This is a genomic window from Chryseobacterium urinae, assembly GCF_030518295.1.
Taxonomy (GTDB): domain Bacteria; phylum Bacteroidota; class Bacteroidia; order Flavobacteriales; family Weeksellaceae; genus Chryseobacterium; species Chryseobacterium mucoviscidosis.
The window spans coordinates 1-43,662 of the sequence record NZ_JAULSJ010000036.1 but is presented as its reverse complement, the minus strand read 5'-3'; the positions used below and the strand labels follow the sequence as shown (position 1 = coordinate 43,662).

43 protein-coding genes and 5 tRNA genes are annotated in these 43,662 nt (G+C 35.6%); 31 read left to right on the top strand and 17 right to left on the bottom strand.

Translation table 11 applies throughout. The annotated features are described in order from the left end of the window. Positions 1 to 17: 17 nt before the first annotated feature. Positions 18 to 102: transfer RNA gene (locus tag QWT87_RS18025), tRNA-Ser, on the bottom strand. 136 nt (positions 103 to 238) lie between these two features. On the opposite strand from QWT87_RS18025, the gene QWT87_RS18020 reads away from it, so the two are divergent. The 4 genes from QWT87_RS18020 (at position 239) to QWT87_RS18005 (ending at position 4,980) form a co-directional block, all read left to right on the top strand. Continuing rightward, on the top strand, positions 239 to 1,267 hold the full coding sequence (locus QWT87_RS18020) for an N-acetylmuramoyl-L-alanine amidase (RefSeq protein ID WP_302717791.1): 1,029 nt from the start codon (positions 239 to 241) through the stop codon (positions 1,265 to 1,267). Positions 1,268 to 1,338: 71 nt separating this feature from the next. Further along, positions 1,339 to 2,739, top strand: coding sequence for an aspartate ammonia-lyase (gene aspA, locus QWT87_RS18015; protein WP_302717789.1), 1,401 nt, complete (start codon positions 1,339 to 1,341; stop codon positions 2,737 to 2,739). Positions 2,740 to 2,821: 82 nt separating this feature from the next. Beyond that, positions 2,822 to 3,676: a glycosyltransferase family 2 protein gene (locus QWT87_RS18010; protein WP_302717787.1), complete on the top strand. Its 855-nt coding sequence runs from the start codon at positions 2,822 to 2,824 to the stop codon at positions 3,674 to 3,676. A gap of 236 nt (positions 3,677 to 3,912) precedes the next feature. Further along, complete coding sequence (locus QWT87_RS18005) at positions 3,913 to 4,980, top strand: hypothetical protein (protein ID WP_302717785.1); 1,068 nt, start codon at positions 3,913 to 3,915, stop codon at positions 4,978 to 4,980. Here QWT87_RS18005 and QWT87_RS18000 read toward each other — a convergent pair. Further along, positions 4,973 to 6,472, bottom strand: coding sequence for a lipopolysaccharide biosynthesis protein (locus QWT87_RS18000; RefSeq protein ID WP_302717783.1), 1,500 nt, complete (start codon positions 6,470 to 6,472; stop codon positions 4,973 to 4,975). The genes QWT87_RS18005 and QWT87_RS18000 overlap by 8 nt on opposite strands. A 6-nt stretch (positions 6,473 to 6,478) precedes the next feature. Next, the gene (locus tag QWT87_RS17995) at positions 6,479 to 7,270 is read right to left on the bottom strand and encodes an FkbM family methyltransferase (RefSeq protein ID WP_302717781.1); all 792 of its coding nucleotides are present in this window, start codon (positions 7,268 to 7,270) and stop codon (positions 6,479 to 6,481) included. A 287-nt stretch (positions 7,271 to 7,557) separates the two neighbouring features. On the opposite strand from QWT87_RS17995, the gene hpt reads away from it, so the two are divergent. The 3 genes from hpt to obgE all read left to right on the top strand — a co-directional run bounded on the left by hpt (position 7,558) and on the right by obgE (position 9,896). Continuing rightward, entirely contained in the window at positions 7,558 to 8,112 is a 555-nt protein-coding gene (gene hpt / locus QWT87_RS17990) for a hypoxanthine phosphoribosyltransferase (protein ID WP_076392149.1), read from the top strand. Positions 8,113 to 8,250: 138 nt separating this feature from the next. Then, positions 8,251 to 8,832: an adenylate kinase gene (locus QWT87_RS17985; protein ID WP_076392151.1), complete on the top strand. Its 582-nt coding sequence runs from the start codon at positions 8,251 to 8,253 to the stop codon at positions 8,830 to 8,832. A gap of 80 nt (positions 8,833 to 8,912) precedes the next feature. After that, positions 8,913 to 9,896 carry a GTPase ObgE gene (gene obgE / locus QWT87_RS17980; protein ID WP_076392153.1) on the top strand — a complete coding sequence of 328 codons (984 nt, stop codon included), beginning with the start codon at positions 8,913 to 8,915 and terminating at the stop codon, positions 9,894 to 9,896. 65 nt (positions 9,897 to 9,961) lie between these two features. Here obgE and QWT87_RS17975 read toward each other — a convergent pair whose 3' ends face one another. The 3 genes from QWT87_RS17975 to QWT87_RS17965 all read right to left on the bottom strand — a co-directional run bounded on the left by QWT87_RS17975 (position 9,962) and on the right by QWT87_RS17965 (position 13,649). Beyond that, the gene (locus QWT87_RS17975) at positions 9,962 to 11,677 is read right to left on the bottom strand and encodes a T9SS type A sorting domain-containing protein (RefSeq protein WP_302717754.1); all 1,716 of its coding nucleotides are present in this window, start codon (positions 11,675 to 11,677) and stop codon (positions 9,962 to 9,964) included. A 22-nt stretch (positions 11,678 to 11,699) separates the two neighbouring features. Next, the gene (locus tag QWT87_RS17970; RefSeq protein WP_302717753.1) at positions 11,700 to 12,839 is read right to left on the bottom strand and encodes an autotransporter outer membrane beta-barrel domain-containing protein; all 1,140 of its coding nucleotides are present in this window, start codon (positions 12,837 to 12,839) and stop codon (positions 11,700 to 11,702) included. A gap of 78 nt (positions 12,840 to 12,917) precedes the next feature. Then, a complete protein-coding gene (locus QWT87_RS17965; RefSeq protein WP_302717752.1) occupies positions 12,918 to 13,649 on the bottom strand; it encodes a class I SAM-dependent methyltransferase in 732 nt (243 codons plus the stop codon). Positions 13,650 to 13,747: 98 nt separating this feature from the next. On the opposite strand from QWT87_RS17965, the gene QWT87_RS17960 reads away from it, so the two are divergent. Together QWT87_RS17960 and QWT87_RS17955 are read left to right on the top strand one after the other, a co-directional pair. Then, the gene (locus QWT87_RS17960) at positions 13,748 to 14,236 is read left to right on the top strand and encodes a DUF6438 domain-containing protein (protein ID WP_302717750.1); all 489 of its coding nucleotides are present in this window, start codon (positions 13,748 to 13,750) and stop codon (positions 14,234 to 14,236) included. 86 nt (positions 14,237 to 14,322) lie between these two features. Then, entirely contained in the window at positions 14,323 to 15,630 is a 1,308-nt protein-coding gene (locus QWT87_RS17955; protein ID WP_302717748.1) for a DEAD/DEAH box helicase, read from the top strand. 35 nt (positions 15,631 to 15,665) lie between these two features. Here the strand turns inward: QWT87_RS17955 and QWT87_RS17950 are convergent, their stop codons facing one another. The 10 genes from QWT87_RS17950 to QWT87_RS17905 all read right to left on the bottom strand — a co-directional run bounded on the left by QWT87_RS17950 (position 15,666) and on the right by QWT87_RS17905 (position 23,680). After that, a complete protein-coding gene (locus QWT87_RS17950; RefSeq protein ID WP_302717746.1) occupies positions 15,666 to 16,433 on the bottom strand; it encodes a TatD family hydrolase in 768 nt (255 codons plus the stop codon). A 2-nt stretch (positions 16,434 to 16,435) separates the two neighbouring features. After that, positions 16,436 to 16,951 carry a DUF4269 domain-containing protein gene (locus tag QWT87_RS17945; RefSeq protein WP_302717744.1) on the bottom strand — a complete coding sequence of 172 codons (516 nt, stop codon included), beginning with the start codon at positions 16,949 to 16,951 and terminating at the stop codon, positions 16,436 to 16,438. After that, the gene (locus tag QWT87_RS17940) at positions 16,948 to 17,298 is read right to left on the bottom strand and encodes a hypothetical protein (protein ID WP_302717743.1); all 351 of its coding nucleotides are present in this window, start codon (positions 17,296 to 17,298) and stop codon (positions 16,948 to 16,950) included. The genes QWT87_RS17945 and QWT87_RS17940 overlap by 4 nt, the downstream gene beginning before the upstream one ends. A 6-nt stretch (positions 17,299 to 17,304) precedes the next feature. Continuing rightward, positions 17,305 to 18,255: a GSCFA domain-containing protein gene (locus tag QWT87_RS17935; protein WP_302717742.1), complete on the bottom strand. Its 951-nt coding sequence runs from the start codon at positions 18,253 to 18,255 to the stop codon at positions 17,305 to 17,307. Positions 18,256 to 18,340: 85 nt separating this feature from the next. Then, positions 18,341 to 19,312 (bottom strand): polyprenyl synthetase family protein, encoded by a 972-nt coding sequence (locus QWT87_RS17930; protein WP_076392171.1) that lies wholly within the window; start codon positions 19,310 to 19,312, stop codon positions 18,341 to 18,343. A 97-nt stretch (positions 19,313 to 19,409) separates the two neighbouring features. Further along, positions 19,410 to 19,706, bottom strand: coding sequence for a type II toxin-antitoxin system RelE/ParE family toxin (locus QWT87_RS17925; protein WP_087712446.1), 297 nt, complete (start codon positions 19,704 to 19,706; stop codon positions 19,410 to 19,412). After that, entirely contained in the window at positions 19,691 to 19,924 is a 234-nt protein-coding gene (locus QWT87_RS17920; protein WP_288460624.1) for a hypothetical protein, read from the bottom strand. The genes QWT87_RS17925 and QWT87_RS17920 overlap by 16 nt, the downstream gene beginning before the upstream one ends. Before the next feature lie 107 nt (positions 19,925 to 20,031). After that, entirely contained in the window at positions 20,032 to 21,174 is a 1,143-nt protein-coding gene (locus tag QWT87_RS17915; protein WP_087712448.1) for an inorganic phosphate transporter, read from the bottom strand. 20 nt (positions 21,175 to 21,194) lie between these two features. Beyond that, on the bottom strand, positions 21,195 to 21,833 hold the full coding sequence (locus tag QWT87_RS17910) for a DUF47 domain-containing protein (RefSeq protein ID WP_076392175.1): 639 nt from the start codon (positions 21,831 to 21,833) through the stop codon (positions 21,195 to 21,197). A 152-nt stretch (positions 21,834 to 21,985) separates the two neighbouring features. Next, positions 21,986 to 23,680, bottom strand: coding sequence for a DEAD/DEAH box helicase (locus QWT87_RS17905; RefSeq protein WP_302717736.1), 1,695 nt, complete (start codon positions 23,678 to 23,680; stop codon positions 21,986 to 21,988). Between the two features lie 358 nt (positions 23,681 to 24,038). On the opposite strand from QWT87_RS17905, the gene QWT87_RS17900 reads away from it, so the two are divergent. Then, positions 24,039 to 24,707 carry a DUF2461 domain-containing protein gene (locus tag QWT87_RS17900; RefSeq protein ID WP_302717735.1) on the top strand — a complete coding sequence of 223 codons (669 nt, stop codon included), beginning with the start codon at positions 24,039 to 24,041 and terminating at the stop codon, positions 24,705 to 24,707. A 210-nt stretch (positions 24,708 to 24,917) separates the two neighbouring features. Here QWT87_RS17900 and QWT87_RS17895 read toward each other — a convergent pair whose 3' ends face one another. Then, positions 24,918 to 25,997 (bottom strand): hypothetical protein, encoded by a 1,080-nt coding sequence (locus tag QWT87_RS17895; protein WP_302717734.1) that lies wholly within the window; start codon positions 25,995 to 25,997, stop codon positions 24,918 to 24,920. A 172-nt stretch (positions 25,998 to 26,169) separates the two neighbouring features. On the opposite strand from QWT87_RS17895, the gene QWT87_RS17890 reads away from it, so the two are divergent. The 21 genes from QWT87_RS17890 (at position 26,170) to QWT87_RS17790 (ending at position 43,589) form a co-directional block, all read left to right on the top strand. Next, positions 26,170 to 27,456 (top strand): adenylosuccinate synthase, encoded by a 1,287-nt coding sequence (locus QWT87_RS17890; RefSeq protein WP_076392183.1) that lies wholly within the window; start codon positions 26,170 to 26,172, stop codon positions 27,454 to 27,456. A 474-nt stretch (positions 27,457 to 27,930) separates the two neighbouring features. After that, positions 27,931 to 28,770, top strand: coding sequence for an energy transducer TonB (locus QWT87_RS17885; protein WP_302717733.1), 840 nt, complete (start codon positions 27,931 to 27,933; stop codon positions 28,768 to 28,770). Positions 28,771 to 28,935: 165 nt separating this feature from the next. Next, the gene (locus QWT87_RS17880) at positions 28,936 to 29,709 is read left to right on the top strand and encodes a ParA family protein (RefSeq protein ID WP_116097757.1); all 774 of its coding nucleotides are present in this window, start codon (positions 28,936 to 28,938) and stop codon (positions 29,707 to 29,709) included. Between the two features lie 35 nt (positions 29,710 to 29,744). Next, on the top strand, positions 29,745 to 30,635 hold the full coding sequence (locus QWT87_RS17875; RefSeq protein WP_087712454.1) for a ParB/RepB/Spo0J family partition protein: 891 nt from the start codon (positions 29,745 to 29,747) through the stop codon (positions 30,633 to 30,635). After that, the gene (locus QWT87_RS17870; RefSeq protein ID WP_076392191.1) at positions 30,636 to 31,277 is read left to right on the top strand and encodes a DUF5683 domain-containing protein; all 642 of its coding nucleotides are present in this window, start codon (positions 30,636 to 30,638) and stop codon (positions 31,275 to 31,277) included. A gap of 165 nt (positions 31,278 to 31,442) precedes the next feature. Continuing rightward, positions 31,443 to 32,144 (top strand): 4-hydroxy-tetrahydrodipicolinate reductase, encoded by a 702-nt coding sequence (gene dapB / locus QWT87_RS17865; RefSeq protein ID WP_302717730.1) that lies wholly within the window; start codon positions 31,443 to 31,445, stop codon positions 32,142 to 32,144. 123 nt (positions 32,145 to 32,267) lie between these two features. Beyond that, complete coding sequence (gene lepB / locus QWT87_RS17860) at positions 32,268 to 33,929, top strand: signal peptidase I (RefSeq protein WP_302717728.1); 1,662 nt, start codon at positions 32,268 to 32,270, stop codon at positions 33,927 to 33,929. Positions 33,930 to 34,039: 110 nt separating this feature from the next. Next, complete coding sequence (locus tag QWT87_RS17855) at positions 34,040 to 34,660, top strand: WbqC family protein (protein ID WP_407933595.1); 621 nt, start codon at positions 34,040 to 34,042, stop codon at positions 34,658 to 34,660. A gap of 4 nt (positions 34,661 to 34,664) precedes the next feature. Beyond that, a complete protein-coding gene (locus QWT87_RS17850) occupies positions 34,665 to 36,332 on the top strand; it encodes a S8 family serine peptidase (protein ID WP_302717724.1) in 1,668 nt (555 codons plus the stop codon). Between the two features lie 125 nt (positions 36,333 to 36,457). Then, positions 36,458 to 36,952 carry a lipocalin family protein gene (locus tag QWT87_RS17845; protein ID WP_087712458.1) on the top strand — a complete coding sequence of 165 codons (495 nt, stop codon included), beginning with the start codon at positions 36,458 to 36,460 and terminating at the stop codon, positions 36,950 to 36,952. 22 nt (positions 36,953 to 36,974) lie between these two features. Then, positions 36,975 to 37,664 carry an OmpA family protein gene (locus QWT87_RS17840; protein WP_302717721.1) on the top strand — a complete coding sequence of 230 codons (690 nt, stop codon included), beginning with the start codon at positions 36,975 to 36,977 and terminating at the stop codon, positions 37,662 to 37,664. 107 nt (positions 37,665 to 37,771) lie between these two features. After that, entirely contained in the window at positions 37,772 to 38,659 is an 888-nt protein-coding gene (locus tag QWT87_RS17835) for a decaprenyl-phosphate phosphoribosyltransferase (RefSeq protein ID WP_076392205.1), read from the top strand. Next, positions 38,656 to 39,972 carry an FAD-binding oxidoreductase gene (locus tag QWT87_RS17830; protein WP_116097769.1) on the top strand — a complete coding sequence of 439 codons (1,317 nt, stop codon included), beginning with the start codon at positions 38,656 to 38,658 and terminating at the stop codon, positions 39,970 to 39,972. The genes QWT87_RS17835 and QWT87_RS17830 overlap by 4 nt, the downstream gene beginning before the upstream one ends. 5 nt (positions 39,973 to 39,977) lie before the next feature. Then, positions 39,978 to 40,703 (top strand): SDR family NAD(P)-dependent oxidoreductase, encoded by a 726-nt coding sequence (locus QWT87_RS17825; RefSeq protein ID WP_302717717.1) that lies wholly within the window; start codon positions 39,978 to 39,980, stop codon positions 40,701 to 40,703. A 71-nt stretch (positions 40,704 to 40,774) separates the two neighbouring features. Then, the gene (locus QWT87_RS17820; RefSeq protein ID WP_302717715.1) at positions 40,775 to 41,362 is read left to right on the top strand and encodes an HAD family hydrolase; all 588 of its coding nucleotides are present in this window, start codon (positions 40,775 to 40,777) and stop codon (positions 41,360 to 41,362) included. A 117-nt stretch (positions 41,363 to 41,479) separates the two neighbouring features. Continuing rightward, on the top strand, positions 41,480 to 42,655 hold the full coding sequence (locus QWT87_RS17815) for a cysteine desulfurase family protein (protein ID WP_302717713.1): 1,176 nt from the start codon (positions 41,480 to 41,482) through the stop codon (positions 42,653 to 42,655). Between the two features lie 85 nt (positions 42,656 to 42,740). After that, positions 42,741 to 43,058, top strand: a complete 318-nt coding sequence (gene trxA, locus QWT87_RS17810) for a thioredoxin (RefSeq protein ID WP_076392215.1) — start codon at positions 42,741 to 42,743, stop codon at positions 43,056 to 43,058. 134 nt (positions 43,059 to 43,192) lie between these two features. Beyond that, positions 43,193 to 43,266 (top strand) — tRNA-Asp (locus QWT87_RS17805). Positions 43,267 to 43,302: 36 nt separating this feature from the next. Next, positions 43,303 to 43,376: transfer RNA gene (locus QWT87_RS17800), tRNA-Asp, on the top strand. A 32-nt stretch (positions 43,377 to 43,408) separates the two neighbouring features. Next, a tRNA-Asp gene (locus QWT87_RS17795) sits at positions 43,409 to 43,482 on the top strand. 33 nt (positions 43,483 to 43,515) lie between these two features. Continuing rightward, positions 43,516 to 43,589, top strand: a tRNA-Asp gene (locus tag QWT87_RS17790). The last annotated feature ends 73 nt before the right edge of the window (positions 43,590 to 43,662 follow it).

Below are 43,662 nucleotides of genomic sequence, written 5' to 3'. Positions count from 1 at the left end.
AAAGATATATAGAAAAGCGGAGGGTAAGGGATTCGAACCCTTGCGACACTTTCGCGTCGACAGTTTAGCAAACTGCTCCGTTAACCACTCCGGCAACCCTCCTGTTTATCTTATTTTTTAATGATCGTTGTTCCTTTATTGCGAGTGCAAATATAGAACAGATTTCTTTATTTACCAAATATTTTTCAAGAAAAATTTGTGTATTTTTGAGGTAATAAACAACAAAAAAAGTAAACAAATGCGTAATACATTATATATCATCGGATTAAGTTCTTTGATTTTTTCCTGTACTTCTCAGCAAAATGCTAAAAAAAAACAATACATCCCGAGAACCCCTTCAGTACAGCCTAAAACAACAGCCCAGGCTTCGGGTAGCGATAAACCAAAACCGAAAATAACTTCTGAACACGGAGTAGAATTTTTTACCACCAATATTGCGGATATTACTAAAAATGATAACACCGCAAGTTATGGTTCTATTGTTTCAGCAAAACCTGCAGGTTATAAAGTCGTGAAAACTTATTTCCCTGCAATTGCACAGAATTTCAGACAACGATATTTAATTTTGCATTATACGGCTTTACCGGATGATAAATCCATTACCGTATTGTCTCAGCAGGCGGTAAGTGCGCATTATCTGGTAAACAATACAGGAGATAACGAAATTTATCAGTTGGTAGATGAAAATAAACGTTCATATCACGCCGGAGTAAGCGCGTGGAGAGCCGATAAAAACCTTAATGATACATCTATTGGAATTGAGATTGTAAATTCAGGATTCACGACAGACGCTGCAGGAAAGAGAATCTTCATGCCTTTTGATGAAGCTCAGGTAAAAAAAGTAGCCGCTTTGGTAAAAGATATTGTGGCGAGATATAATATTCCGGCGACCAATATTCTCGCACATTCAGATATTGCCCCTACAAGAAAACAAGATCCGGGACCTTTATTTCCATGGAAAAAATTATACGACGAATACCAAATCGGAATGTGGTATGATGATGCCGTGAAGCAAAGTTTCTATGATCTGGCAACATCTACGGATTTCCAGTCAAAATACAACGATCCGACGTTTATTTTTAATGTTCAGACACAACTTCAGAAATTCGGGTACGCATTGGATCTGAGCGGTAAATGGGATGATGCCACCAAAAAAACAATAGAAGCATTTCAATATCACTTCAGACCGCAGAATTACGACGGAATAATGGACGCGGAAACCTTCTCCATATTGCAGGCTTTAAACGTAAAATATCCTACAAAATAAATAAGGAAAGCGCATCGGTTTCGGTGCGTTTTTGCTATCTTTAAAGTCTCAAAATAATTAAAAAATCTGTAATGGAAAATTTCAGGAAAGAAAGCGATTTACTGGGAGAATTAGAAGTTCCGGTGAATGCTTATTATGGAGTACAGACGCAAAGAGCGATTAATAATTTTAAAATTTCAGGACAGCTTTTATCTTCATATCCGGAGTTCATCAAAGGGTTGGCTTTCGTAAAAAAAGCGGCAGCCAAAACCAATTATGAGCTGGGTCTGCTGGATGAAAATTTATATCATACCATTGCTGAAGTTTGTGATGAATTAATAAACGGAGAACTGCACGACCAGTTTCCGGTGGATATGATTCAGGGTGGAGCAGGAACTTCCATCAACATGAACGCCAATGAAGTAATTGCCAACCGTGTTCTGGAAAAACTTGGGAAAAATAAAGGGCAGTATGAATTCTGTTCACCCAACGATCATATCAATCTTTCCCAGTCTACCAACGATGCTTATCCTACGGCAATTAAAATGGGACTTTTGCAGATGAACATCTCTCTTGTAGAAAAACTGGAGAAAATTGTTGAAGCTTTCAGAGCAAAAGGAAAAGAATTTCAGGATGTGATTAAAATGGGGCGAACGCAGCTTCAGGATGCGGTTCCAATGACTTTGGGACAGGAATTTGAAGCCTTTGCAGCTACTTTGGAAGAAGATATTTCTAAATTAAATAATAACGCCAATCTTTTTGTAGAAGTAAATATGGGTGCCACTGCGATCGGGACAGGAATTAACGCTCCGGTTGGATATGCAACACTCTGTGCGAAAAATTTAGCGCAGTTAACAGGTTTTCCTGTCGTTTCAGCGCCGGATCTGGTAGAAGCAACGCCGGATACAGGTTCTTATGTGATCTATTCATCTGCAATGAAACGTCTTGCTGTTAAACTATCAAAAATCTGCAACGATTTAAGATTGCTTGCTTCAGGACCGAGAGCAGGATTGTCGGAAATCAATTTACCTCCGATGCAGCCGGGATCTTCCATTATGCCGGGAAAAGTAAATCCTGTGATTCCGGAAGTGGTGAATCAGGTTTGTTTTAAAGTGTTCGGAAATGATCTTACGGTAACTTTTGCAGCAGAAGCAGGACAGTTACAGCTCAACGTCATGGAACCTGTGCTTTCTCATGCGATCATGGAAAATATTCACTTTTTAAGCAATGCTCTGGATACGCTTCGCGAAAAATGTATCGTCGGAATTACGGCAAATAAAGAAGTCTGCCTGAATATGGTGAAACACAGCATTGGAATCGTAACCGCCTTAAATCCTTACATCGGCTACAAACAATCGACAGCGATTGCCAAAGAAGCTTTGGAAACAGGAAAAAGTGTGTACAATTTAGTATTGGAAAAAGGACTTCTTTCTCAGGAGAAACTGGATGAAATCCTTGATCCTAAAAATATGCTGAAACCCCACAACAAATAATAGTAACGGTAAGCGATAAATGATTAAAATCTAACCTGATTTTATCAGTTATCGCTTATTATTCATCATTTATATTTTTCTTTTGAGATTTTTAATCATCATTCCTGCGCATAACGAAGAAAACAATCTTCCTTTTACATTAGATTCTTTACAACGGCAGAGTTTTAAGGATTTTAAAGTCGTGGTCGTTAATGACGGTTCTACAGACGGAACTTCGGAAGTCATCAGAAAATATACAGACAGTGATTCCCGGTTTGAAACGATTGATCTTCAGAAATCTGCGCATCAACCCGGTTCAAAAGTAGTCAATGCTTTTAAAAATGGCTTGAATACTCAGAATATAGAGGATTTTGAAGTCATCTGTAAATTTGATGCGGATGTCATTTTACCTGAAAATTATCTTGAAACGGTAGAAAAAACTTTCAGAAATAATCCGAAATACGGATTGGTTGGCGGTTTACTGTATGTTGAAAAAGACGGAGAATGGATTTACGAAGGAAATTCCAACAAACATCATGTCCGAGGTCCGATGAAAGCGTACCGAAAAGAAAGTTTTATCGGGATGAAAGGCATTCGTGAAACATTGGGATGGGACAATATCGATGCCATTTTACTGGAAAATCTTGGGTGGAAAGAAGTTGTTCTTCCGGCACTTCATGTGAAATTAATTAAAGTGAAAGGAGCTGATTATACCATAAAACCCGCAGATTATTACGGGAGATATTTTTATTTTTTAGGACTGAACCGGTTTTTAGCCTACATCGCTTCCTCAAAAGAAGCAGCGAAAAGCAAATCGGCTGCGTTTTTCTTTTCAATCATTAAATCGTATGAAAACTGCCGTTCTCAGAAATTGGAACTGAAAATTTCAAAAGAGGAACAGAGAGTCATCAACAATCAGCGCTGGAATATGCTGAAGAAAAAATGGCTGAAAATGTAATTAATTAAATAAAATGTGGTTGTCCGCGATTCGGCATTATTAAAAAACTTTGGGTTCTCTGCTGAGTGAAACGCCTTTGCGAGCTTAAAAGCAGTTAATGTTTAAAAACTCTTGCGAACTTTGCGTTAAAATTAAGCATTATGATTAATTAAGTATAAGCAAAAATAGAATCTATTCAATAGAAACGGATTTTAGTCCGTTTAACAAAATATAAAATTAGCCTAAACGTTAGAATTTTGAAAAAAATAGCCTACATAGAAATTGATACCCACGCGGAAATTGCTCAGGATTTTATCAATATAATGAGCGGTTCCGGAGAATTTACCGTAGATTATTATTTTTCAAAAAAAATAAAAGATCAGATCATTGAATCCGGAGAGAATATTTTTCTGTCGGACAGTTCAATGATTTTAGACCAGTTGAAATTAAAAAAATATGATGTAATCATCATCGGAACGGTTCACCGTTATTTCAACACCTTTCTTGCGATTGTAAAAAAATACAATGCTTCCGTAATTGTTCACAACATGAACTTTATGAAATCTTCAAAGTTCAGCCTTATCAAAAGTATTTTTAAAGAAGATCAGATATACAGACTGAAATTGTTGTGGAAAGAAGGTCTGTTAAATTCATCAAAAGTCTATCAGACAGCAAAAAAACGATTGGTTTTGGATGAAGAGTTGAGTTCTGAAAGGTATACATTCTTGCCTCTTTTTTACACTAAAAATTTTAAAAAACCGGAAAATAAAGTGTTAATTATTGTTATTCCGGGTGGAGTTTCCCAGCAAAGAAGAGATTATAAAAGAGTTTTTTCAGTCATAAACAATCTTGAAAAGTTAAATAAACATTCAGATCCTGAAAATAAATTCATTGAATTTGTCTTTTTAGGAAGAGCAAAAAATCAAGAATTAAAAGATATTATAGATCTGGAACGTTCATTGAAATATATCAATATTACCTATTTTTCAGAGAGAGTTTCTCAAGCTGATTTCGAAGACTGGATGCAGAAAACGGACGTTTTGTGGTGTCCTATTCAGCAGAAAACTACGTTTTTCAGTCAGGAAGAAATTTATGGCAAAACAAAAATGACGGGAAATCTTGGAGATGCCATCAAATATGGAAAACAAGCTGTTTTTCCTTCAAATTATGCTTCAAAATTAGATTTTATTGTTCCTGAGCAAAAAGATATTCTGGAGCAGTTTAAATCACTAAAAAACAGTCAGTTCGACTTTCAAAAAGAATTCAATAAAAAATCTGTTCAGCAAAAACTAGAAAAGCTATTAAACGAATTAATTTCTATTTAAATTTAAAAATACTTTTGATGAAATTTCTGTTCAGATAGTCTTCAACAGGGAAAATCTTGGTAAAATAATTTCCGATAAAAATCAGGATCAGCACAACGGCGGGTTTGTAAATCATGTTGATGAAATTACTTTCGAAATTCGGCAAAACAATCGCAACTGTAACCGCTAAAGTACAGATAATCGATACAAAAATCATTTCAATCGTTAAAGGAGAAACTTTAAACATCACATAGTTGAAAATAATCTTGATGACATTGTAGGTGGTAAGAGAAATTGCTGTAGAGAGGGCAATTCCGCTTAATTTAAGATCTGTGTTTTGTAAAAAGTAAAGATTTAACAGTATGGTGAGTCCTGCTAATAAAAGCATTACAACAATATTAAATTTATAATATTTTGAAAGGGAAATAATGTTTCCGTTGAAGCCCGTTGCTAAATCTACCAGTACCGCAGATCCCCAAATCCACACAACCGGTTGATATTCCCTTAAAAGAATTCCGTTTTTAGGCATAAAATAAGTAAGATAAGGAAACCCGATGATGATGCATGAAAACAGAACCGCTCCCAGAAAATACAAAGTGAGGGATGTTTTCTTATGAAATTTATCCAGACCTTCCATATCTCCGTCTGCAAGGTTTTTACTGATGATAGGTGCTGAAATATTAAATAAACCTAATTGGGGTATCGATATTAGTGAAATTAAAGCATACAGTGTAGAGTAAATTCCGTTTTCTTCCATCCCCAGAAATTCCCCAATCATAAAGTTGTTGATGGCTAAATAATTTCCAAAAGTTCCTAAAAACCCGAAAAAACTATAAGCGGCGAACTCTTTGTAAAAGTTATCTTTTTTGAAATAATCTGTACTGAAATCCAGATTTATTTTTTCCAGTTTATTGGTGTAAAAAATATATCCAAAAAACATCAGGGCAAACATTCCGAAAAAGAAAATCAATGCGATTTTTTCAGGAATAGTTGAAGGCTCTGCGTACCGTGATGCTAAATATATAAAAATAAGAAAAGCACCCAGATTGGCAATTTTTGGAAAAAGATTGTCAAAAATATTAGAAACGACTATTCTTTTGTAATTCGAAATATATTTATTAAAAATTGCACAAAAAGAAAGAGTTAAAGTAAGTGGCAGAATGATGTTTTTAATTTTCCAGGCTTTGGTATTCTTAAATTCCGGAAAAAAATAGGGAATAAAAAAGAAGATACACAGAAATATAGCAAAATTAATGACCACAGCAAGCAGAGATAGCGAAAGCATGTTTTGCTTTTTTCCGTCTTTATCTACTTTATGGAAAAATTTTACATTAGCATAAGAAATCCCGAACACAACGAAAGGGACGAACATTTCTGCGGTTGGCATGATATATCTTAAAGTTCCGTAGAACTCAAGATTATTCATGAAAATAAATATTGAAACGGTTCCCAGTAAAAAACCAATATATCCAATGATGGAATATTTAAAGCCCTGCCTTGCTACTACACTCATCTTTTATTAGTTTTTCGGAATAAAAATAATGTTGTTGATGTATTCTGTTTTATTTTTTTCGTCGCTGATGTTTTTTAAAAGAATTTCTTCCGTTAATTTTTTAAGCTCAAAAGTATGCCTGTTCAGATAGTTTGCATCATAACCCCACGATTCAACTTCTGAAATTTCATCCCAAATCGGAGTCTGGTGGTGTCTCTGTTCCATTTCCACCATTAACGTGGGTGAAAACTGTTTAATAATCTGCTTCGCACCGTGAAGTGTTTTCATTTCATTGCCTTCCACATCAATTTTAATAAAATCGAGTCTGCTGAAATGTTCAATTGCCGCCCATTCGTCGAGTTTTATTACTTTTACTCTTTCGGTGTAGCTCTGTTCTTCGCCTTTTTCCTTGTAATCTGTATTCAGGGTTCCTCTTGAAGCAACGATTTTTCCGTTGATGATCGGAACTTTAAATTCAGCCGTTGTATTTTCGTCAGACAGTGCCAAAGGAAAAATCCGCATTGCCGGAAATAACCTTTTCAGACGATGATACAGTTTTTTATTGGGCTCAAAAGCATAAATGTTCTCATGATCCAGCTTATTTTCAAGCTGATAAAGGAAGCTTCCTACATTGGCTCCGATATCAAAGATTACTGCATTTTTAGGTAAGAATTCTTTAATCCAAACCAATTCCGGTTCTACATTTCGCGACGAAAAATTATCTTTGGTAAGATTGTTTAAGGTTTTAAAATATCTTTTTTTATAAAAATTCGGGCTTATATATTGCAGCTTCTCAGCAATTCTTTGGTACAGAGACATTGTAAGGTTTTTGGACTAATCAGCAAATATAAGAAAAAAGGTTAAAACAATGTTAAAATAATACGATTGTAAATATTTGATTTTTAACATCTTGGGTAATTTTAAAATTTAGTTTTAATTTTAAGTGAATTCTTTTGTCTTTCGGCAGGATGATTTCAAATGTTTCTAAGGCATTCTGTAATAAGGCATTGAAAATATAAAGCTCAATGATTTTAAAAACTCTTCATCTTTATCCATTAAAAACTTTCGTCAAAAATCCGTAACTTTGCCAACTACTAAAATTTTTTATGGAGAGTATTAAAGTTCACGACAAAACTTTTGTTCCTTATCTGGAGGATGCCGAGATTCAGGAGATTGTAAAAGCTACGGCTTTAAAGATTTATGAAGATTATAAAGATGAAGTTCCTGTTTTTATAGGTGTTTTGAATGGGGTGATTATGTTCTTCTCAGACCTTTTGAAGCATTATCCGGGACCATGCGAAATTGCTTTCATCCAGATGAGTTCTTACGTGGGAACAGAATCTACAGGAATTGTTTACCAGAAAATGGAACTGACGAAGGATGTAAAAGACCGTCACATCATTCTGGTAGAAGATATTGTAGATACCGGAAATACCGTAGAAAGTCTTTTCAAGTATTTTAACGAGACGCAGCGTCCTAAATCTGTAAAAATAGCTTCATTCTTACTGAAACCTGAAGTATATAAGAAGGATTTTAAGCTGGATTATATCGGGAAAGAAATTCCAAACAAATTTGTTTTAGGATACGGTCTGGATTATGATGAATTAGGAAGAAACTTACCCAATTTGTACCAGTTAGAAGACGGACAAATCAATCATTAAAACGCTGTTGGCTATTAGCTGATAGCTTTTAGCTTAAAAGTAAAATAAAGAAATAAATTTAATAATAACTTAAAAACAGCTAAAAGCAGGAAGCAGGCCAAAAAAAGCAGTGCCGATTGCCGGAAGCAAAACAACATTATGATAAACATCGTTCTGTTCGGTCCTCCAGGAAGTGGAAAAGGAACACAAGCACAAAACCTGATCGAGAAATTCAATTTAAAACAAATCTCAACAGGTGATCTTTTCAGATTCAACATGAAAAATGATACCGAGCTTGGAAAATTGGCAAAATCTTACATTGATAAGGGAGAATTGGTTCCGGATCAGGTAACAACAGATATGCTGATCGATGAGATCAGAAAACCAACCGATGCAGCAGGATTTATTTTCGACGGTTATCCGAGAACGGCTGTTCAGACGGAAGCATTGGAAAAAATAGTGAAAGAAGAACTGAATGATGAAATTGATGTATGCCTTTCTTTGGTGGTTGAAGATTCAATTTTGGTAGACCGATTGCTGAAAAGAGGAGAAATCAGTGGAAGATCAGACGACAGCAATGTAGAGATCATCCAAAACAGAATAAAAGAGTACTACGCAAAAACAGCAGAAGTAGCCGAGCTGTACAAGCAGCAGGGCAAATATGTTGAGATCAACGGTGTCGGAGACATTAATGAAATCTCTGAAAAACTTTTCGCTGAAGTAGAGAAGTTTCAAAAGTAAAAATTTTTGATTCAAGGTTCAAAGTTCCAAATTCAAGGTTAAAACTTTGAACCTTCAACATAAAACCTTGAATTAAAATTATGTCAAATTTTGTAGATTACGTAAAGATTCATTGTAAAAGCGGTCATGGAGGAGCAGGTTCTGCGCATCTCCGCCGTGAAAAATATATTCCTAAGGGCGGTCCGGATGGAGGAGACGGAGGTAGAGGAGGCCACGTCATCATGAAGGGAAATGCCAACGAATGGACTTTACTTCCTTTGCGTTACACGCGACACGTAAAAGCGGAGCGTGGTGAAAACGGAGGAAAGAATCAGTTAACAGGAGCTTACGGAGCCGATGTTTATATTGAAGTTCCTATCGGAACGATTGCTAAAAATGAAGATGGCGAGATCATCGGTGAAATTCTGGAAGACGGTCAGGAAATAATCCTGATGGAAGGAGGAATGGGAGGAAAAGGAAATGAGCACTTCAAATCTTCTACCAACCAAACTCCGAGATTTGCGCAGCCAGGAATGGACGGACAGGAAGGATACGTTGTTTTCGAGCTTAAAATTCTTGCGGATGTAGGTCTTGTAGGATTTCCGAACGCAGGAAAATCTACGTTGTTATCCTCCGTTTCTGCGGCTAAACCTAAAATTGCAGATTATGCTTTTACCACTTTAACCCCTAATTTAGGAATTGTGGATTACAGAAATTATAAATCTTTTGTAATGGCAGATATTCCGGGGATTATTGAAGGAGCGGCTGAAGGAAAAGGTTTAGGACACCGTTTTTTAAGACATATTGAAAGGAATTCCATCCTCTTGTTTTTAATTCCTGCAGATTCTGAAGATCATTTTCAGGAATTTAAGATTTTGGAAAATGAATTAAAGGAATACAACCCTGAATTGCTGGATAAAGATTTTATTATCTCTATTTCAAAGTCCGATCTTCTGGATGAAGAGCTGAGGAAAGAAATTTCCGCAGAATTTCCCGAAAACAGACAGCCTTTATTTTTCTCAGGTGTTACCGGAGAAGGTCTCATGGAGCTGAAGGATGTGATCTGGAAGAAGTTGCATGGATAGGATTTAACCGATACTAAAAATAAAAAAGGAGAAACGCTTTGTTTCTCCTTTTTTAGTGTTCGTAATTATTTTTTTATAAACTTTTTCGTTGTTTTCCCTTCTTTAGTTTCGATCGTAATGAGATACGATCCCGAAGGAATATGTTTAATATCAATTGTATTTCCATTCAATACGGTATTAATTTTCTTCCCCGAAATATCATAAACATTTACATTTTCAACTTTCAAAGTGGATTGAATCGTTAAAAAATCAGAGGCGGGATTAGGATATAAATTAATATCAATTCCATGTACATCAGGTAGTTTCTTTCTTAAATCCATAAATAATTTCATATTTTGCTTTTTGCCTTCAATTTCTCCTTCACAAGGTTCTCCGCATCCTTCAATTTTGGCCAAATATTTAGCACCGTTTTTAATGTAAGTATTGGGTAGCAATGTAATACTTTCTCCTGCTTTCATTGTAATATTTTTTCCTGCATCTATAACATAGGCTGTATTTGTAATAATAGTATTACTCGCATTATAGGTATGGATATTATTTGTTTCCTGAGAATCTCTTATAATATTGGGTACACAATTATTACTTGTATTGTTGGTATTAAGAGTAGGAACTAATTGAGGAAACAAATTAGGATTTGTACTGGAATAGCCGGGAGCTATATTTAGATTGTACAAATCTAAACTGGCTCCGCCAAAAACATCAGGATTATTAATTTTACCAATGTAGGTATTTTGAATATAGGCATATTTGAAATAAATATCACCGTATTTATTTCTTTGAATTCCTTGAAAATCTACACTTCCGGTAATGGTGTTTGCTATGCTATTGTATATAATATTGTTATTTGTAGACGCCAACATATTAACAGCATATATATCAGTCGAGAGGTGTGTTCCTACATATAAAATAGAACCATCTTTGTTGAATTCCGTCAAGATGGGAGTAAGACTGGCAATTGTTAGTTCATATGCATTTGTTATTTGTCCTGTACTGTCATCAAAAGAGTATACTCTACCTTCATTATAAGAGTTTACAAAATCTTCAGAGCTAAAGCTCAGATAATGTGAAAAACTTTTACACAATGATCTTAATTTTGGAGAAGCCTTGATATAGGCATAATGCTGAAAAGGAGAAGGATAAACATTTTCAATATTTAGACTACTGGTTACCGGATTATTTACAAAGCCTGTATTTTTTAAGGGATAACTATATAATTTTGTCATTGTAGGAATTAATACCCAAAAAGAAGCATTATTTATTTGTGGAACAATAGTAACTCCTTTTGCTGTTGTAAAATCATTTCCAAATTCATCTAAAATAGAAATATTTGTAAGGCTTTGTACAACATCACCAAGAGAAAAACCATCAAGTCCAAGATTTCCTAAAGACATATCTACAACCGAATATCTCGCTACAAAGGTGTTTGATGATGAGACCACCCCACCACTGAAAATATAGTATAGATTAGGATTGGAAGGATGTTTCACAATTGCTATTTGCATAGGAGTTTCCTGCATTATGTTACCTCCATTTGGCATTATAGTATGCTCTCTGGTCCATACGGAAATTCCGTTAGTGTAAAATAGTAATTTCCCATTACTGTCACTTACAGAAGCGGAGGCTCCATTTGTAGTCATTTGGCTGTTGGTAAGTACTATTGGTGACGGAGAGGAAAAATTAATTGCGGCATAATTCCCAAAATACCAGTTATCATTTTCTCCCTGTGAAAACATCAGTATCGGGAATAAAGCCATTATAATTGTTATATAAAACTTTTTCATGTTCTTAATTTTATATAATTAATTATTTTACTTTTTTCTCAAGTGCTTCAATTCTTTTCTGCTGCTCTATGGTATAAAGCGTAAGTTCTTCAATCTTTTTCAGAAGTAGAATATTCATTTCCTTAAGTTCAATACCATTTTTAATAGCTTCCTCAGTTGTAGGAACTTCAGGAAGATGTCCGTTTTCTTTGATAAATTTTTCAACACTATTTAATGGCATTAATTTGTAATCTTTTTCAAATACGTAATCTGCCCATCCGTTGTTTGCGGCGATATCTACTTTTACTTTTTCTGTTCTAATCCCATCTTTTACAAAAAGTTTGTATTTCTCGCCATCGGCAGTAATTCCATCTGCAGGTAGTTGATTCGTAAACTGTCCAATTCCGATTGTCCCGTTATTTCCAACAATCCAATTGCCTATATTTAACTCATTGTTTGGCGACGTTGCGTTGTAGGGCACAATATTGGTTCCTATAAATATATTGTTGTTTCCTGATAAAATATTTCTTGCATTAGAGTAGCCTAGATTGATGTTATTGGAGCCATTGTCTAATGATCTAAACGATTCGCTGCCTACTGATACATTGGCGGTACCACTTTTAAGATATCTTAAACCACTTACACCTATAGCGGTATTATTAGTTCCAGTTGATCCATAAGCCATTGCATGAGAACCAATAGCAGTATTTCCGGAACTGGAAATAAAGGATTCCAAAGCATTTGTTCCTATTGCAACATTGTCTGAGCCGGATTGACTATTATTCATAGCTCCTGAACCAACCGCTGTGTTGGAATTTCCATTTGATAATATAGACATTGCATTACTTCCAATGGCAGTATTTCCACCACCAGTCGTATTTTGAGTAAAAGCCCCAATTCCAAAAACTGTATTAAGAATACTTGTAGCATTATTTACACCACCCCCGAAAAATAAATTTTTGTCCCAGATCTGACCAGTCGAAGAAAGATTTAAGAAGACGAATCTGCCATCAGGATTAATTCTCAGTTTTTCCAGATTATTAGTTTTAAAAACCAAAGAAGTATTGTCTGTAGTTCCAATAAAGTTATTTGAAGGATTAGTTCCTGAATTCCCAGTTAAACTCCATTGAGCGTTTGCTGTAAAACTTAATACAGCAGAAAGTAGAATGATTGTTTTTTTCATGGTTAAATTTTTAGAATTTAATAAAAAATATGAATCTTGATTTAAATTATTAATTTTTTGTCAAATTGCTCTAAGTTTTTACTTTTTGCAAATTAGTATTTTCTCTCCCTGTGAAAATCCGTAATAATTATCTTTCTCAAAAATTTTGACATCTACGAAAAAACCGGAGTCTTGCAATCTCTCTTTTAATCCTTCAACAGAATAAATCCTCACATGATCCTCCTGCCCGAAATGTTTTAATCTCTCTTTCTCCGTAACGATAGAATAATCTTCATAAATTTCTCCCTCTTTAAATGGTGTCTGAATTAAGACTGTTCCATTTTTCTTCAAAACCCGGTAGAGTTCACTCATTGCTTTTTTATCATCTACAATATGTTCTAAGATGTGATAACAGATAATGAGATCAAAGGTTTCGTCTTTACAGGTAATTGCAGTAATATCGTAGCGATAGTCAGCAATAAAATCGGTTCCGAAATCAGTGGCAAAATATTGTATATTGTTTTTCTTTTTCCATTTTCTGTATAGTATTCTGAAAGGTGAAAAATCTAATATAGCAATATTAGGAACAATAAATTCCTCATTTAAAAGCTTATAAAGTCTTCTGGTTCTTGAAATACTTCCACAAACAGGGCATATAAGATCTCCATTATTAAGTTTTGCAAAATTTTTAAGCTTGGTTTCACATACATTACACTGGTGGTTTTCGCCTTTATAGAAAGGTTTTAAGATTTTTCTGAAATTTTCTTCATTTTTTACAAGAATATTTTGAGGAATAAAACTTTTAATAATTGATTTGAGGAAATTATACATGTCAGGATAAAATTATAGTTTTCAAAATAACAAAAATTTATTTGAATAGCTTTTTACTTTTGGAACAATTATTGACGGAAATCACCCAAATGTAAGCTATGAAATATATATTCAGTCTTTTTGCTTTTATTTTTCTGTTCTCTTGTACGTCGCAGAAAAACAGTTCTAAATATTCAAAAATCGAATATGAAGCGGGAGCCTGTTTCGGATCTTGTCCTATTTTTAAAATAACCGTTAATCCTGACAGAACAGCGGTGTTTGAGGCAGAACATTTTAATTTTACGAACGGATTTTCTAAAGGAGATTTCAATAAACCCCGTGAAGGAACTTTCAAAGGAACAATAAAGCAGGAAGACTATAATAAACTGATTGCTTTACTGGACGGTTTGGAGGTGAAAAAACTGAATGAAAAATATGGTGAAAGAAATATTACGGATCTCCCAACTTCCCATTTAAGAATTAATTTTGCCGACGGAACCTCAAAATATGTTGAAGATTACGGGAAAAGAGGAACCGAAAAGCTTGAACAACTGTATAAATTTTTTGGTGACTTAAGATTCAGTCAGCAGTGGACAAAAGTCGATTAATATATTAAAAATATTTAAGCTACCTTTGCAAAATATAATTCCTTCATTTTGAAGGAATTTTGTTTTAATTATTAAATACAATTTATTTGAATTTTACAGACTTACATTTAATTGATCCTATTGCAAAAGCAATTCAGGAACAAGGATATACCAACCCGACTCCTATTCAGGAAAAATCCATTCCGGAAATTATAAAAGGTAAAGATTTTTTGGGTTGCGCTCAGACAGGAACAGGAAAAACGGCAGCTTTTGCCATTCCTATCCTTCAGAATCTTGCTCAGAACAAATTCCCCAACAGAAATATTAAAGCTTTGATTTTAACGCCTACCAGAGAACTGGCGATTCAGATTGAAGAAAATATTCAGGCGTACGGAAAATATTTACCATTAAAGCATCTCGTAATTTTTGGAGGTGTAAAGCAGGGAAATCAGGAAGCCGCGCTGAAAAAAGGAGTTGATATTCTGGTTGCGACACCGGGAAGACTTCTGGATTTTATTGCTCAGGGAATCATCAGCTTAAAAAATCTTGAAATTTTTGTACTGGATGAAGCCGACAGAATGCTGGATATGGGTTTTGTGCACGATGTGAAAAGAATTATTAAACTTTTGCCTCAGAAAAGACAGACTTTGTTTTTCTCTGCAACCATGCCTTCAGAAATACAGAAACTGGCAGATTCTATTCTTAATAATCCGGTAAAGGTAGAGGTAACTCCGGTTTCATCTACCGCAGAAACCATCAAACAGTCGGTGTACTTTGTAGAAAAAGATAACAAACTGAATCTTTTAACGCACATTTTAAAGAATGACATTTCAGATTCTGTCTTGGTTTTTGCAAGGACGAAGCACGGTGCGGATAAAATTGCGAGAAAACTTCAGAAAGATAATATTACAACCGAGGCTATCCACGGGAATAAATCCCAGAATGCGCGTCAGAATGCTTTAAACAATTTTAAATCCGGAAAAACAAGGGTTCTGGTTGCGACAGACATTGCAGCGAGAGGAATTGATATTGATGAGCTTAAATACGTTGTTAATTTTGAGTTGTCTGATGTTTCCGAAACGTATGTTCACAGAATCGGAAGAACGGGTAGAGCAGGAGCGGAAGGAACGTCTATTTCATTTGTAGACGGTCTGGATCTTCTGAATTTGCGCAATACGGAGAAACTGATCGGAATGAAAATTCCTGTGGTAAAAAATCATCCGTTTCATACAGACGATCTGGTTGCTCAGAAAAGAGATTCGAACAACAAGCCAGTTCCTGCAGGAGCGGAAAAACCTAAACAGGCAAGAGGAAATTCTTCAAAATTCAGCCGAAATAAGGCAAAGCCGGATAACGGAGCGGCATCGGTTGGTTTTAAAAAGCCTAAGAATAAAAATTTCACTAGAAAGAAATAATGCGAAAGCCTTCCAAATCCGGAAGGCTTTTATTTTTAAATCTGAACGAATATCTTCTTCGCATTCTCAGTAGTAATTCTGTCAATCTCAGAAAAGTCTGTTTTATAGAGATCAACCAGTTTTCCGGCAACCAGATCAAGATAGGAGCTTTCATTTCGTTTTCCTCTGTAAGGAACCGGAGCGAGATAAGGAGAATCTGTTTCCAGAACGATTTTATCCAAAGGGATTTCATTCAGAAACTGATCTATTTTACCATTTTTGAAGGTTACAACACCTCCGATCCCTAAAATGAAATTCAGGTCAATTGCCCGTTTTGCCTGTTCTAAATTCCCTGAAAAACAATGAAAGATCCCTCTCAGTTTCGGATGCTTTTTTCTTTCCAGAACTTCAAAAGTTTCATCAAAGCTTTCTCTGGTGTGGATTACGATAGGAAGATCTTTTTCAATTGCCCAGTCGATTTGCTGTTCAAATGCTTTCACCTGAATATCAAGGGTGGTTTTATCCCAGTACAGATCGATCCCGATTTCTCCTATGGCAGGAAAAGACCTTTGATCGAGATAATTCTTAACGATTTCGAGTTCTTTTTCCCAAGATTCCGGTTTTACGTAACAGGGATGCAATCCCATCATCGAAAAGATATGTTTCGGATATTCTGCTTCCAGTTTTAGCATTTTTTCATGAGATTCCGAATCGATTGCCGGGAGATAAAATTCTGTAATTCCCTTATCTAAAGCTCTCTGAATGGCTTCTTTTCTGTCTTCATCAAATTCTTCTGCGTATAAATGTGTATGTGTGTCAATCATTTTTATATCATTTTTAACAGGTCTTCGTAAGGTTTTACCAAATTCAGCAAGATACCGAAAGCTGGTTCCGTTTTGATGCCCTGTTTTTTTAATTTTATTATTTTCTGCTTAAAATCTTCACCTTTTTCCTGTAATATTTTGTATTCAGCGATCATGTGTCGGTAAGCATTCTGTTCGGTTGCAGGTTTGTTTTGTCCGAAAATTTCAACAGGAAATTCTTCTAGTTCGAAATTTAAAACAGTGGCTTGTTCATTATTTACCGTAATTTTTTCAATTTTTAAATCAAATTCAGAAAATATTTCAAAAAGAGCTTTCTCAAATTCAGTAAAATTTTTTGCTTCGCAGATGATATCCAGATCACTATCTTCAATATCAATTTCTATGGGAATAGTTCCTGCCAAAATGGGAGAATAGTCCTTCAGCTTTTCAAAAATCTGATGTTTCATCAAAACTTCATAAGCTCTTTTTTGCCTTTCATTTCCGTTCTTCAGATAGTCGATCTTTGTGAAATCAATCATTTTGATTCTATTGAATTTGGAGACTCAACATGATGGGTGTTTATCTGATGTAAAACTTCATTTGTGATGTCTTTTCCTCCCGTAAAGTTTCTGTAAAAAGAGGCAATACTGAAAATAGGTCCGAAAGGAATTCCCCACCACCCAAAAAATAAAGTCAACAGCGAATATTTCCAACTGTATTTTGAGGAAGACTCATCAGATTTTATAAAATAAATATCACTTGGTCTTTTTGATGATAGGAAAATAATTGAAATTGTATATGAAAAAACTACGAATTTAGCACCTTTCTGTAATTCATCATTTAATTGATCGGTTGATAATCCTTCTGTGTTTTTAATAATAGCCATTAGTTTTTAAAATATTTTATGCTTTACTTTTTTTCGCTGAGCTTCAATTTTTAGGTTTAATTTCTCTTTAAATTCGATGTATTTCGGATCTTTTTCGTCGTTGGTTTTATGCTCCAACGCTTTGTAGATTTTAAAATTTTCTTTAATAAAATCTTTTGTCTCATCCGAAAAATATGCATTTCCGAATTTTTCGAAAATGTAATTAATTGCCTGATTGTTAGGATGAATCATATCTTCTTTGTAAAAACGGTAATCGCGGAGATCGTCCATCAAGATTTCATAAACCGGAAGATAATGACAGTAATCCAGTTCATCAATCATCTCATGAATTGCCGTGATCAGTTTAGATTTACTCAGCTGATTTTCAATCATTCCGTCTTTTGTATGGCGAACCGGAGAAACAGTAAATAAGATCTGAACATCGTCCGGACAGATGTCTTTGAGGTTTAAAATTGTATTGTACACAGAATCTGTAAGTTCCTGAAAGGTCAGAAGTCTTTTTTCAAAGAATTTCTGAGGAATTTTATGACAATTAGCGACGAGCTTGTTTTTAGGCGTAAATTCGTAAATAAATGAACTTCCGTAAGTTATAATCACCCAGTTGGATTTTTGGAGAAAAGAATTTCCCTCCTCAAGACCGGAATTTATTTTCTGTAACGTCTGATGAACATACCTTGTATCAAAACTTGTGTGATGATCCAGGGAAATAAATTCATCGTTAAAGGTAATCAGTTCTTCTTCATGATAAAATTCGGCATCATGAAGTCTTTTGACCGCATTGTTGATTGAAAAAGGATTAAAAATGGTTCCAAAAGGATTGTTGATAGTCTGCAATTGTCCCTGCTGAAAAAGATCCGACATTTCAGAGGCAAAACAGGAGCCGATCGAAAATATTCTATCTTCAACTTCAATCTTCTTTTGCGATTCTTTAATATCAACTTCGGTTCTGAACTTCATTTAATCAATTTGAAAATTTGAGAATGTGTCAATTTGAAAATTTAAGGTTTATGCTTACTCATTTTCAAATTGACTTATTATCAAATTATGATTCTCTTCTCAATAAATAATTGGCAAGCTCTGCAAACGGCTTTTTCTTTTCTTCCGGAATATCGATTTTCTGAAGATAGCTTTGTCCGATTTCGTTATGTTTTTCAATAAGACGCAATGCTTTTTCGTCTACTTTTGTTCTTCTGAAAATCTTTTCTACACCATAAACTTTATCGATATTATCGGTCTTTTTAGAGTACCAGTAATCCAGCTCTTTTCTTTCTTCTTCTGTAGCGTGTTCTCTCGCCATCAGGTAAAGAACGGTTTTTTTGTTTTCGTAAATATCTCCGGCGTGTTTTTTACCGAACTGTGCCTGATCTCCGAAAACATCCAGATAATCGTCCATGATCTGGAAAGCAATTCCGATATGCTTTCCGAAGTTAAAAATGGCTTTTGCATCCTTGAAGTTTGCTTTAGCAATCAATGCTCCGATTTCAAAGGAAGAAGCGCTTAAAACTCCGGTTTTGTAGGTAATCATTCTGATGTAATCGTCAAACGTTACATTTTCCTGAGTTTCGAAATTGATGTCATATTGCTGTCCTTCGCATAAAAGCAGTCCTGTATGGGTAAAAATCCTGATGCACGCTTTGAAAATCTCAGGCTCAAGATCTTCGAAAAATTTATAGGCTTTCAGCATCAGTCCGTCTCCTGAAAGAATTCCAACGTTAATTCCGTGTAAGGTATGAATGGTTGGTTTGTTTCTTCTTAATGGTGCTTCATCCATAATGTCATCATGGATCAGCGTGAAATTATGGAAAAATTCAATTGCCAGAGCCGGCTTTATAGCTTCTTTAAGATCACCTCCAAACAAATCGCAGGCCATTAGAACCATGATCGGACGAAGACGCTTTCCTCCGTGCGAAATAATGTAGTTCATGGGTTCGTAAAGTTCTGTTGGCTTATCTTTGAAAGTATATTTGGTAATAGCATCGGCAACGATCTGCTGATATCTGTCTAAAAATTCCATAAATTCTAATAGTTTGAACAAAAATACAATTTTTCAGGGCTTTATAAAACAAAATCCTCACCGTTTTAAGAGTGAAGATTTATTATTAGGTCAAAAATTATTTTAATTGAACTGTATCCGGATTTTTACTTCCATGTCGAATGGTGAGAATATAAATTTTATGATCTACACATTCGTAATAAAGAAGGTATTTATGAACAATCTTTACGGAAACGTTTGGTATATCTGTCTTTCTTCCGATATCCGGAAATTCAGAAAGTAATTCTAAATTATTTTTGATTAAATTATTAAGCTTTATACTGAATGAGTTGGATTTGTTCCTGTTAATCCAATACTGAAGGATATCAAGCCATTCATTGCTGGCTCTTTTTGTCCAGATTATTTGTTTAGCCATGCATTGATTTCTTTCTGAAAATCTTCATCAGATAAAATACTTCCTTCTTTTATTTCTGTTCTTGCTTCCGAAACTGCTTTTTTTTCTTCTTCATTGGTTATGTAGATTTCTTCATCGTTTTGAAATTCAAGAAGCTGCAATAGTTCTTTTAATCTTGCTTTGTTGGTAATACCTGTGATCTGATTAATCAGGTCTATCTGTAATTCTGCAGTGCTCATAGCTTATAACTTAATCTATATAAAATTAATAAAAATTTTGAACTTTAAAAAACAAAAAACTTTGCCCGAATGAGCAAAGTTTTATTATTTTGAGTAATCTCAGTTGTTTAAGATAATGCCGTTACTGCAAGGTAAGTAATTCCGGCAACAATTGCAGAGATCGGAATGGTAAGAACCCATGCCCAAAGAAGACTTACGGTGATTCCCCATCTTACGGCAGAAACTCTTTTCGTAAGACCAACCCCGATGATGGAACCTGTAATCGTATGTGTGGTAGAAACAGGAATCCCGAAGTGATCTGTAATGAATAACGTAATAGCACCTGCTGTTTCAGCACTTACTCCTTCCAGAGAAGTTACTTTTGTAATTTTTGTACCCATGGTTTTGATGATCTTCCATCCACCGCTCATTGTACCTAAAGCGATCGCGATAAACGAAACCAGAGGAACCCAGATGTAATGCTGTGCAAAGTAATCGAAACGTGCTGCTGATTCAAGATTTAAATAAATCGGATCGTGAAGCATTTCAACGTGATAGTAAATTAATGCCGCACCAATGATTCCCATTACCTTCTGCGCATCATTAAGACCATGTCCTAAACTGAAAAGCGCCGAAGAAGCAAGCTGCAGTTTTTTGAAAGACTGGTCTGCTTTGTGCGGGTTTGATCTTTTATAAAGGTGAACAATAATTAAAGTAATGATAATTGAGATAATCATCCCGATAATCGGTGCCATGAAAATGAAAAGGAAAATAGGGATTACCTTATCAAATTTCACAACGCTCTGGTGTGTTACCTGCGAAGCTGCTGCTTTTACGGTTTCCCAAGTTCCCAATTCCGGCTGTGCTGCTGCAACGTTGTGGTAATCCATCATAAAAGCGTGCATTAAAGCGGCTCCTAAAAATCCTCCGATCAGTGTGTGTGAAGAGGAGGAGGGAATACCAAACCACCACGTTAAAAGGTTCCATGCGATTGCCGCAACAAGACCTGAAAAGATAACTTCGAGGGTGATAAAATTCTCATTAACTGTTTTGGCAATTGTATTACCAATTTTAAATTCTCCGATGATGTAAGCAGCGATGAAGAAAGCTGCAAAATTCCAGAGTGCTGCCCAAAGAACTGCCTGGAACGGAGTTAAAACTTTTGTAGAAACAATAGTCGCAATTGAGTTGGCTGCATCATGAAAACCATTGATGTAATCGAATATTAAAGCCAATGCAATAATAACTATAAGTAAAATCGGAAATTCCATTGTTTAATTATAATTATTAATTAAGCGTATTTAATCATGATGTTTTCAATCGTGTTGGCAACATCTTCTGCTTTGTCGGTTACAACTTCAAGATAATTAAGTACAGATGAAACTTTGATAATGTTGATCGCGTCATTTGTTTCGAATAATTCTACCATAGAATTGGATAACAAATCGTCTGCAATGTTTTCGATAGAGTTTACTTTGATACAAGCTTCTTTTACCTGTTCCATATTTTTGAATCCTTTCAGGTTTTTCATCGCATTCTGGATCTCAAGACAAGCTTTGTGAATCAGTAATGAGAAGTCGGAGTATGCCTTCATTTCCGGCGATTTGTAAAGGAAAATATATTTTGTGGAAGCGTAGATGTAATCTGCGATATCGTCTAATCCTGTTGCTAGAGTGTGGATATCTTCCCTGTCGAAAGGAGTGATGAAGTTTTTCCCCAGTTCTACGAAGATCTCGTGAGTAAGCTCATCATTTTTGTGTTCGTAATCGCTCATCTTTTTCAACATAGAATCGTCGTTCAGATCGAAATCTTTGATTCCGTGGTTGAATTCCTCAGACATTGCTACAAGGTTTTCTGTTACTTTTTCGAAAAGCACAAAGAAGATTTTATCTTTCGGTTGAAAAGCGTGGAAAATATTACCAATTCCCATTGTAAAGTTTTTATAATTCGAGTGCAAATTTCTTAAAAAACCACCTTACCTGAAAGAGTATAACGTTAAGTTTTGTTAACATTGGATGAACGCCTGATTATCAAATAAAAAAACCGACTTTACAGCCGGTTTTGGGTATATTTTCAGTAAGATTAATTAGCCTCTTCAGCTCTCATTTCCTTACCTCTGAATTTCATTGTAGAAATATTGCTTAAAAGATCTCCTTTGAAAGATTTTTCAACCTCGAAGAAAGAGAATTTCTCTAGAATTTCGATGTCTCCGATCTCGGCTCTTTTTTTGCTTTTTCCTGAAGATGTCGCTTTGTTGATGATGTCTAAAACGTCAAGTTTTTTCAACTGGTCTTTTTTACCAAGGTTGAAGAAAAATCGAACCATATTTTCGTTCTTTCTTCTTGGTTTTGCACCACGTTCTCTTCTGTCGCTTCTTTCTCCACGTTCCCCTCTGTCGCGGTCTCTTCCTCTGTCACGATCTCTTCTTGAACCTCTGTCGTCATCTCTGCTGCTTAGTTTCTGCTCCACAAGATCATGTCTGTCTTTGTAGTACATTGCAAGATCTTTCAGTTGGAACTGAAGAAGTTTGTGCGCCAGTTCTTCTTTGGTGAATGCTGATAAATCAGGGATCAGAGAATCGTCAAACTCAAAGAAATCTTCGTGAATTTCGAAAAGACTTTCGAAAACTCCGCCTACCTGAGCTTTGATAATATCGTCACCGGTAGGAATTTTACCTTCCGTGATTTCAATTTTCGTAGCCGATTTGATCTGCTTTAATTTTCTGCTTTCTTCAGGCTTAATTAAAGACATTGAAATTCCGTCTTTTCCTGCTCTTCCTGTTCTTCCGCTTCTGTGTACGAATACTTCAGGATCATCCGGTAAAGAATAGTGGATAACGTGGGTAAGAGAATTTACATCCAGACCTCTAGCTGCAACGTCTGTTGCTACAAGAATATCAATATTTTTCAGTCTGAACTTCTTCATTACCGTATCTCTCTGCGCCTGAGAAAGGTCTCCGTGAAGTGCATCTGCTGCATAACCGTTCTGCATTAAGAAATCGGCAACTTCCTGAGTTTCCATTCTTGTTCTGCAGAAAATAATGGAGTACTGATTCGGGTTGGAATCAATTAATCTCTTTAAAGCTTCTTTTTTCTGACGGTATCCTGCCACATAATATTCATGCTTGATGTTCTTTTTAACTTCGTTAATAGAACCTACAGAAATTCTGTGCGGCTTCGTAAGATAGTTTTTGGAAATTCTTTCCACTTCCTTGTTCATCGTTGCCGAGAAAAGGAAAGTCTGTTTTGTTTCGGGTGTTTCGCTTAAAATGGTTTCCAATTCGTCTTTGAAACCCATGGAAAGCATTTCGTCTGCTTCATCCAAAACCAACCAATGAATGGCAGAAAAGTCTAAAGCCTTTCTGTTAATCAAATCGATTACTCTTCCCGGAGTTCCCACAATAATCTGCGGTTTATCCTTCAGAGATCTCATTTGTTCCATAATGCTGCTTCCACCATAAACTGCAGTAGTTTTGATGTTCGCCATGTACTTAGAATAATTTTTTATGTCTTTAGCAATCTGAAGACATAATTCCCGCGTCGGACAAAGCACCAAAAGTTGGATTTTGCGACTCGTTTCGTCAATCATATCCAAAATCGGAAGCGAAAACGCTGCTGTTTTGCCTGTCCCCGTCTGCGCAAGTGCGATCAAGTCGCGAATATCTGAAAGAATAAAAGGGATAGTCTGTTTTTGGATTTCTGTCGGGCTTTCGTAACCCAGTTCGCCAATTGCCTTAAGAATATCAGGACTTAAATTGGTCTCCGTAAATAAATTCATTAAATATTATAAAATTTCTGCAAATATACAATAAATATTTGATTTGTTTTTGAATTATTTTTAAATAATCAAACTTAAATTCAGAATCCTTTAATCTTTTACTTTTATTTTGAAAATTAAATGCAAAAAAACAGGGTGCAAATTATAAAGATGTTAACCATTGTTTTTTTTTATTAGATGCGTTTTATTTTTTCTCTGTAATTTATGAATTTTCAAAAATTTTAAACTTTCAGATCCATTTAAATTCTTTATTTCATTATTTATCTAGAAAAAGTATAATTAAAAATACTTCGGTTTTTGTACATTTGAATCATTACAATTTATCAGTTTTACAATTTAAAATAAAAAACTTTACAGAATGATGTCCGCAACAATTTCTCCAAAAGTATTCGATTTTCTTAATCAACTTACCGTTAACAATAACCGCGAATGGTTTACGGAAAATAAAAACCTTTACACGGAATCGCAGGAAAATGTGATTGCTTTTCTTGAAGATCTCATTAAAGAAATGGCAGGTTTTGATGAGGAACTGGGAAAAATTGATGCCAAGAAATCTCTGTTCAGAATTTACAGGGATACACGATTTTCAAAAGATAAAATCCCTTATAAAACGAATTTCGGAGCGTCACTGGGAATGGGAAAGGGTAGTCAGAAAGGCGGATATTATCTTCATCTGGAACCGGGGAAATCGTTTATTGCCGGAGGAATTTATATGCCCGAATCTTCAGTTTTAAAGGAGTTGAGAAAGGAAATTTCTTTATATGGAGAGGATTTTCTTAAAGTCATCAATAATAAAGAATTCAAAAAATATTTTCCGGAACTTGATCAGGATGATAAGCTGAAAAAGATTCCGCAGGGTTTTGAAAAGGAAGATCCGATGGGAGAGTATCTCAAACTGAAAAGTTTTATCGTAGTCTATAACCTGAAAGATGAAGAGGTCTTCGATAAAAATGCCGTGAAAAACCTTTCCAAAATCTTTAAAGTGATGAAGCCTTTGAATGATTTTCTGAATACGCCTTTTTTGTAGGTGAATTTGTTCAACCCTCACAGGTTTTCAAAACCTGTGAGGGTTAGGATCGATAAATTGTATAAATCAAAACGTGGAAATTCTTACGAATCATAGTTTTGAATATGTTGTAGCGTTGTATCGATCAATGAAACTTCGCAAAATCTAATAATTCATTTTGTGTGTCATTCCGCAGGAATCTACACTGTGATAGGTTTGCGGAATGATTCCCTAGAATTCAAAAGGTAATATATCATCATCTTCATATCTAAATAATTTTAGCATTTGTGTCTCTGCCTCCTTTAGTTTACGGTGTTTTTTGCCTTCATTAGTTTCAACAGGTTTGTCGTTTACAAAATAATTGTCGACTCTTAAAACTTCATACCCTGTAATTTTAGTTATTCCTTCATTATCGACTTTTTTGTTGATCTGTAGCTCGCAACTGATAGTGAAGCCATTTTTAAATTCAACGTCGCCTTTTTGAACTAGTTCCTTAAATTCAACTGATTTCATTGAAAAAGGTATGGATTCATTTTTAAATATCCCTGTCCATTTGTAATATCCTTTTTTAAGAACAGGAGAAATAATTTCAATTTTAGCATTATTTATAATTTGTGGTTCAATAATATCTGAGAATAAAATGAACCGATTGAAATTTTTTCTTTTTATAAAATCTTCTGAAATATAGTTGCTATTTTTATCTTCTATTCTAAATGACACTTTATCTATTTTGTCATAGTTAGATAGTTGTTCGTAGAAATTAGAACGACGCTTTTTTATAATAAGATTGTTTTCAAGTCTTGTACTAACATTTTTTATTTTAGCGTTGGCTTCCTCTATTTGATTTTGATTTAGCTGTTCAATTAGTTTTTTATTTTGTAATTCAATGTTTTCATTTTGTAGCTCTAGTTTTCGTAATTCTAAAGAATCTTTCTTATTATCTATTATAACTTTATTTTTATCTTCAAAAGCCTTATCAATTATATGTTCGGTAGTTTTTTCTGCTATTTTTGTTAAAGGTGTTATTAGTATTGCTGTAATGGTACTGAGAACTACAGCACTAATTATTGTGGCGCTCTTTTTTTCTTGTTTGGATAAAACCTTAAAAATTTGCTTAAAACCTCCTTCTGCATAAGGTTCAATTTCTATTAATATTTCCTCTTCAAGCTCTTTTGCAATTTCCTGTAGAATAGCAATTATTTCATGCTGAGATTTATTTAATGTTATTGCATCAATAGTGTGGCTATTGTCTTTGAACCAATAATGAATTTCTAATTTTTCAGAGTTAAGTAAAGGTAGCAGAAGTAACATTTCTTTAAGGTTTTTTTAGTTTTTTATAAATATAGCAATTTATAGTCAAAATCTATATCAGTTAGTCATTCGATAATTTATTTCCACCCACCCAAAAAATAAAATCCGCCACAAATTTGCCCACCCAATTTTTTAAAAGTAATTTTGCATGAATCTAAAATAAAAGTAAAATATGTCAACTTACGTAGTTGTAGGTCTTCAGTATGGAGATGAAGGTAAAGGAAAAATCACGGATGTTTTATCGGCAAAATCAGATTACGTTGTACGTTTCCAAGGGGGAGACAACGCGGGTCACACGGTTTATGTAGGTGAAGAGAAATTCGTTTTGCACCTTCTTCCATCGGGAGTTCTTCAGTGCAAAGGGAAATGTATCATTGCGAACGGAGTAGTGGTAAATCCTAAATCTTTCATTAAGGAGGTGAATCAGATCGAAAGCAAAGGCTTGAAGACAGATCACATTTTCATCAGCAGAAGAGCGCATGTCATCATGCCTTACCACATTCTTTTGGATACGTACCGTGAAGAAGAGCACGGAGGAACGCAGATCGGGACAACGAAAAAAGGGATCGGACCTTGCTATGAAGATAAAATTGCAAGAGTGGGGATCAGAATGATTGACCTTTTGAATCCTGAGATCTTAAGAGACAAAATCGAAAAAAACTTAAAAATCAAGAATTCTCTTTTTGAAAAATACTTCGGAAAACCTACATTGGATGTTGAAGAAATTTACAACGAATATTTAGAAATCGGAAAACAGCTTCAGGACAGAATTGTAGATACAGAACTTGAACTGAACGAAGCGATCAGAGACGGTAAAAATGTTCTATTCGAAGGAGCGCAAGCTTTAATGTTGGATATCGACTTCGGAACGTATCCTTACGTAACTTCTTCTTCTCCATCTACAGGAGGCGTTTGTACGGGAGCGGGAGTTCCGCCGACTTCATTGCAGAACTTAATTGGTGTTGCCAAAGCATACTGTACAAGAGTAGGAAACGGACCTTTCCCTTCAGAACTGGATAACGAACTGGGTGAGAAAATCAGACAGATCGGAGGAGAATTCGGAGCAACAACAGGAAGACCGAGAAGAACAGGCTGGTTAGACCTTGTTTCTTTGAAGCACGCTTGTATGATCAACGGAATCAATAATTTAGTGATTACGAAATTAGACGTTCTTACAGGAATTGAAAATCTGAAAGTAGTTACGCATTACAAAACCGAAGACGGAAAAATCATCGATTATTTCACTTCATCCACTGAAAAATTATACAACTACGAACCAATTTATCAGGATTTGCCGGGTTGGAATGAAGATATCACGAAAGCCAGAAGCTACGACGAACTTCCGCAGACCGCTCAGGAATACATCGAGTTTATCGAAAAATATTTAGGAATCAACGTTTATTTGGTGTCTGTTGGACCAGAAAGAAGCCAGAACATCATCAGAAAAGAATTATTCTAAGAATATTTTTTCAACATACAGAAAGAGATCATCAAACGATGGTCTCTTTTTTTATTGGATACTTTAATTCTTAAAAACTAAATTTCTACTTTCTTTTTATTCCGTAAATTTCAACTATCAACTATCAACTATCAACAAATTCCCTTTTTCCGAAGCTGTTTCCAGCTTTCGCTACTCGCTTTTTTGAGGTTTCAGCGGCGGCTTTGCCGCCGCCGAAACCTCAAAAAGAGCTCAGACATGCCGCTCAATCTGGGCTAAAATACAGGTCTGCAATTTTAACTTTCTCCGTAAAATATTTAAACTCAGGAATTTATTATTTACAACATAGTTAAATTTCTTACTTGGCATTAAAATTTTAAAAACGTTATCATTTTAACAAATATTTGGCAGAAAATTTGATATTGAATCAATGCTTATTGGTAAGATCATAAAAACTAATAATCAAATTTTTTTAACAGTTTAAATATTTTAGTGATGAAACACACAAATCAAAATCAGGAATTTCGTTTTAACGAAGTCCTTTTCGAACATCGTAACAAAGAATACGGAGCTTATGTATTAAGAAGAGAATCAGACAGAATCTTAACAAAAGCATTTTTTATAGGAGTCAGTGTATTGGCTGCCGTTTCTTTAACTCCGCTTGCGATCAATGCATTTAAGAATCCCGAAGTGACTGACGAAGGAGGTTATGTATTACCTCCACCAATTCTTATTAATGAATATGATGATACACCACCTCCAGTAGCTGTTCTGCCTCCAAAAGCACCATCTGCTCCTGTAAAAACATTCGATGATACGGTTCCGACACCTACTTCTCATGTAACCAATGAAAAAGTTGTAGAGAAAATTGAAGGAGCTGTTGCAGGAACAAGAAATAATCCTGATGGAGAAACTGCTCCACCGAATACTTATGTACCAACAACTCCAACTATCGGAACTAGTCCCGTAATTACTACGGCTCCACCTGTAGTAGTACCTAAAGAAGATCCCAATAAAATTTTCAATAGTGGAGATTTAGGAAAAGAAGCAAATTTTGATGGTGGAATCGACTCATTCAGAAATAAAGTAATGAGTAATTTTGACGGATCAGGATTTGATTCTGGTGATGTAATGAAAACCACCATTACTTTCATTGTAGAAAAAGACGGTACCATTTCTGGAATAAAGGCTGCGGGTTCAGATGCAGATTTCAACAGCGAGGCGGTAAGAACAATCAGATCGATTAAAGGAAAATGGACACCTGCAAAAAACAAACAGGGTGAATCCGTAAGAAGTTATTTCAAATTTCCGATCACGATGAAATTTGATCAATAAGACATAAAAAACAAATCTTGAACAGTTATCCACAAAGAATTTTTTTTGTGGATAATTTTTTTTATTGCTAAATTGCTTATTAACAATATTTTAACTCAAATTTCGTTTTATCCCTTTATTAAGAGCAGGGAAAAATGTGTATTTTTGAAACTTAAAGTTCTAACAATGGCAAAAATCATAGGTATCGCTAATCAGAAAGGAGGAGTTGGGAAAACAACAACAGCTGTTAATTTAGCCGCAGCATTAGGGGTATTAGAGAAAAAAATATTAATCATCGATGCAGATCCTCAGGCGAATGCAACTTCAGGTTTGGGCGTAGAAGACGTAAGATATTCTACATACAATCTTTTGGAGCACAGTGTAGATACGGCAAAATGCATCAAGCAGACGGCAACTCCGAATCTGGATATTGTGCCTTCTCACATCGATTTGGTGGCAGCGGAAATTGAACTTGTCGACAAAGAAGAGCGTGAGTATATGCTTAAAAAAGCTTTACAGAGCATAAGAGACGATTATGATTATATTATTATCGATTGTGCGCCGAGTTTAGGTCTTATTACCGTAAATGCGCTTACAGCAGCAGATTCTGTAATTATCCCGATTCAGTGTGAGTATTTCGCATTGGAAGGTCTTGGAAAATTGCTGAATACCATTAAAAACGTTCAGAAAATTCATAATAAAGATCTTGATATCGAAGGTTTGCTTCTTACGATGTACGACAGCCGTTTGAGACTATCCAATCAGGTAGTGGAAGAAGTAAATTCTCATTTCCCTGAAATGGTATTCGAAACCATCATCAGCAGAAACGTACGATTAAGCGAAGCGCCAAGCTTCGGAGAAAGTATCCTGAATTACGATGCGGAAAGCAAAGGAGCAATACAGTACATTCAGTTGGCAGAAGAAGTTTTATTGAAAAACGAGAAATTAGTAAAGAATTAAAAGCAGCTAGCTAAGCTAAACGCTAAAAACAAAATATGAAGGATAAAAAAAGAGCGATGGGGCGTGGTTTGGGCGCAATTCTTAGTGCCGAATCCAAAGCAACGATCAATTCTGCCACCGATGAGGGAGCGGATAAGTTTGTAGGGAATATCGTAGAAATTGCATTAGAAGATATTTATCCCAATGCGTCTCAGCCAAGAACTTATTTTGACGAAAAAGCATTGAACGAACTCGCACAGTCAATTAAAAATTTAGGCGTTATTCAGCCGATTACCTTAAGAAAAGACGGCGAAAAGTTTGAAATTATTTCCGGGGAAAGACGTTATCGTGCAAGTAAAATTGCAGGTTTGGAGTCTATTCCGGCATACATCCGTCTGGTAAATGATCAGGAGCTTCTCGAAATGGCTCTTGTTGAAAATATCCAGAGAGAAGATCTTGATGCGATAGAAATTGCATTAACGTATCAGAGATTGATGGAAGAAATCGGTCTTACTCAGGAAAATCTCAGCCACAGAGTTGGGAAAGACAGAAGTACCATTACTAATTCCATCAGATTACTGAGGTTACATCCGGATATTCAGAATGCGATCCGAAGCGGAGAAATTTCTGCGGGACACGGAAGAGCCATCATCAGCCTTGAAAGCGAAGAACATCAACAGATTTTGTTTGATCTCATCATTAAAGAAAAACTGAACGTTCGTCAGGCTGAACAGGCAGCTACAGCCATTAAAAACCCGAAATCTCCGGCGGCAAAAAAAGCAAAAGCCGAGCTTTCCAATAATTATAAAAGAGCGCAGAAAACAATTGCAGATATTTTAGATGTAAAAGTTGAAATCAAAGCCTCTCCAAACGGTAAAAAAGGTAAAATTGTTCTGGACTTCAAAAATGAAGATGAGCTGGAATATATTTTATCCCATATTAAATAAATGAAGAAAATACTTTTCACATTTTTTCTGTGTCTGTTTGCAGTTGCGTATTCACAGGTAAATCCTAACGACACCATTCGGGTAGACTACCGTCCGAAAGACAGTGTTGCTGTAGAAAAAAACAACACCAAAACAGAAGCGAAGGTTGTTGCAGATCTGGAAAAAGCAAACGGACCTACCAAAAAAACACTGAAACTGAATCCTACAAAAGCAGGATTGTATTCTGCTGTGCTTCCGGGATTGGGACAGGTGTATAATAAAAAATACTGGAAGGTTCCTATTGTTTTAGGAGCAGTAGGAGCGGGAGTAGGAATTGCAGTATGGAATGACAACCAGTACAGGAAATACCGAGAATATTACATCGCCAAACTCAACGGAACACCGAATGAATTTGTCGATACCCATCCATGGCTCGATAAAGTGGCTCTCGGAAATGCACAGGACAGATCCAAGAGACAGAGAGATTACGCCATTGCAATTACAGGATTAATTTACATTCTTAATATCGTAGATGCGGTAGTAGATGCCCATTTATACGAAGCAAGACACGATCCGGATCTTACGCTGAATCCGGCAATGATTCAGGATCAGTACGGAATTGCACCTCCTAAAACCGGCTTAAGTTTAAGTTACAGATTTTAAAATAATTAATATTAATTCTGTTAAACTAATTTATTGCTGACTTGGTTAAGTGAAATCGAAGATTCGACGAAGTCAAACGCCTTTGCGAATGAAAAATATGCAGAAGAATTTTAAAGAAATCTTTGCGGGCTTTGCGTTAGATTATAAAATTAAATAAAGAAGTACATGAAAATAGCATTAGTTGGATACGGTAAAATGGGCAAGATCATTGATGAAATTGCTACGAAAAGAGGACACGAAATCGTTGCCCGGTTAAAAGAAACTCCAACTGCTGAAAATCTCAATAATCCCGATGTTGTAATTGAATTTTCGTTACCGGAAGTTGCTTACGAAAACATCAAAGCCTGTCTGGAAAACAAAATCCCGGTGATCTGCGGAACAACGGGCTGGCTTGAAAAAAAATCCGAAATTGAAAAATTGGCTGTAGAAAAAGAAACCGCTTTTTTATATGGTTCAAACTTCAGTCTTGGTGTTAATTTATTCTTTGCCTTAAACGAAAAACTGGCAGATTTAATGAAAAATGTGGACGAATATTCTTGTCAGTTGGAAGAAATTCATCACATTCACAAATTAGATGCTCCAAGCGGAACGGCAATTTCCATCGCCGAAGGAATTTTTAAAAACAATCCGAAATTCGATTCCTGGAAACTGGAAGAAACGCAGGGAAATCAGTTGGGGATTTTTGCCATCCGTGAAGATGAGGTTCCGGGAACACACAGTGTTTTTTACAGAAGCGAAGTGGACGAAATCGAAATCAAGCATACCGCATTCAACAGAAACGGTTTTGCACTGGGTGCAGTAGTTGCAGCAGAATGGATTAAAGATAAAATAGGAAATTTCACGATGAAGGACGTTTTGGGACTTTAATATTGTAACAAAATTCTTACATTGCAAACTAATAAGAGTGAATGGTGAAGTTTTAATAGTGAACTTGTGATCATTTATCAGACATCATTCATTAATTATATTATAGATTAGGCACAAAAATTTATGAATTATTTTTTAACGTACGCAGTTTATGTTCTCATTTTATCTGTATTGATGGGAATTTCCACATGGAAACTGTTCAAAAAATTAGGATATAGTCCGCTTTTCGCGTTTATTCCTTTTTACAGCTATTTCATTATTTTAAAAGAGACAAAACATCCGAAATGGTGGGCAATTTTATCGTATCTGCCAATCGTGGGACCTATTATGATGTCTGTTTTTCATTTGTATTTAATGAAAAAATTCGGGAAAACGCTCTTTAAGGATCAGCTTCTTACCGTACTTCTTCCGTTTATCTACATGGCAACGGTAAATTATGGAAAAGATGTTGAATTGGAAGACGAAAATGCAATATTCCTTACCGACGAAGAAAAAAACGCAAAAAAGAAAGATTCATTTGTGGGATCTGTGACGTTTGCCGTAGTTTTCGCAACAATAATTCACGTTTTTGTAACGCAGCCTTTCGGAATTCCGACAGGATCTATGGAAAGAACTTTATTGGTAGGTGATTTCCTTTTCGTTAACAAATGGAGCTACGGATACAGACTTCCGATGCGTCCCCTTGCAATTCCTTTCCTTCAGGGAACCATCATGGATACAGGAGAAAAAGGAAACCCGAAAGATGATCCTAAATCTTATGTGGATGCTGTAAAATTACCTTATGAAAGAATTTTTCAGTTCAATAAGCCTCAGAAAAAAGACATCGTTGTTTTCAATTATCCGCAGGATTCTGTGCATACCGCGATCGACAGAAAAGATCCTTACGTAAAGAGATGTGTTGCTGTTGCAGGAGACACTTTCGAAATGAGAGCCGGAAGACTTTTCGTTAACGGAAAAGCTGAAACATTTTTAGGAGATCAGGAAGTTCAGCATGCATACACAGTAAGCACAGGAACACAGTTAGATATTCCGGGACTTTATAATACTTATGGATTTTTGCCTGTTAGAGAAATTCAAAACGAGAAAAGCGGAGGATTTGTTTATATGTTTCAGGGACTTACTGATAAAACGGCTAAAGAGATTAAAGCTTTGCCCAACGTTATCAGTATGGAAGAAAATATCTATCCTAAAGATTCTGCCACGATTTCTTATAAATTAAATGCTGATAAAACAGCATACACCAAAAGTATTGATACCACCCAGTCTATTTTCCCAATCAATAAACCATGGAATCAGGATTGGTATGGACCTTTAAAGATTCCTAAAAAAGGAGATGTCGTTACCATCAATCAGGAAACATTACCGGAATATCAATGGATTATTTCACAATATGAACATAATAAGCTGGAGAATAAAAACGGTAAAATTTTCATCAATGGAAAAGAAACCAATCAGTATACCATTCAGCAGGATTATTATATGATGGTCGGAGATAACAGAGACGCTTCTTTGGATGCAAGATTCTTTGGTTTTGTTCCTGAAGAAAATATCGTTGGAAAGCCAATGTTTACCTGGATGAGTGTTCAGGGAGTGTTTGCGGATGCAAGTTCTACTTATCAGGCTCCTAAAAAAGTTCGTTGGGAAAGAATGTTTAAAGCAACCAATACAGGAGAAGCCAACAAAACGTCTTACTGGTGGATTGCAGCGATGATTCTTATTCTGTTCTTCGGCTGGGAATATTTCGTGAAATTATTCAGAAAGAAGAAGACGGAAGACGATTTGTAATTCACTTTGTTAAAGTTTAAATCTTTGACAAAGTTTCAAAATCAATTATTCAATTGAAAAAATAAATTATAAATAATGAAGTATTTGAAAAAATACTTCATTTTTGCATTATGAATATGAAGAATGTATTATTACCGGCGTTTTATCTGCCGCCAATTTCTTGGTTTTCAGTGTTTTTAGATCCTGAAAATGAAATTATATTTGAACAGTTTGAAAGTTTTCCGAAACAGACGTACAGAAACAGAGCTAATATTTTTGGGGCAAACGGAAAATTATCATTAATCATTCCTATTGCTCATAACGGATGCAGAGAATTTAAGGATATTGAAATTTCTCACCGTGAAGACTGGAGGAATCTGCATTGGAAATCCATTAAAACCGCTTATCAAAGCTCGCCGTATTTTGAATTTTATGAAGATAAATTCAGAAAAATATATGATCTGAAAGAAAAATATCTGGTGGATTTTAACCTGAAAACTCTTGAAATCGTTCAACAGATCCTTAAAACGGAAAAGGCACACTCTTTGAATGAAGAATATATCAAATTTCCGGAAGAAATTAATTTCAGAGATCAATTTTCGGCAAAACTACCTTCAGAATACGAAATGGACGAGTATTATCAGACGTTCTCTGATAAACGTGGTTTTTTGAAAGATTTATCAGTTTTGGACTTAATTTGTAACAAAGGACCGGAATCTTTGACTTATATTAAAAATATTAAATATTCATAGTAAAATGAAAAAGGTATTATTAGCTGCTGTTTTTTTAGTGGGGATTGGTTTTTCTCAAGCGCAGGAAGCAAAAGATCCGATGCAGGATAAAGATCTTATGACATGGTATCATAAAGATTTTGCTACAACGAAAGTTTATGGGGTAAATACAGAAAATGCCTATAAGTTTTTAGAATCTAAAGGTCTTAAACCTAAAACAGTTTTGGTGGGAGTTTTGGATAGCGGAGTTCAGGTAGATCATCCCGGATTGGTAAAAAACATCTGGACAAATCCTAATGAAGTGCCGAACAACGGAAAAGATGATGATGGAAACGGTTACATCGATGATATCCACGGATGGAATTTCATCGGTGGAAAAAACGGAGATATTGATATCGATAACATGGAGGTAACCAGAGTTGTTGCTAAATATAAGCCTGTTTTTGAAGGAGACGATTCTACAAAAAATAAAGCAAATCAAGCTAAAATGCCTGAAGAATTTGCTATGTATATGAAAGCCAAAGATCTTTTCACCAAGAAAAGTGTGGAGGCAAAACAGGGTTTCAAAACCTATTCCATGATTAATGAGGCAATTCCCGTAATGGTAAAACTACTGAACGGAAAGCCTGTTACTCCTGAAAATGTTGCCGCTATAAAACCGGCAGATCAGAGAGAAGCAATGGCTGTACAGGTTTTAACACAGGTTGCGCAGAGTCCTGAATTTAAAGGAAAATCTGCTGCTGAATTCGAAAAAGCAATGAGCGGTCAGATTAAAGAAGCTTTAGACTATTTTGGTCCTCAGGAAAAACAATACAATCTGGATTATGATCCGAGAAAAGAAATCGTAGGAGATAACTATGACGACTATTCTGAGAAAAACTACGGAAACAACCATTACGAAGGTCCGGATGCAGAACACGGAACCCACGTAGCGGGAATCATCGCAGGTCTTCCGAACGGAAAAGAAATACAGTATGGTGTCGCTTCAAAAGTAGCAAAAATCATGTCTGTAAGAACCGTTCCGAATGGTGACGAAAGAGATAAAGACGTTGCTAATGCCATCAGATACGCTGTTGATAATGGTGCGAAAGTTTTGAACATGAGTTTCGGAAAACCTGTTTCTCCGGGTAAAAATGTTGTTTGGGATGCATTTAAATATGCTCAGGATAAAGGAGTTCTTCTGGTAAAAGCTGCAGGAAACGAAAACGAAGATGTTGCAGAACATTTAGCTTATCCTACCAATTTTAAAAATGTAACAGATGAAAAACCATTTGTAAACAACGTATTGGTTGTAGGAGCAAGTACCAATAAAAATGATGCTTTAAGAGCGAGTTTCTCCAACTTCAATAAGAAAATGGTAAATGTTTTTGCTCCGGGTGAAGAAATTTATTCTACCGTTCCTCACAATGAATATAAATATTTACAGGGAACTTCTATGGCTTCTCCGGTTGTAGCAGGAGCTGCAGCAGTTTTATTAGCGTATATGCCTAATTTAACTCCGGCACAGATCATAGAATCTTTAGTAAAATCCAGCAACGCAAGTACCGCAAACCAATTTGGGGATTTCTCTGAAGCAGGAGGCGTAATAGATCTTAAAAAAGCAGCGGAATATGCATATACAAATTTTTACAACGGAAAAGCAGGCTCTTCAAAGAAGGCTGAAAAATCCGTAAAAAAGACTGTTAAAAAATAGTATATCTTCCTGTATTTAAGAAAGAAACATATAAAGTCCGAAATTTTCGGACTTTTTTTATTGGTAATATTTAATTTTGGCACGGTTTTTTGTAACTTTATTGTAACAAAATAATAAACAACAAAATGAAAAAGTTACTACTTGCAGGGATGTTGGGAACAGCGCTTTTTGCAGTGTCTTGTTCCGCAGTAAATAATGCTAAAACAGCCCAAACCCAAAGATCAGAATTTTTGAAAATGAAGGGAGACTGGCAAATCGTCAGTGTAAATTATGATAAAAATTTTAAAGTAAAGCCATTCGATGATGGGGTAGATGCGCAGTGTTTCGTAGGAAGTCACTGGAGACTAATTCCTAATAACTGGACAGGAGCTTATACCTTAAACGGAGGAGGAACGTGCGGAACAGGATTTACACAGCCAATTAAGATTGATGTGGTAAGCGGAAATACTTTTAATTTCAAGAAAATTGCCGACGGTACAAAAGCAAAACAAAATACAGCAGGTTATACTTTAACGCTGATTAATCAGAATACAGACCAATTCTCATTGGAACAGAATATTCCTTTCGACGGAGAAAACGTAAGAGTTGTCTACAACTTCGAGAGAACAGGAATGAAATAATTTAACATAAAAATATAAAAAGATGAAATTTACAAAAACATATATCGGAGCGTTATTTTTATCATCAGCTTTATTGCTTACAAGCTGTGAGGCGGTACAGAATTCTAATCACCAGCAAAGAGGAACAGCAGTAGGTGTTGCTTCAGGAGCTGTGATTGGTGGTATTTTGGGAAATAACGTAGGAAAAGGTAAAAATGCTGCTTTAGGAGCTGTTTTAGGTGGTATTATCGGTGGTGTTGCAGGTAACGTTATCGGTTCTAAAATGGACAAGCAAGCTAGAGAAATTAAAGAAACTTTACCGGGAGCTCAGGTAGAAAGAGTAGGAGACGGTATCAAAATTACGTTGAATGAAAGCATCGTGAATTTCGATTTCGATTCTTCAGCTTTAACAAGTACTGCAAAAACAAACTTAGATAAACTGGCTCAGGTTTTAACGAACAACCCGGATACCAACATTAATATTTACGGACACACCGACAGCAAAGGTTCAGATTCTTACAATATGAGTCTTTCCGAAAGAAGAGCCAATTCAGTAAAAGCTTATTTGGCTGGTAAAGGAATTGCGTCAAGTAGATTGTTTGCTTTAGGAGAAGGAGAAAGTATGCCGGTTGCTACCAACGATACAGAAGAAGGAAGAGCTAAAAATAGAAGAGTAGAATTCGCCATTACTGCCAATGAAAAAATGATTAACGACGCACAGAACGGTCAATAATTATTTAACATATAAATATTTTCGTGAATAACCGCAATAGCGGTTATTTTTGTATTTTTATGGTGATATTTTTTGAAATTACTATTTTTGCATTTGAAACAACATAAATGAAGAAATATTTAAAGCTGCTCCGTGTTGAGCAATGGGTGAAGAACCTGTTTGTTTTTGTTCCTCTTTTTTTCTCGGGTAATATAAAAAACCTCGATTTACTCGCAAAAAGCATCTTTGCTTTTATCATTTTTTCTTTGGCAGCAAGTGTCGTTTATATTTTAAACGATTACAACGATATTGAAGCAGATAAGAAACATCCCGAAAAAAGAAGAAGACCTTTGGCGAGCGGAGCCATTTCAAAATCTCAGGCAGTAGGAATTTTTACAGGACTTATTATTCTGGATATCGCACTGGTTTTCTTTGCCCAGATGTATTTTCAGGAAAGTTTGTGGAAATTTGCAACCATTGTAGGATTTTATTTCGTGATGAATCTTGCTTATACTTTTAAACTGAAACACGTTCCGATTATTGATATTTCCATCATTGCGGTAGGATTTGTATTAAGAGTTTTATCAGGAGGTTACATTACGGGAATAAGCATTTCTCAATGGGCTATTTTACTTACTTTTGTGCTTGCACTGGTTTTAGCCATAGGAAAGAGACGTGGAGAGCTCATTAATGCACAGGTTTCCGGAAAAACGCGAAGAGCTTTAGACGGCTACAATGTACAGTTTGCAGATATTGCACTATCCATTTCCGTTACCCTCGCTATTGTCTGTTATCTGATGTTTACCCTGTCTCCGGAAGTTCAGGCAAGATTTCATTCAAGAGTATTTTATACCGTAATTTTTGTTGTTTTTGCTTTCTTAAGATACTTACAGCAGACTTTGGTATACAACAGAACCGAATCTCCCACGAAAATTGTTTACAGAGACAGATACATTCAGATCACCTTAGTGTTGTGGGTTGCTGCATTTTTAATTCAAATCTATTTTAAAAAATGAAGCCGAATTTTGTACAAAAAGTAACCAACTGGGGCAATTTTCCCATAGTGGAAAAAGAAATGAGGTCTGATGACAGCTTCAGAAAAATAAAAGAATTTGTTCTGAATCATAATGAAGTGATTGCAAGAGGAAACGGAAGATGTTATGGAGATTCTTCATTGGGAGAGCATATATTTTCAACCAAAAAATTAAATAAATTCATCAGTTTCGACCGTCTGAATGGAATTATTGAATGCGAATCGGGGGTTCTGCTTTCCGATGTGCTGGAAATTGCCGTTCCGCAGGGATATTTTTTATATGTAACGCCGGGAACGAAGTTTGTTTCTGTAGGAGGAGCCATTGCTTCTGATGTTCACGGTAAAAATCATCACGCTGAAGGATGTTTTTCCGAATATGTAATTGAATTTAAACTGATGATCGAAAACGGTGATATCATCAACTGTTCAAGAGAAGAAAATTCAGATAAATTCTGGGCAACTATTGGCGGAATGGGATTGACCGGAATCATTTTAACGGCGAAATTCAAGCTTAAAAATATTGAATCCGCATACATCCGTCAGGAAAGTATTAAAGCAGAAAATCTGGATGAAATCTTTAACCTGTTTGAGGAAAGCGAAAGCTGGACGTACACCGTTGCATGGATCGACTGTCTTCAGAAAGGTAAAAATATAGGAAGAAGTATTCTGATGAGAGGAGAACACGCTTTTCAGCATGAACTTCCTCAGAAATTCAAAGAAAAACCTTTACGTTTAAAGAAGAAATTTGAACCTACCGTTCCGTTTTATTTTCCGGGATTTGTTCTAAATAGTTTAACAGTAAAGATTTTCAATTATCTCTATTATAAAAAACAGTCTAAAAAGGAAGTTAAAAATTTTATTGATTATGAAACCTTCTTTTATCCTCTGGATTTTGTTCACGACTGGAATAAGATTTACGGAAAATCTGGCTTTATCCAGTATCAGATGATGATTCCCAAAGAATCCGGAAAAGAAGGAATGAAAAAAATTCTGGAAACCATTGCCAACAGCGGAAACGGTTCTTTTTTAGCTGTTTTAAAGCTGTACGGAAAAGAAAATCCGGAAGCTTACAATTCCTTTCCGTTTGAAGGATATTCTCTCGCGCTGGACTTCAAAGTGAATTCCAAACTGAAAAAACTGATTGATCAACTGGATGATATTGTAGAGCAGTACAACGGTAAAATTTATCTTACCAAAGACAGCATGAGCAGATCTTCGCTTACCAACTATCTGAAAAATGTACAGAGCTCAAAATTTGTGTCTCTGCAGCATAAAAGAATTTTAAATAATATTTAGCAGACATGATCGTTTTAGGAAGTACATCGGAAGTAGCACAGGCTTTTGTAGAAAAAGCATTGCAGGAAGGAGAGAAATTTGAAAAAATCTATCTTTTTACCTCCAGTAAAGAAACGACCGAAAGATTTGCAAGGCATATTGATGTGAAATTTCTTCAGCAGTCCGAAGTGATAGAGCTCGATCTCATGAAAGGGATAGATTACAATCAGTTTGACTATATCAATTCAAATTTGCTGTTCTGTGCAACAGGATATTTAGGAGAGGGAACAGAAGAAGGATTGTATGACAATAAAAATACACAACGGATTATTGATATCAATTACGCTAAACTGGTTCCTGTGATGAATTATTTTGCGCAGAAATTTGAAAGCAGAAGATCCGGAACGATTATCGGACTTTCTTCTGTTGCCGGAGATCGCGGAAGACAGAGTAATTTTATTTACGGAAGTTCCAAAGCGGCTTTCACAGCCTATTTAAGTGGTTTGAGGAATTATCTTTTCGATAAAAAAGTTCACGTAATGACGGTGAAGCCCGGCTTTATGGCAACAAAAATGACTGAAGGTCTGCCTTTGAATCCAAAACTTACCGCAACCCCGAAACAGGCAGCAGAATCTATTTTCAAAGCTTATAAAAAACAGAAAAACGTAGCCTATGTTTTGCCGGTCTGGGGAATTATCATGATGATTATCCGAAATATTCCTGAATTTATTTTTAAAAAATTAAAGCTTTAAAATTATTTTATTTAAAATATACTTTCGATCTTTACGTTACAAGATAAATATTCTAAAATTGACTTAAAGCGATGAAAAAACTGTACTGCTTCGATTTCGACGGAACGCTTACTTACAAAGATACCATGTTTATGTATCTGAAATTCTATGATCCTACAAGATTTCGTCTGCAGTTTTTGAAGCATGTTCCGCTTTTTGTTCTTTTAAAACTGAAACTTGCCGATACGGAGAAAGTGAAAAAAAGCTTTATCGGTTCCATTCTGAAAGGGCAGACTCAGGAAAAAATAGAAAAAAAATCCAGACAGTTTTTTGAGCATTATTATCCTAAAATCGTAAGGGAAAATGCCTTGGATTTTATTCAAAATATAGATCATAATAATACTTATAGTCTATTGGTTACCGCATCATTAGACATCTGGACAAAACCATTTGCCGAAGCTTTTAAAATGCAGCTTATTTCCACTAAAGCCGAGTTCAGAAACGGAGTTTTTACAGGAAACTTTGTGGGAAAAAACTGCAACGGAAACGAAAAACTGGTAAGAATTCAGCAGGAAATCAGCAATCATAAATACGATAAAATTATCGCTTTTGGAGATACTTCCGGAGATAAGCCGATGTTGAAGTGGGCGAATGAAGGACATTACCAATTTTTTCACTAATTTTGGGCGGTAAAATATACAGATGAAGCAGAGCCTTTTAAAACGATAAACTCTATTGATTTTGTAGGTTTTACAGATTGTACATATTCCACAGAAACTAATATTTTCAAAGTAAAAATGAATAAAGTATACCTTGATAACGCTGCAACAACTCCACTTTCGGAAGAAGTTATCGATGCAATGGTTGATACCATGAAAATGAATTTCGGAAATCCATCCTCTACACACAGTTTTGGGCAGGAAGCGAAAATTCTTATCGAAAACGTAAGAAGGCAGGTAGCAGACTATCTTCATGTAACGCCCGCTGAAATTATTTTCACCTCTTGCGGTACAGAATCGAACAATATGATCATCAAATCTGCTGTCGAGCATCTTGGAATAGAAAGAATCATCAGCTCACCCCTTGAGCACAAATGTGTTTCTGAGAGTATTCTGGATATGAAGAGCAGAAAAGGAGTAGAGGTAAACTACATCCGTCCGAATGAAAAGGGTGATATTGATCTTCATAAACTGGAAGAACTTTTAAAGGCTTCCGAAAAGAAAACACTGGTAAGTTTAATGCATGCCAACAACGAAATCGGAAATCTTATCGATATTAAAAAAGTAGCGGAACTCTGCAAGGCAAATAATGCACTTTTCCATTCAGATACCGTACAGACAATGGCTCACATGAATCTGGATTTTTCCGATATTCATGTAGATTTTGCTTCTTGCAGTGCCCATAAATTTCACGGACCGAAAGGCGTTGGGTTTGCGTTCATCAGAAAATCAAGCGGTTTAAAAGGAATTATTACAGGAGGACCACAGGAAAGAAGCTTAAGAGCGGGAACAGAAAATGTTGCAGGAATTGTAGGATTAGGAAAAGCACTGGAAATCTCTCTTAAAAACCTTGAAGCGTATACCCGTCATATGCAGGAAATTAAAGGCTACGCCGTAGAAAGGCTTACAGCGGAAATTCCGGGCATTAAATTCAACGGAAGAAGTTCTGAGAAGGAAAACAGTCTTTACACCGTTTTAAGCGCTTTATTACCGTATAAAAACCCTCTCATCGGGCTTCAGTTAGATATGAAAGGAATCGCGATCTCTCAGGGAAGTGCGTGTTCTTCTGGAGCCTCAAAACCTTCTATGGTGATGATGATGGTTTTATCTGAAGATGAAATGGATCATTGCACGCCTCTTCGTATTTCTTTCAGCCATTTAACCACTAAAGAAGATATTGATGCACTGGCAACAGCTCTGAAAGAAATTTCTAAAGATTTCGTTATAGAAAATACAAATGTTGAGCATAGATAGTCTTATTACTCAAAAAGCGTAATTTTGATTATCCAATTAAGGAAATTATAAAAGAATAATATTAATTTAAATAAAAGAAACAAAAATGGCTTTAGAAATTACAGATAGCTCATTTCAGGAAACGGTTTTAAAATCAGATAAGCCGGTATTAGTAGACTTTTGGGCAGTATGGTGCGGACCTTGCAGAACCTTGGGACCAATCATCGAAGAAGTAGCAAGCGATTTCGAAGGAAAAGCAATAGTAGGGAAAGTAGACGTGGATAACAATCAGGATATTTCTATGCAGTACGGGATCAGAAATATTCCTACAGTTCTTATTTTTAAGAACGGAGAAGTGGTTGACAAATTAGTAGGAGTAGCTCCAAAAGAAGTGATCGCAGAGAAATTAAGCGCTCACTTGTAAAAAAAATAAATTTGATAATGAACGCCTTCCGTTTTCGGGAGGCATTTTTTTTGAAATAAATTTGCAGGTAACGAAAAAAGTTGTACTTTTGCCATCACAAAAAAGAAACGAAGTTCTTTAAGAAACAAAAACATGATCCGGTAGTTCAGCTGGTTAGAATGCCGCCCTGTCACGGCGGAGGTCGCGGGTTCGAGTCCCGTCCGGATCGCAAAAGTTTTTTCAATTTACTTTTAAAACAAAATTTGATCCGGTAGTTCAGCTGGTTAGAATGCCGCCCTGTCACGGCGGAGGTCGCGGGTTCGAGTCCCGTCCGGATCGCAGAAGTTTTCTCAATTTCTTTTAAAAAAATTGATCCGGTAGTTCAGCTGGTTAGAATGCCGCCCTGTCACGGCGGAGGTCGCGGGTTCGAGTCCCGTCCGGATCGCAGAAGTTTTCTCAATTTCTTTTAAAAAAAATTGATCCGGTAGTTCAGCTGGTTAGAATGCCGCCCTGTCACGGCGGAGGTCGCGGGTTCGAGTCCCGTCCGGATCGCAAAAAGTCTTCTAAATTTTAGGAGACTTTTTTATTTTTATATTTTCAGAGTAATTTCATAAACTGTAATGTG

Excerpts from the sequence above, each read along its gene's own strand:
- QWT87_RS18020 (WP_302717791.1), top strand. The coding sequence starts at position 239 with ATGCGTAATACATTATATATCATCGGATTAAGTTCTTTGATTTTTTCC.
- aspA (WP_302717789.1), top strand. The coding sequence starts at position 1,339 with ATGGAAAATTTCAGGAAAGAAAGCGATTTACTGGGAGAATTAGAAGTT.
- QWT87_RS18000 (WP_302717783.1), bottom strand. The coding sequence starts at position 6,472 with ATGAGTGTAGTAGCAAGGCAGGGCTTTAAATATTCCATCATTGGATAT.
- QWT87_RS17995 (WP_302717781.1), bottom strand. The coding sequence starts at position 7,270 with ATGTCTCTGTACCAAAGAATTGCTGAGAAGCTGCAATATATAAGCCCG.
- hpt (WP_076392149.1), top strand. The coding sequence starts at position 7,558 with ATGGAGAGTATTAAAGTTCACGACAAAACTTTTGTTCCTTATCTGGAG.
- QWT87_RS17985 (WP_076392151.1), top strand. The coding sequence starts at position 8,251 with ATGATAAACATCGTTCTGTTCGGTCCTCCAGGAAGTGGAAAAGGAACA.
- obgE (WP_076392153.1), top strand. The coding sequence starts at position 8,913 with ATGTCAAATTTTGTAGATTACGTAAAGATTCATTGTAAAAGCGGTCAT.
- QWT87_RS17975 (WP_302717754.1), bottom strand. The coding sequence starts at position 11,677 with ATGAAAAAGTTTTATATAACAATTATAATGGCTTTATTCCCGATACTG.
- QWT87_RS17970 (WP_302717753.1), bottom strand. The coding sequence starts at position 12,839 with ATGAAAAAAACAATCATTCTACTTTCTGCTGTATTAAGTTTTACAGCA.
- QWT87_RS17965 (WP_302717752.1), bottom strand. The coding sequence starts at position 13,649 with ATGTATAATTTCCTCAAATCAATTATTAAAAGTTTTATTCCTCAAAAT.
- QWT87_RS17960 (WP_302717750.1), top strand. The coding sequence starts at position 13,748 with ATGAAATATATATTCAGTCTTTTTGCTTTTATTTTTCTGTTCTCTTGT.
- QWT87_RS17950 (WP_302717746.1), bottom strand. The coding sequence starts at position 16,433 with ATGATTGACACACATACACATTTATACGCAGAAGAATTTGATGAAGAC.
- QWT87_RS17945 (WP_302717744.1), bottom strand. The coding sequence starts at position 16,951 with ATGATTGATTTCACAAAGATCGACTATCTGAAGAACGGAAATGAAAGG.
- QWT87_RS17940 (WP_302717743.1), bottom strand. The coding sequence starts at position 17,298 with ATGGCTATTATTAAAAACACAGAAGGATTATCAACCGATCAATTAAAT.
- QWT87_RS17935 (WP_302717742.1), bottom strand. The coding sequence starts at position 18,255 with ATGAAGTTCAGAACCGAAGTTGATATTAAAGAATCGCAAAAGAAGATT.
- QWT87_RS17930 (WP_076392171.1), bottom strand. The coding sequence starts at position 19,312 with ATGGAATTTTTAGACAGATATCAGCAGATCGTTGCCGATGCTATTACC.
- QWT87_RS17925 (WP_087712446.1), bottom strand. The coding sequence starts at position 19,706 with ATGGCTAAACAAATAATCTGGACAAAAAGAGCCAGCAATGAATGGCTT.
- QWT87_RS17920 (WP_288460624.1), bottom strand. The coding sequence starts at position 19,924 with ATGAGCACTGCAGAATTACAGATAGACCTGATTAATCAGATCACAGGT.
- QWT87_RS17915 (WP_087712448.1), bottom strand. The coding sequence starts at position 21,174 with ATGGAATTTCCGATTTTACTTATAGTTATTATTGCATTGGCTTTAATA.
- QWT87_RS17910 (WP_076392175.1), bottom strand. The coding sequence starts at position 21,833 with ATGGGAATTGGTAATATTTTCCACGCTTTTCAACCGAAAGATAAAATC.
- QWT87_RS17905 (WP_302717736.1), bottom strand. The coding sequence starts at position 23,680 with ATGAATTTATTTACGGAGACCAATTTAAGTCCTGATATTCTTAAGGCA.
- QWT87_RS17900 (WP_302717735.1), top strand. The coding sequence starts at position 24,039 with ATGATGTCCGCAACAATTTCTCCAAAAGTATTCGATTTTCTTAATCAA.
- QWT87_RS17895 (WP_302717734.1), bottom strand. The coding sequence starts at position 25,997 with ATGTTACTTCTGCTACCTTTACTTAACTCTGAAAAATTAGAAATTCAT.
- QWT87_RS17890 (WP_076392183.1), top strand. The coding sequence starts at position 26,170 with ATGTCAACTTACGTAGTTGTAGGTCTTCAGTATGGAGATGAAGGTAAA.
- QWT87_RS17885 (WP_302717733.1), top strand. The coding sequence starts at position 27,931 with ATGAAACACACAAATCAAAATCAGGAATTTCGTTTTAACGAAGTCCTT.
- QWT87_RS17880 (WP_116097757.1), top strand. The coding sequence starts at position 28,936 with ATGGCAAAAATCATAGGTATCGCTAATCAGAAAGGAGGAGTTGGGAAA.
- QWT87_RS17875 (WP_087712454.1), top strand. The coding sequence starts at position 29,745 with ATGAAGGATAAAAAAAGAGCGATGGGGCGTGGTTTGGGCGCAATTCTT.
- QWT87_RS17870 (WP_076392191.1), top strand. The coding sequence starts at position 30,636 with ATGAAGAAAATACTTTTCACATTTTTTCTGTGTCTGTTTGCAGTTGCG.
- dapB (WP_302717730.1), top strand. The coding sequence starts at position 31,443 with ATGAAAATAGCATTAGTTGGATACGGTAAAATGGGCAAGATCATTGAT.
- lepB (WP_302717728.1), top strand. The coding sequence starts at position 32,268 with ATGAATTATTTTTTAACGTACGCAGTTTATGTTCTCATTTTATCTGTA.
- QWT87_RS17855 (WP_407933595.1), top strand. The coding sequence starts at position 34,040 with ATGAATATGAAGAATGTATTATTACCGGCGTTTTATCTGCCGCCAATT.
- QWT87_RS17850 (WP_302717724.1), top strand. The coding sequence starts at position 34,665 with ATGAAAAAGGTATTATTAGCTGCTGTTTTTTTAGTGGGGATTGGTTTT.
- QWT87_RS17845 (WP_087712458.1), top strand. The coding sequence starts at position 36,458 with ATGAAAAAGTTACTACTTGCAGGGATGTTGGGAACAGCGCTTTTTGCA.
- QWT87_RS17840 (WP_302717721.1), top strand. The coding sequence starts at position 36,975 with ATGAAATTTACAAAAACATATATCGGAGCGTTATTTTTATCATCAGCT.
- QWT87_RS17835 (WP_076392205.1), top strand. The coding sequence starts at position 37,772 with ATGAAGAAATATTTAAAGCTGCTCCGTGTTGAGCAATGGGTGAAGAAC.
- QWT87_RS17830 (WP_116097769.1), top strand. The coding sequence starts at position 38,656 with ATGAAGCCGAATTTTGTACAAAAAGTAACCAACTGGGGCAATTTTCCC.
- QWT87_RS17825 (WP_302717717.1), top strand. The coding sequence starts at position 39,978 with ATGATCGTTTTAGGAAGTACATCGGAAGTAGCACAGGCTTTTGTAGAA.
- QWT87_RS17820 (WP_302717715.1), top strand. The coding sequence starts at position 40,775 with ATGAAAAAACTGTACTGCTTCGATTTCGACGGAACGCTTACTTACAAA.
- QWT87_RS17815 (WP_302717713.1), top strand. The coding sequence starts at position 41,480 with ATGAATAAAGTATACCTTGATAACGCTGCAACAACTCCACTTTCGGAA.
- trxA (WP_076392215.1), top strand. The coding sequence starts at position 42,741 with ATGGCTTTAGAAATTACAGATAGCTCATTTCAGGAAACGGTTTTAAAA.